Here is a 57065-nt window from a genome sequence, read left to right as displayed (position 1 = left end):
GCCCCGGACATCTTGTAGGTTTTTCTCCAAAATTAAAAAATTCTGAAAAAGTTAAGAAAGAATTATTTAAACATCAAATTAAAAAAAAATTTCAATATTCTTTAGAATGGGAAAAAAACCAATTAGCTATATGGGATAATAGATCTATGCTTCATCAAGCTACTCCTTTTAAAGGAAATAGAATTATGCATAGAATAACTATATTGTAGTTATAATAATTCGTTTAAGGATTTTACCTCACCAATATTAAATATAATTGCATCTTCTTTTTTAAATCCATAGGTTTCTGCGTTATCTCTAAATCGAACAGGTGGCTCCATAATTGGTTCTAAAGATAAAACAAAAGTTCCCCAATGCATTCCTAATACTTTTCTGCTTTTAAGATCCTTTGCTACATTTAAAGCTTCTTCTGGGGTTGTGTGGTAAATAGTTTTATCAAACATTGGTTTAAAATTATATGCTCCAATGTTGATCATAGTAAGATCAATAGGACCATATTTTTCTCCTAGTTCTTTATAAATATTTCCATAACCTGTATCGCAAGCAAATAATATTTTAAACTTTTTATATTGAATTAAAAAATTTCCCCACAAAGTTTTATTTGTGTCTGTTAGACTTCTTTTTGACCAATGAACTGCTGGTAATAAAGTTATTTTTAAATCACTATTAATATTTTTGTGATCATACCAATCCATTTCATTTACATCTTCATAATTCTTAAAATATTTTCCAAGATTAAGTGGAACTAATACTTTTGCATCCTTGTATGGAAAATTTCTTATAGTTGACATGTCTTGATGATCATAATGATTGTGAGTTAATAAAAATAAATTTGTTTTTGGAATTTCATTTAGATTTAAAGCAGGTTTAGTAAACCTTTTTGGTCCAAATATTAACGGACCAGCATTTTTTGAAAAAACGGGATCGGTAATAATTGTAGTTTTACCTAATTTAATTAAATAAGTAGCGTGTCCAATCCAGGCAATGTAGTCATCATTTTTGTATTTTTCTAAATCAGACTTGACCTTATCTTTTTCGACAACATGCTCTTTTGGAAAATTAAGACTGACATTTTTTCTTAATTTACCGAAAGTTCTATAAGAAAATTTTCCTGATCTAGATATTATAACAGGTGAACCTTTAGGATTTCTAAAAGTCCCATCAGATAAATGGTGATAAGGTTTTTCTTTCATTACATTAGTTATTTTTTTCCATTAGCCACAAATCATCTCCAGCTAAAAAATAAATTTTCCCATCAATTGGATGAACTTGTATGTCTCTAATTCTTCCAATTTCATCTTTAAAAATAATTTCCTCTTGGATTTCAGGTGTATTTGAAAATATTAATTTTCTTAAAGATTTATCTTTTAGAGAAGTAATTAATGCATGACCATTCCACTCTTCAAACTCTTTACCTTTATAAATTGTAACAGCACTTGCAGCGATTGATGGAACCCAATATTGAATGGCTTTTGTAAATCCTGGTTTCCATTTTGGACCAATTTTAGCTCCTGAGTAATTTGTGCCCCCCCAACCTAAAATTTTCCAACCATAATTTTCTCCTTTTTTGGCTTCTCCAAACCAATCACCACCCTTTGCTCCATGATTGCTCATATAAATTTTTCCATCAAATTCTGAAAAAGTTAAACCCTGAGGATTTCTAACTCCAATCTGGTATATCTCTGGAAGCCAATCTGGCTTACCCTCAAACTTAGGGTTATCTTTTGGAATACTTCCATCTAAATTAATTCTAATAATACTCCCAGGATGTTGTGTTGGATCTTGAGCAATCATATTCATGCCTCTTTCACCTGCAGAAGCAAATAAGTAATTTTCCTTGATAGCAAGTCTCGATCCAAAATGATATCCAGATTCAATAGGAGGATTTGCTTGAAATATATTTTTAAAATTTAAAGAATTCTTATTTAAATCTGCTTTTGCAATTGAAGTGCTGGTCTTCCAATCTCCTCTATTTTCTGAATACGAAATCCATAATTTTTTATCTTTGTAAATAATATCTAAAAGGCCACCCTGACCATGAACAAAATAGTTTAAATTATGTTTAATTTCAGAAATATTTTTTGAGACAATGTTTATTATTTTAATTTTGCCACCTTTTTCTGTAACAATTAATTCTTCACTATTAATGAAACTTGAACCCCATGGTTCACTAAAAGACCCTAATTTTTCAAAATTATAATTTTTAGAATTTGCTGTTGCAGAAATTAAAATAAAAAAAAATATAAAAATAAATTTTTTCACTTTATGAAAGTTTAGATCTACCACCATCTACAGCTATAACTTGACCAGTGATCCAAGAACTATCTTCTGTAAGTAAAAATTTAGCAAGTGATGCTGAATCTTTTCCTTCACCTAATCTTTTTAATGGATGAGCTTTTGCAATACCTTCTGCTAAAGCAGCATTTTTTAACATGGGTTCAGCAATTTTAGATTTTGTTAAGCTTGGTGCCACACAATTTACTCTTATGTTTGGAGCAAATTCTGCAGCTAAAGAAACAGTCAGACCTTCAACAGCTGCCTTTGCTGAAGCAATAAGTGCATGATTGGCGAAACCTCTTTGTGCAGCAACAGTTGAAAACATTACAATTGAACCTTTATTTTTTTTTAAACTTTCTTGATATCCCTTGATAGCTTCAACAGCAGAATAAAGATTAAGTTTCATACACTTTTGAAAATCTTGTTCATTAATCATTCTAAGAGGTTTTAAGTCTATAGATCCTACACAGTAGGCTAGTCCTTTGATTTCAGAAATATCTGATTTAACTTTTTCAATAAAACCTTCTTCAAGAACATCTGCAATAGTATGCGAACACCTAAGCTTTTCTACAATTGGAACAAGTTCACTTTCATTTCTCGCAACTAAATGAATATCCTTTCCTGAATTTTTTAATTGTTCGGCTAAACTAGATCCAATGGAGCCAGTTGCACCAAAAATAAGATATTTTTCTGACATAAAAACTTTTATTAGTTATATTTAAATATGAAGTTATTTTTTATACTTGGCAATCAATTATTTCCAACAAAATACATAGACCGCTTCAAAAAAGACCATCTATTTTTTATGGCTGAAGATAAGGGTTTATGTACATATGAAAAGCATCATAAACAAAAAATTTTATTATTTTTATCATCAATGCGTTCTTATGCCGACGGGTTAAGAAAAAATAAATTTAAATTAGATTATTTTAAAATCGAAGATAAAGAATTTAATGATGATTATTTAAAAAAATTAAAAAAAATAATTACACAAAAAAAAGTAAAAGAAATTTCAAGTTTTGAAGTAGAGGATAAATTTTTTGAAAAAAAAATTTCACAATTTTTAAAAAAAGAAAAAATACATTGGAATGTTATCCAAACTCCTATGTTTTTAAATTCAAGAGCCGAATTTAAAAATTATTTATCAAAATCGAAAAAACCTTTTATGGCAACTTTCTACAAAGATGTTAGAAAAAAATCTGGAATATTGATGGGTTCAGATGGTAATCCAATCGGGGGCAAATGGAGCTTTGATGAAGATAATAGAAATAAATTACCTAAAAATATTTCAATTCCTAAATTTCCAAAAATAAATGAAACCAGTCATACAAAAAAATTAAAGCCTATTATTGAAAAGGAATTTAAAAATCACCCTGGGAGTACAAATAATTTTTGGTTTGCAACGGAATATGAAGATGTAGTTAAACTATTGAATTTTTTTATAAAAGAAAAATCTAATCTTTTTGGTGATTATGAGGATGCAGTTGATAAAAAAGATAATATCCTGTTCCATAGTGCATTAAGTCCTTACATAAATTTAGGTTTAATAACCCCTGAATTTGTTGTCCAAAAAGTTTTAGACTTTCACAAGAAAAATAAAATTAGAATGAATTCTTTAGAGGGTTACATTCGTCAAGTGATTGGTTGGCGAGAATTTATGCGAGGAATTTATCAGTCATACTCTCAAGAAATGGAAACTGGAAATTTTTTTAAACAAAATAGAAAAATGAAAACTTCTTGGTACGACGGTACCACTGGTCTTCCACCTTTGGATTATGCAATTAAAAATGCCGTTAATTATGGTTGGTCCCATCACATTGAAAGGTTAATGATTTTATCAAACATTATGAACCTTTGTGAAATTAAGCCAACAATTGTTTATAAATGGTTCATGGAGATGTTTGTAGATTCCTCAGATTGGGTAATGGTTCCTAATGTTTATGGAATGGGATTATTTAGTGATGGAGGAATTTTTGCGACCAAACCTTATATTTGTGGATCTGCATATTTTATGAAAATGATGGACTTTAAGAAAGGTGATTGGTGTAACACCATGGATGGTTTGTACTGGAGATTTATAGATCGAAACAGAAAATTCTTTTTAAAAAATCCTCGTCTATCAATGATGGTAAGAGTTTTTGATAAAATGAAGTTAGACCGAAAAAAAATGATACTTGCTGGGGCGGAAAAGTTTATAAAAGAACAGACACTTTAAAATGTTAAGAAGTTTATTTATAATATTTTTTTTTCAGCTTCTAGGAGAAGCTATTCAAAAATTTTTTGAAATTAATATTCCTGGGCCTGTAATAGGATTAATACTTTTATTATTGGTTTTTATTTTTTTTATAAAAAATGCATCACCATTTAGAAAAATAAAAAAAGAAGTCTCAGAAACAAGCCATCAAATTATTAAATATTTATCATTACTATTTGTTCCCATTGGAGTTGGAGTGGTTATGCATATCAATTATTTAGGGGATAATTTATTTAAAATTTTAGCGATAATAATTATTGGTACTTTGAGCACTTTAGTTTTTGTTGCTTATGTTATGGAAAAAATAATCAACTTAGAAAAAAATAATGTTAAAAGAAGATAAGCTTTATAAAATTTGGGTATATTTACAGGCAGAACCCTTATTTTGGATTACTTTGACTTTAGGTGCTTATCTGGTTGGTGATTATCTTTATAGAAAATCTAAACTTAATCCTCTTGTTAACCCTGTTGCAATAAGCATTTTAATAGTTTCTTCAGCATTATTGATCTTAGATGTTTCTTATGATCGATATTTTAATGGAGCTAAATTTATTCATTTTATGCTAGGACCAGCAACCGTAGCGCTGGCAATACCAATATATGAGAGAAAGAATCTCATTATAAAAGAAATAAAACCAATAATTTTTTCAATATTTTTAGGAATACCGTTTGCAATATTGGTTACTTTTTATTTAGCAAAATTTTTTAATCTAGATCAAGATATAATACTAACAATGATCCCAAGAAATGTAACTGCTCCTATAGCCATGGGTATTTCAGAATTAATTGGAGGCATACCTTCACTAACAGCAATTATCACAATTATAACAGGAATTATGGGTGCCTCTCTTGGAACATTTGCACTGAATCTATTTAAAATCAAAGATATGAGTGCTCGAGGTTTTGGTTTTGGATTAGCAAGTCATGGTATTGGCACTGCAAGAGCAATGAGTAAAAATAAAACAGCTGGTGTTTTTGCTGCTTTAGCAATGGGTTTGAGTGGCATTGCAACTTCAATATTTGTTTTAATTATTATTAAATTTATTTTTTAGTAAGTGAAAAAAGAAAATTTACCAACAAAAATTTGTCCAGTTTGCAAAAGACCATTTACATGGAGAAAAAAATGGAAGTTGAATTGGGATAAAGTAAAATATTGTTCTAAGAAATGTTCTAAGCTAAGCTAACTTAGTGAATATAATAGTACTACAACATATTAAAATAGAAGATCCAGGCTACATTAAAGATTTAATGCTATCTGATGGATTTAATTTAACTACAATAGAGTTAGACGAAGGTGAAAAAATACCAGAGGATCTTAGTAAATTTGATGGAATGTTTTGTATGGGAGGACCGATGGATACCTACATGGAAAAAGAATATCCATGGTTAATTGACGAGAAGAAAAAAATTAAACAGTTTGTTGTAGATTTGAAAAAACCTTATTTAGGTTTTTGTTTGGGTTGCCAATTATTGGGCGAGGTAGTGGGTGGTAAAGTTGTTAAATCAAATTCTGCAGAAATTGGTATTATGGATATTGATTTTTCTAAAGAAAAGGAAAACGATAATTTGTTTTCACAATTTCCTGATAAGATAAAAAGTTTACAATGGCATTCTTATGAGGTTCAAGGAATAGAAAACAATAATGATATAACTTTATTGGCTTCCTCACCGATTACTAAATATCAAATATTTAAATATCAAAACCACGCTTACGGAATTCAATTTCATATAGAAATAAAAGATACAACAGTCAATGAATGGGGATGTGTTCCAGAATACAAGAAAGCTTTAGAGGATCAGCTTGGTAATGGTGCTTTAGAAAAGTTTGATCAATCAGCAAGAGATAATATGAAAGATATGAACAACTATTCTACAATTCTTTATAATAATTTTAAAAAACTTTTATGATTTGTATAAGGACTGAAATACCAAAAGAGCTAAACGATATAGATGATGAACTAAAAGCAATCTATCACAGCAAAGATACAGTTTGTTTTTACATTTTTAAAACAAGAGAATTAAGAAATGAATTTGTTGAAAAAACAAAGGGTATGAACAAAATTGAACGTGAAGAGATATATAAAAATTATGAATAATAAAATTTTTGAATGGGCAGGGGTCATTACAGCAATACTGTATTCTTTATTTGTCGCTTTAAATATAGGTATAGAATTTTTTGGTTTTTGTTTATTACTTTTGTCAGCTATTTTGATTGGAATTTGGGCTTACAGGGGTGGCCACAAAGGAATTCTCTTATTGCAATTTTTTTATGCTACTGCTGGGATTATAGGTATGGTTAGATGGTTTTAACTCAAGGTTGAAACAATTTTAGGAATATAATTTTTAAAATTAAAAAACCCTTTATTGCAGTATTGCCAAGCCAACTGATCAAGATTTCTATATAAAAAATCTATCTTTAACTTATTGGAATTTAAAAAATCTAAATTTTCACCTACTGTTGGATATAAACCATAACAATTTTCAATTTTTGTTAATTCACTTATATCTACAACCTGGCAATCAATAGATTGATCTTTTAATCTTTGTCGTTGGTCTTCTATTAACTGAGATTTAAATTTCACTAATTTTTCACTGAGTTTTATCGACCTATTTTCATTTTTGTTAGAAACTAAGTAAATTTTCTTAAAGTTGTTTTCTTTAAAGTCAGTGATTTCAAAACAGAGATTATTATCAAAAACTAAAAGATTTTTTTCTTCAATATTTTGTGGGTTAGTAAAATCTTGTTTTATTATTTGATAAGATTTTTTTGAAATTATTGGAGGTGCATTTTCATTTAATTTTATGTTTTGAAATCTATTGTTCGTGAATTTTTTAATATTCCATTCACTAGCAAGATAGTGTTTACCTTGAGTTTGAACACCCGCAACCCACCTCCATCCGAGAGTATTTGATGCAGAATCTCCATCATAAAGATGTTGCATGAAAAATTCTGCTCCTAATTGCCAAGGTAATTCTAAAGTAAAAATCCAAATACTAGCAAACCACATTCTAGTGTGATTATGTAAATAATTACTTTCTTTCAGCTCATTAACCCAAACATTAAAACATTCAATGTCTGTTTTCCCTTCAATTGCAGAATTATAATTTTGATTATTTCGAAATTCATTTTTTATTTGATTTAACTCAACAAGATAATCTGTCCAAACATTTGGTCTTAGTTCCAACCAGCCTTTCCAATAAGTTCTCCATAAAACTTCTTGAATAAATTTTTCATTTTTTGAAAAAGAAAATTTGCTTAGAGCTTTCTGAATGACTTCTTGTTCATTAATAACCCCATGAGTTATATATGGTGATAAGCAAGAAATATTCGATCTTTTTTCAGGACCAAAATCAAAATTTCTTAATTTAGAATAATCTGCGAGACCATTATTTATAAAATCATCTAATTGATTTAAGGCTTTAGCCCTTGAGGTTTCAAATATCATTTTAATTTACATTTGTTTTAATTATATTTTCTAGCTCAGTTGCACTTTGAGCACCTGATATAAAATCCTTTCCTATCTCATAAAAAGGAACACCACTTATATTTTTTTTTTTAGCAATTAATATTTTTGAATTTACATCTTCAATATTTTTATCATTGATAAAATTCTTAAAGATCTCTTTAGAAATATTATATTGTTTTGCAATTTTAGTTAAAACATGAATATCTCCTATATCGAGACCATCAATAAAATATGATTGATAAATTTTTTCTTTTATTTGGTTTTGTATATTAAATTTTTCACTCAAAATTATTAGTAAATGAGATAGAACAGTATTTGGAGTTTTTTTTATTTTTTCCAAATTAAAAGTCATTCCAGACTCTTTTGCTTTTAATTTCATATTTTCATACATGGGATCTGCAAATTTTTTTCCTCCAAATTTTATTTCAAGATATTTATCTCTAGAAATACCTTCACTTGGCATATCTGGGTTTAATTGAAAAGGTATATGTTTAATTTCAAATTTTATATTAGGAAATTTTTTAAGTGCTGTATTTAAATTTTTATGACCTATGTAACACCATCCACAAACAGTGTCTGCGAATATATTTATTTTCATTTATTTATGAACGAAGTTTTTTCTTGTGAAAATTTATAAATCTTTCAACATTAGATTTATTAAACGTTTTGTTTTCTTCAAAAGAAACTTTTTTCATAGAGTAGGCAGAACTATTTGTATTTCGAGACTCGATTATTACATTTCCTTTATAAAGTTTAAGTTTCACTGAGCCATTAACTTTATTTCTTTTAAGATCCACAATTTTTTGAAGTTTAAATCTTTCTTTTGAATACCAATAACCATTATAAATTAGCTCTGCATATCTTGGCATAATCTGATCTTTTTTATGCATTGTTTCTTTATCTAAAGTTACAGATTCGATTGCTCTATGCGCATGAATTAACAAAGTTCCACCTGGTGTTTCGTATACTCCACGAGATTTTATTCCAATAAATCTATTTTCAACTAAATCAACTCTTCCTATTCCATTTTTTCCAGCAATGTTGTTCAATTTTTCTAATAGTTTAGAAGGAGACATTTTTTTTCCATTAATTGCAAAGGGATCTCCATTTTTAAAATTGATGGTAATAAATGAAGGCTTGTTTGGAGCTCTCTCAGGAGAAACTGTTCTTTGGAAAATAAATTCTGGCGCAGAATTTTTTGGATTTTCTAATACTTTCCCTTCAGTTGATGTATGAAATAAATTGTCATCTACTGAAAAAGGTGGAGCACCTTTTTTATCTTTTGGTATTGGTATCTCATGTTTTTTTGCATAGTTAATTAAATCGGTTCTTGATTTTAGTTTCCAAATTCTCCATGGAGCAATAATTTTTATTTTTGGTCCAAAGTAATGATAGCCTAATTCAAATCTTACTTGGTCATTTCCTTTTCCTGTAGCACCATGTGAAACTGCATTAGCTTTAAATTTTTTAGCAACTCTTATTTGGTCTTTGGCAATCAATGGTCTAGCAATAGAAGTCCCCAAAAGATACACGCCTTCATAAATTGCATGTCCTCTAATCATTGGATAAACGTAATCTTTTACAAAAACATCTTTTAAATCTTGGATAATAATATTTTTGACACCAAATTTTTTCGCATTTTTAAAAATTTTTTTTCTATCAATTTCTTGACCAACATCAGCAGTGTAACAAATTACTTCAGCGTTATAATTTTCTTGAAGCCATTTTAAAATTATGGATGTATCTAAACCGCCTGAGTAGGCAAGTACAATTTTATTTTTTGATTTCATTTAATTATGTGCAAGCTTTTTTTGATGCATTGTACGCTTTGGTAAATCCAAGCAAAGAATAATGATCAATTGTCTGAGATCCATTTTGATTGTATCCAGTAATCATTATTCTTGATCCCTTCTTCATTCTACTAATCATTTTTACTTCAATTTTGTTATCAGCAATCCATGCAAATCCTTGTTGCATGATATCAAATTTAAATTTACTTTTTCCAGATGCTGCAATAACAGAATTCTTGTTATTAAATTCATATCCAGGTGTAACACTTACTTCATTTGAAATATTTTCCTCTGGTCTAAAAGTTACAAATAATTTTGCATCTCTTTTGTTTGATTTTGGTGCTTGAAGCACAGGTGCTGATTGAGCAAAACATACTTTGCCATCAGGTTCGTATGCCACCATGGCCTCCCAATCTTTATATTTACCAATTTTTTTTACTTCCTGAGCAAATAGATGATTTGAACCTAAGATAAATACAGTTGATAAAATTATTATTTTTTTAATTAAGGACATGGGTTTGGATAAATTGTTTGAACTTGATTGATTTCTTCAATGACATCATCAGATAAATTTACATTTACACTTTCTATATCTGATTTCAACTGATCCATTGTAGTTGCACCTATAATAACACTTGTCATAAATTCTTGGATTTCACAGAATTTAATAGACATTTGAGTCATATTTAAATTGTGTTTCTCACAGATTTTAAAATAAAGTTCTACAGCAGCCTCAGTGTTAGGTTTTCTATATCTTGTCCAAAAATCAAAGTCTCTTTCCATTCTTGATCCTTTAGGAAAATTTTTATTTCTGTACTTTCCCGTTAAGTATCCACTTGCTAGAGGTGAGTACGCAAGACATCCAATTTTTTCTCTAATTGAAACCTCGGCTAATCCAACCTCATAAGATCTATTTAGCAAACTGTATGGATTTTGAATAGACATCATCCTTGGTAAATTTTTATCTTTTGATAACTGCAGATAATTTAATGCCCCCCAAGGAGTTTCATTTGATAATCCTACATATCTTATTTTTCCAGCTTTAATATATTTATCTAATTCCCCAAGAACATCTTCAAATTTATTCCAATTATTTTCTTTATGAACATAACCAAGTCTTCCAAAATTATTTACATTTCTTTCTGGCCAATGAAGTTGATATAAATCAATATAATCTGTTTTAAGTCTTTTAAGACTATTGTTTAAAGCAGACTCTAAGTTTGGACCTGTAAAACTGTTTTCTCCATTTCTTAGATAATCTCTTGCTGGACCAGCAACTTTTGTAGCTAGAATAACTTCTTTTCTTTTTTTTGTTTTTTCAAACCAATTACCAATTATTTCCTCAGTATCCCCATAAGTTTCCTTACGAGGAGGAACTGCATACAATTCAGCAGTATCCCAAAAATTTACTCCATTGCTTAGAGCAAAGTCCATTTGTTCAAATGCTTCATCTTGAGTATTTTGTTCTCCCCAAGTCATTGTACCGAGACAAATTGTACTCACGTCAAGATCGGTATTTCCCAATTTTTTGTAATTCATTAATGTTTTATGTTAACTTTTTATTAATCCCTCAAGGTGTCTTGAATAATTATTAAAAGACTATTATATGTAGCATATTATGGAATTTGATAAAAACGGAATATTAAACAGAGCGAAAGCAGCGCAACAAACTGCTGCAGTAATGGATGAAGGCTTAAGAGCCTACATGTTAAAAGTTTATAACTATATGGCAACAGGTGTGTTGTTAACAGGGATCATTGCACTAATAACATTTAAGATGTCAGTCGTAACTGATCAATCAGGTGCAATTGTTGGATTAACACAAATGGGGAATGCGATTTATTTATCAGGTCTTAAATGGTTAGTAATGTTAGCTCCTTTGGGTATCGTTTTTTATATGAGTTTTGGAATTAATAAGATGAGCGCTTCAAAAGCTCAAACAACATTCTGGGTGTTTGCAGCTTTAATGGGTCTTTCATTGTCTTCAATCTTATTAGTTTATACTGGCTTGAGTGTTACTAGAGTATTTTTTATAACTTCAGCAACTTTTGGAGCTATGAGCATTTATGGTTATACAACTAAAAGAGATTTAACAAAGTTTGGATCATTTTTAATGATGGGATTAATTGGTATAATTATTGCATCAATCGTAAATATTTTCTTAAAATCTTCAATGATGTACTTCGTAATTTCAATTTTAGGTGTTTTAATTTTCGTAGGTTTAACAGCTTATGATACCCAAAAAATTAAAAACATGTATGTTGCAAGTGACTCTGGTGAAATAGTTGGAAAAAAAGCAGTAATGGGTGCTTTAACATTATACCTAGACTTTATTAATCTGTTTATAATGTTGTTAAGACTTTTTGGTCAAAGACGATAATTTATTTTTGAAGTTTCTTCCAATTAGTATTTTTAAGTAAAGACTTAAGTTCGTAAGAATTTTTTAAAATCTTACCGCTTGTATCTGTGATTAAGTATTTTAAATTTTTATTTTTTGGCTTAAAGTTTTTACAGATTTTATAGAGTGCATTTTCTGCTGCATTCCTAAATACACTAAAGCTAACTTGTTTGCTTGATATGTTGAGACCATAGTCTTTCCAAGAGCCCTCGGAAACCATTTTTGCATAAAGATCTAAAATAATTTTAAGCTCATCTTTTTCAAAAAATTGTTTTTCCTCTATTTTATTATGTGGATTGTTTACTACTAATCTTAAATTATTACGCATCTATTTTATGTTTATTTATTAAAGGTACCTGAAATCCAGTAAATACTATTGTTATTGGAAGCATTCCCCATACTTTAAAATTAACCCAAAATTCTTCAGTTTGCGTTCTCCAAACAAATTCATTTAATAACGCAAGACCGAAGAAAAAAAACATCCATCTTCGATTTAAAATTTCCCATCCGATATCTGATAAAGGTATTGATTTACCCATAACTTTTTTAAGGACCGGTTCTTTCGTAAAGTATTTTCCAAAATATAAAGCCAATGCAAACATGATGTTTATTATTGTTGGTTTTACATAAATAAATATTGGATCATTAAAGTAGATAGTCAGACCTCCAAAAAAAGTTATTAAAATTCCACTTAACAAAGGCATTGGTGGTATTTTTTTTTCAAAAAACCAAACAACAGCTAATGCAATAATAGTTGCAACTATTAAGGGAGGAATTGCTACTGATAAATTTTTTCCACTGTTGTAATAATAGAAAAAAAATATTGCTAGAGGTCCAAAATCAGTAACAAATTTTAAAAAAGATTTATTCACTCAAAAGATATTAACATATTTGCCACATCACAAAACATTAATATTTTTTACATTGATTTTTATTTTTAAATACCCATACTAACTATCATGGCAATCCAGAAAGCTAAATTTTCAATTGGAGACATTGTAAAACATAAGCACTTCGAATTTAGAGGTGTCATTTATGATGTGGATTTCGAGTTTAATAATTCAGAGGAATGGTATCAGTCTATTCCAAAAAATGTTAGACCTAGAAAAGATCAGCCTTTTTATCATTTACTTGCTGAAAATGATGAAATTACTTACGAAGCCTATGTTTCTGAGCAAAACCTTTTAATGGACGATTCAGATGAGCCTATAAAACATCCGTTAATTGAAGAAATTTTTTCAGGCAAAAAAGGCTCAAGCTATTTCAAGCTTTCTAATTAGCTATCATTATTCAAACACATTTATTTCCAATCTAGGCCACACTAATTTTTTATAAATATTCATATTCTGATCAAGAGTGTTAAAAGTTAATCTTTCTTTATTATCTCCCCCTCTTCATTCTTGATCAGATAATTTTTCACAATAGTATTTTTAGAATAAATCCTTAAATTAGAGCTATGTTTAAACTTTTAGAACCAAATAAAATTTTTCAAATTACCTCGAAAGCACCAAAATATGTTTTATTTTTATTTGTTGTTGTCCTATCTGTTGGATTAGTTGAAGCACTTATATTGTCTCCAGAAGATTACAAGCAGAGTGACGCTGTTAGAATTATGTATGTTCATGTTCCTGCGGCATGGATTTCTCTTGGAATTTTTTCTTCAATAACTGTTTTATCAATTTCAGGATTTATTTTTAAAAACAAAAATTTTTTTTTAATATCCAAAAGTCTAGCACCCTCTGGTTTTGTTTTTAATATTATTGCTTTGGTAACAGGTTCTATTTGGGGGAAACCTACTTGGGGCACATGGTGGGCTTGGGATGCGAGGATTACTTCGATGTTAATTTTAGCTCTGTTTTATGCTTTATATCTAATCTCTTGGAGAATTTATGAAAATGAAGACAAAGTTTTTAAAATCTCAACTTTTATTACCATTCTTGGAATTATAAATGTGCCAATAATTAAGTACTCGGTTGATTGGTGGAATACACTTCACCAACCTGCCTCAATAAATATCTTATCTAAAAGCTCAATCCATTCATCAATGCTTTATCCTTTATTGATAATGACTGCGGCATTTGCTCTATTTTCGTTGTTAATTTTCTTGATGAAATATAATACAGAACTGATAAAAATTAAAAATAAAGGCTTAGATAGATTATGATTAACGAACTATTATTTATGAATGGATATGCAGTATACGTGTTATCTGCATTTGGTTTTACTTTATTAAGTTTCCTAAGTTTATATTTAGTAACAAAAGTTCAATTTATTAAAGAACAAAATAAATTCGTTGCTAAATTTGGATCACTTAACACTGAACAAGCTAATTCTGCAAAATCACAAAGAATAAATAAAGAAATTTTAGCTGACGCAACAAATAACTAATTTTTGATCGATGTATGGTCGAAAAGTTAAGTTAAGATTTCTGTTTGTTTCGACTATTTTACTAATTTTAATATTAACTGTTTTTTTAGTTCTAAAATCTTTAGAGGAAAACGTTGTTTATTTTCAATCTCCTTCAGAGATTAAGTCATTAACTGAGCTGACAAATAGTAAAATTAGAGTAGGTGGGATGGTTAAACAAAATTCTATTAGTATGAATTCTAATGAAGTGAATTTTATAATTACAGACTTTAAAAATGAGATTAATGTTACTTATTCAGGTGCTGTTCCAAATTTATTTGAAGAAGGAAAAGGAGTTGTAGCTGAAGGTGTTTTGAAAGACAGAAATTTCTTTTCAGCAACAAAAATTTTAGCAAAGCATGATGAAAATTATATGCCCCCAGAGGTTAAAGCTGCATTGGAGGAAAATTAATTGATTTATAGTGTTGTTGGATACTATTCACTAATTTTAGGATTGATTAGTGGTTCAATTTTGATTTATTTTTCAGTTCAAAATTTTAGAAATTCAGAAATTTTAGATACTAAAATATTATCTTTTTCATTTTTACAATTATTTTTCGTTGTTATTAGTTTTTTTGGTTTAGTTTTATCTTTTATAGTTTCAGATTTTAGTAATGAAACTGTATTTAATAATTCTCATACCACCAAACCTTTATTTTACAAAATTACAGGAACCTGGGGAAACCATGAGGGTAGTTTGTTATTGTGGTTGTTGGTTTTAACATTATTCATTTTCATTTTTTTATTAAGGACAAATAATCAATCAATAAAATATAAAACTCTAACAACAATATTTCAGCAGATAATAATAATTGGTTTTTTTATATTTTTATTAAAAACTTCTAATCCATTTAATTACTTGTTCCCAATTCCTGAGGAAGGTTTAGGTTTAAATCCAATCTTGCAAGATCCCGCATTAGCAATTCATCCACCTGTTTTATATTTAGGCTATGTTGGTTCATCAATAATATTTTCCTCTGCATTAGCAGCAACAACTTTAAAAATGGTTTCAGGAAGCTGGGCAACTCATATAAAACAATGGACTTTAGTTTCATGGATATTTTTGACATTAGGAATTTTATTAGGTTCTATTTGGGCATATTATGAACTTGGATGGGGAGGATTTTGGTTTTGGGATCCAGTTGAAAATGTATCTCTTATGCCTTGGTTAGCATTAACCACATTATTACATTGTATATTGGTTTTAGAGAAAAAATCGATTTTAACTTCTTGGGTTATAATATTATCTATAGCTACATTCACACTTAGTATGTGTGGAACTTTCTTAGTTAGATCAGGTATCCTTAATTCAGTTCATACTTTTGCTAATGACCCCGAAAGAGGTCTATTCATATTAATATTTTTGTTTGTTCTAATTTTTATTTCTTTATTTATTTTTTTCTTTTTTCATAAAGAGGACCAAAAAAATTCAATAAATCTTTTTTGGTTGAGTAAAGAAAGTGCAATTATATTGAATAATTGGTTCATGATGTATTTTTTATCTGTAGTTTTAATTGGTACAGTATATCCAATTTTTTTAGATGTAATTTCTTCAGAAAAGATATCGGTCGGTCCACCGTTTTACCATAAACTAATTATCCCTTTCTTAATTCCATTTTTATTTGCTATGGCAATTGGACCTCAATTGAAATGGATTAAATCTAACTTTGAAAGTAAAAAAATTCTTATATTCTTATTATTTATATCTATTTTAATATCTTATTTAGTTGTTAAGAATTTTGATAAAAATTTACTTGTAAACACTATTTTAATATCAAGCGCATTTTATTTGTTTTTTATTACTGTAAGGGATTTTTTTACAAAAAAATTTAAAAACATTTCTCAAAATATTGCTCACTTTGGTTTTAGCTTATTAATTTTAAGTATTTTATTTAATAATTTACTTTCTAGCGAAGTAATAACCAATCTTAAAATTGGTGAAAGTTATGAAAATTCAAAAATTAAAATTAAACTTGAAGAAGTAAAGCAGAGAGACGAAAAAAATTATAGTTCAGTGGTAGCAGATTTTAAAATAATTTCTTCAAATGGAAAAATTAATAAAATGTCTCCAGAGTTAAGAATTTATAATCAGCCAAATATAGTAACTAGTGAAGCTGATATCAAAACCACTCTGATGAAAGATAAATTTATTGTCATAAACTTAGTACAAAATCAGGAATATTTTAACGTTAGATATCAAGACAAACCTTTCATGCTTTGGATATGGGTATCAGTGTTATTATTAAGTATGGGTGGAATATTAAGTTTTTTCAAAAAGAAAATATGAAAGATAAATTAATACCTTCAATAATAATAATAAGTTTTATAATTATTTTTTTAATATTTTATAAAGGTTTGCAAGAAACAAACATTTACACTCCTAAGTCAGAAATAAAAAAAGATATTCCAATTTTTTCTAGTATTAACTTTGATAGCAAAGAAAAAGTTAATTCATTAGAAATATTTAATTCAAATAAATTTTATATATTAAACATATGGGCCTCGTGGTGTGTACCTTGTAGACAAGAACATTCTTATTTAATGAGATTAAGTGAAAACAATAAAGTAACTTTAATTGGATTAAATTATAAAGATAATTTTAATAATGCTCAAAATTTTCTAACAAAATTGGGAAATCCATACGAAACAATAATATTAGATGAAGACGGTACAATTTCAATAGAGTGGGGAGCATACGGTGTGCCAGAAACTTTTTTGATACATAAAAACAAAATAGTTGCAAAATACATTGGACCATTAAATGAAGAATTAATTAACGAAATTAACTCAATTATAAAATGAAAATTTTAAAAATTATTTTAATTATTTTATTATTAATCCCAAATTTATTATTTGCTGATGATCAGCTTGAAAGAAATAACATTACCAAAAATTTAAGATGTTTAATTTGTCAGGGTCAATCAGTATACGACTCAGACTCTGATTTCGCAAATAGCATGAAAATTTTAGTTGATAAAAAACTTGAAGAAGGATTATCTGAAAATGAAATTTATGATTTTTTTAAGGAAAAATATGGTGAGTGGATTTTGTATGACCCCGGCTTAAATAAAAACACTTATATTCTTTGGATATTGCCAATATTGATATTTTTACTTGGAGGTGCAATAATCTTTAAAAAACTGAAATTTAAAAATTAATCCAAAATGTATCTAAAAAAAATACTAATTTTATTTTCATTTCTAACATTTACGATTTCATTAAATGCAGAAGAAATCAAAAACAGAGATTTAAATACTGAGTTTAATATTTACACAGGGATGTTTGATTTTAGTGATGATGGAAAAAAATCAACTTTAATAGGTTTTCAACATCAAAATGAAAACCTAAACAGAGATACTTTTTTGGGAAATTTATCACCTATTACAGGCGCTCTTATTACTGCAGATAATGCAGCTTATGTTTACACAGGAGTAGAGGCACAATATAAAATAGGATCTTTAAATTTTAATCCAAGTTTTACACCAGGATTGTATCACGAAGGTGATGGAAAAGATCTTGGTCACGTCTTAGAATTTAAGTCTGAATTACAGATTTCTTTAGATATGTCTGAGAGCAGTCAATTTGGTTTTTCATATAATCATATATCTAATGCAAGTTTAGGAAGTAAAAATCCTGGGGCAAATAGTTATATGTTTAATTTCTTTAAAAGCTTCTAAGTAAACTCTTATGAATTTAAATGATTGCTATAATTTTGATGACTTTAGAAAATTAGCCAAAAAAAAATTACCAGCTCCAATATTTCATTATATTGATGGAGGTGCTGATGATGAGATAACTTTAAACAGAAATACAGCTTCGTTTAACGACTGTGATTTAGTTCCTAATATTTTGAATAGTGTTGGAGAACCAGATTTATCCACAACAGTTTTTGGGAGAAAAATTGATATGCCATTATTTTTGTCTCCTACAGCAATGCAAAGCTTGTATGATCCAGAAGGCGATAAAGCTTCAGCTAGGGCAGCAGAAAAATTTAATACGATTTATAGCATGTCTACGATGGCATCATTTTCAATCGAAGAAGTTGCAAATGTTTCTAGTGGTCCAAAACTTTTTCAACTTTATATTCATAAGGATAAATCAATCACTGATGATTTAATAGATAGATGTAGTAGAGCAAATTTTGATGGTATGTGCATTACCGTTGATACATTAGTTGCAGGTAATAGAGAAAGAGATCATAGAACAGGTTTTACTACCCCACCTAAATTTACCTTAGATAGTTTATTAAGCTTTGCTATGAGACCTGGTTGGGTTTTTAAATATTTTACAAACAAAAAATTTGAATTAGCAAATATCAAAAACAAAACTGATAAGGGAACAAACATAGCTAAATCAGTAATGGATTATATTAATGAACAATATGATCCTGCAATGAATTGGAAAGATGCAGAATACTGTATTAAAAAATGGAATAAACCAATGGCACTAAAAGGAGTGATGTCTGTTGAAGATGCAAAGAGAGCAATTGATATAGGTTGTACAGCAATAATGATATCTAATCATGGTGGAAGACAATTGGATGGATCGAGATCCCCTTTTGATCAAGTTAAAGCAATTTCAGATGCGGTAGGAGATAAATTAGAAATAATTCTAGATGGTGGAGTAAGAAGAGGAACACATGTTTTAAAAGCTCTTGCTGCTGGTGCAACAGCTTGTAGTTTTGGAAAAGCTTTTCTTTTTAGCTTAGGTGCTGGAGGGCAAAAAGGTGTTGAAAGATTGCTAGAGAACATGCAAAAAGAAATTAGAAGAAACATGATTTTGATGGGATGTAAATCTGTAAAAGATCTTAACGCGTCAAAAATAATCTACAGAAGTTAAGATAAATAAAGAAAATTAAAATTTATCTTAATAGACAATCAACTTAATTTATGTATATTTTCCAACTTTATTATGAAACTAGCAGCATCACTTAATAGACTTGGAACAGAAAGTGCTTTTTCAGTTTTAGCAGAAGCTAAAAAATTGGAAGCACAAGGAAACCCAATGATACATCTTGGATTGGGTCAACCAGATTTTAAAACACCTAAACATGTAGTTGAAGCTGCAAAAAAAGCTTTAGATGATGGTCACCATGGATATGTACTTTCAAATGGAATTTTAGAGTGTAGACAAGCAGTAACTAGATGGATCAAGAAAAGATACAACACTGAAGTAGATCCAGAAAGAATTACCATAATGCCAGGTGGTAAACCAACAATGCATTATGCGATACAGTGTTTTGGTGAGCCAGGAGCAGAAATTATTCATCCAACACCAGCTTTTCCTATCTATGAGTCTATGATTAATTATACAGGCTCTACAGCTGTACCTTATGATTTAACAGAAGATAAAGATTTAAAATTTAGTGCGGATAAGATTTTATCTTTAATAACTGAGAAAACTAGATTGTTAATTATAATCAATCCTAACAATCCCACTGGAAGTTTTGTTGAGAAATCTGAAATTGATAAATTAGCAGAGGGTTTAAAAAAACATCCTCATGTTACTATCTTAAGTGATGAAATTTACAGTAGACAAATATTTGATAATAAAGAAATGCCAACATTTTTTAATTATCCAGAGTTAAGAGAAAGACTAATTGTTTTAGAAGGCTGGAGTAAAGCTTACTCAATGACAGGTTGGAGATTAGGTTGGAGTTTTTGGCCTGAAAATTTAATTGAACATATTAATAAATTACTAATCAATAGTGTTTCTTGTGTTAACGCTGCGGCTCAATTTGCAGGAATAGCAGCGTTAGATGGACCAGACGATTCAATTGATTTGATGATGGAAAAATTTACTCAAAGAAGAAAATTAATTCATGAAGGACTGAATAGTCTTCCCGGAGTAGAATGCAGTTTACCAGGTGGAGCATTTTATGCATTTCCAAAAGTTATAGGAACTGGAATGGATGGGTCTGAGTTTTGTAAAAAAGCTATGCATGAAGCTGGTGTTGCTATTGTCCCAGGCACAGCATTTGGAAAAACATGTAAAGATTACGTAAGATTTAGCTTTGCTGCATCACAGGATAACATTTCTAACGCATTGGAAAACATCAAAAAAATGCTAGGTTAAGCTATGTCTGAAATAGCTTTACCAAAAGTTGATAGGTCAATAGTAAGTAAAAAAGAAACTATTGTATCAAATCTAAAAAAATTCACTTTAAAAGAAAATGTTTTAAGTGAATTCGATGAGATTAAACCCTATGAAACAGACGCATTAGCAGCATATAAGAATCTGCCTTTAGCAGTAGTGCTTCCTGAAAACACAGAGGAAGTTAGTGAAATTTTAAAATATTGTCATCAAGAAAATATAAAAGTTATTCCACGAGGAGCAGGCACTGGTCTTTCTGGTGGAGCCTTACCATTAAATGATGCCATTATATTAGGTTTAGGAAAATTTAATAAAATTTTAGATATCGATTTTGAAAATAAATGTGTTGTTACGCAACCTGGTGTCACTAACTTGTCTATAACTCATGCAGTTAAACATAAAGGATATTATTATGCACCAGACCCTTCAAGCCAACTAGCTTGTTCTATAGGTGGAAATGTTGCTGAAAACTCTGGTGGTGTTCATTCACTTAAATATGGAACAACAACAAATAATATACTGGGTGTTGAAATGGTCATGATGGATGGGACTATTTGTAGATTAGGTGGAAAAACTTTAGATCAAGAGGGATATGATTTATTAGGATTAATATGTGGTTCAGAAGGATTACTGGGGGTAATTACTGAAGTAACTGTAAAAATTTTGAAAAATCCACAAACAGTAAAAGCAGCTTTAATTGGTTTTCCAACAATTGAAGATGGAGGAAATTGCGTAACAGATATTATTTCCAACGGTATTGTACCGGCTGGAATGGAAATTATGGATAAAGCATTAATAGATGCAACAGAAAAATTTGTTCATGCAGGATACCCAATGGATGCTGAAGTGTTAATGATTGTTGAATTAGATGGGACAAAGTCTGAGGTGGATGAACTATTTAAAAAAATAAAAGAAATTGCTGAAAAAAATAAATCGAATAGTTTTAAATTAAGTAAATCAGAAAAAGAAAGATTAGGATTTTGGTCTGGAAGAAAAGCTGCATTCCCAGCTTGTGGTGCAATGGCACCAGATTACTATTGTATGGATGGAACAATTCCTAGAGGAAAATTATCTGTCATACTTAAAGAAATAAGCAGATTATCAAAAAAATATAATTTAGGGGTTGCAAATGGTTTCCATGCAGGGGATGGAAATCTACATCCTTTAATTCTTTTTGACGGCAGTGATAAAGAACAGTTGAGAAGAACTGAAGAGTTTGGGGCTGAAATTTTAAAGGCGTGTGTGAGAATGGGAGGTGCATTATCTGGTGAGCACGGAATTGGAATAGAAAAAAGAGAATTAATGTGTGAGGCTTTTAATGATATTGATATCCAGCAACAGCTTAATATTAAAAAATGTTTAGATGAAAAAAATCTCTTAAATCCTGGAAAAGTTTACCCAATTTTAAGAAAATGTGCTGAGGAAGGAAGGGTTCATGTTCACCGAGGAGAAGAAAAATTCCCAGATCTTCCAAGATTCTAATCACTTGTTACCAAAAAGCGAACTTGAAGTTTCAAATATAATTAAAGAAGCTTACAAAAAGAAACTTCCAATTGATATTCATGGAGCAAATACAAAAAAATTTATAGGTTACAATGTCCAGGCTGCTAAAAGTTTAGATTTATCAAGTTTAAATGGAATAATCGAGTATTTACCAGAGGAACTTTATATTAAAGTAAAACCAGGAACTTTACTTGAGGATGTTGAGACCGCTTTAGAAAAAAATAATCAAGAGCTTTCTTTTGAACCAACTGATTTTGGTTACATCAAAAATGGAAAATCAAGCAAAGGAACTGTAGGTGGTTGTGTTGCCTGTAATTTTGCAGGATCTAGAAGATTTAAGTCAGGCAGCGTTAGAGATTTTGTTTTAGGTTTCAGAGGTGTAAATGGCAAAGGAGATATAATTAAATCAGGTGGAACTGTTGTAAAAAATGTTACAGGCTATGATTTATCTAAATTAGTCAGTGGATCCTTTGGAACATTGGTGGCATTAACTGAAATAACTTTAAAAATTTCAGCAAAGAAGCCTTCACAAAATACAATTGTTATTTATGAAAATGATTCAAAGGTTATCTCAGAATTATTTCAAAAGGTGCTTAGCTCGAGTAACGAAATTTCAGGTGCAGTTTTTATTCCTGACGAGCCACAAAATAAAAAATTTGATTTAAATAAAAGTAAAGCATTTAAATTTAATGATTTAGATCAAGAAGGTTCATTTTTTGCTTTAAGAGTTGAAGGTGATAAAAATTCAATAAAAGAGCGAATTAAAGATATTTCAAATGAGTTAAATTTAAAAAAATATAAAACTTCTAATTTAGATCCTCATCAATCTCCTCTTTTTTGGAAAAGTGTAAATAGTTTACAATTATTTTCTGAGACAAAAAATAATTTACTTCGAGCAGTTGTACCTCCAGCTAACTGTGAAAAAGTAATGAACAATATAAAAAATAAATTTAAGTATTTTATAGATTGGTCTGGATCACTATTCTGGATAGAGGTTCCTGGAAAAGATGATGATAAGTTAAAAGAAGTAAAAAAAATGATCCTTCAAAATAATGGATATGTAACAATAATCAAGAAATCAGAGGAGTTTGATTTTTCAGAAAAAATTTTCACTATTGATGATACTAAACTAATGATTTCCAAAAAGATTAAGGAAAGCTTTGATCCAAAAGGAATATTTAACCCAGGTAAAATGTATAAGGATTTTTAATGCAAACAAATTTTTCAGAAACACAACTCAAAGATAAAGATAATCAATCTTCTGAGAAAATATTTAAAAAATGTGTTCATTGTGGAATGTGTAACGCAACATGTCCAACTTATGGAATTTTAGGAGATGAATTAGATGGTCCAAGAGGAAGAATTTACCTTATTAAAGATATGTTGGAAAATAATAAGAAACCAACTGAAAAAGTCGTTAAACATATAGATAGATGCCTTTCTTGTTACAGCTGTATGACCACATGTCCAGCCGGTGTAAATTATATGCATTTAATTGATCATGGAAAAAAATATATTGAAAAAAATTATGAGAGATCTTTTTTTGATAAACTAATTAGATATTTTTTATCAATCACTTTACCAAATGTTAAAGTATTTAGACTCTCAAGTTTTTTTGTTAAATTCGTAATGCCATTTAAATTCTTAATGCCTACAAAGATTAAAGACATGATTGAATTAATGCCAACTACTTTTCCAAAAAAAACTTTACCTAATAAAGAAATTTATAAAGCTATAGGAAAGAAAAAAATCGCAAGAGTTGCTCTGCTAACTGGATGTGTTCAAAAAGAAATTTCGCCACAAATTAATGAAGCCACAATAAGATTACTAAATCGACATGGAGTTGAGGTTGTGGTGCCAAAAAAAATTCGTTGCTGTGGATCTTTAAACCATCATCTTGGAAAAGAAGAAGATGCCCACCAAGATTTCAAAAATAACATAAATACTTGGTATGAAGAACATCAAAAGGGTAATTTAGATGCAATTTTATCTAATACATCGGGTTGTGGTACTACCATTAAAGATTATGGTTTTATTTTTAGAGATGACAAAGAGTTAAGTAAAAAAGCTAAAGTCATATCAGATCTCACCAGAGATATTTCAGAATATATTTTTGAAAGTTTAAAACTAAATATAAAATCAAAAGGAAAGAAATATAAAGTTGCTTATCACTCTGCATGTTCAATGCAGCATGGTCAAAAAGTTCATTCACAACCAATTTCATTACTTGAAAAGACTGATAATGAAATAATGGAAATTCCTGAAGGACATATTTGTTGTGGATCAGCTGGAACTTATAATATTTTACAATCAAAAATTGCAAAACAACTATTAAAAAATAAGGTAAATAATATAGAAAGTTTAAATCCTGATTTTATTTCAACAGGAAATATTGGTTGTATTACCCAAATTTCTCATGGTACTAAAGTCCCAATTTTACATACAATTGAAGTTTTGGATTGGTACACAGGCGGTCCCAAACCTGAAATTTTAAAATAGGGGGTTTTATGAAAAAAATTTTAATTACTAGAAGACTGATCCGAGAGAGCGAAGATAAAGCATCAAAATTATTTGAAGCTAAATTTAATTCTAATGATGAACTTTATTCACAATCAAAAATTATTGAAATGAGTGAAGGATGTGATGGAATTTTATCATCTTTAACTGAAAAATTAGATGCTGATACAATAAATAAACTTCCAGATAGTATTAAAATAATTTCAAATTTTGCAGTTGGTTTTGGAAACATTGATTTAGATGCTGCTAAAAAGAGAGGTATTGCTGTCACTAATACCCCAGAAGTTTTGTCAGATGCTACAGCTGAGATAGGAATATTACTTATATTAGGAGCTTGTCGAAGAGCGTCAGAAGGAATTGAGTCTGCTAGAGAGGGTGGATGGAAATGGTCCGCAGATTATTTAATTGGAAAACAGTTAACAGGAACAAGACTAGGAATTTTAGGTATGGGTCGTATCGGTCAAAAAATTGCAAATATTGCTAAATCTTTAGGCATGGTTATTCATTATCATAATCGTTCAAAATTAAGTGAAGATAAAGAGCAGGGTGCAATTTATCATGACAGTATAAAAAGTCTTTTTTCAGTTTCAGATGTTTTATCTATCTGTTGCCCAGCTACAAAAGAAACAGAAAACCTAATAAATAAAGAGACAGTTGAGTTCTTCCCTAAAGGTGCTGTGATAACAAATGTTGCTCGAGGTGATATAGTTGATGATGAAGCTTTGATTGATGCATTGAATAGAAGAAAAATTTATGCAGCAGGATTAGATGTTTATAAAAATGAACCAAACTTAAATCCTGGTTATTTAAAAATCCCGAGTGTTTTTGTTTTGCCTCATTTAGGAAGCGCTACAAAAGATACTAGAATTGCAATGGGAAATTTAGCGATAGACAATATAGAAGAATTTTTTAGAACTGGTAATTGCGTTAATAAAGTTAACTAAATTTTAATGAATAAACCTGTTCTAGCTAAATCAAAAGCTATTATAATTTTTTTAGTTTTTGCTTTAGGGTATTTTATTTCTACTCTCTTAAGAGCAATAACTGCAACAATTTCACCTGAATTAGTAAATGAATTTAATCTTTCTGCAGGAGAGCTTGGATTATTAGGAGGCGGGTATTTTCTTGGATTTGCAAGTGTACAAATCCCATTAGGTTATATGCTAGACATGAGAGGTCCAAGAAAAATTGTTTCATACTTTTTATCATTAACCATTGTTGGTTTATTAATATTTGCTCTCGCTCAGAATTTTTTAACTCTTTTAGTATCTAGAATAATTATAGGAGTTGGTGTTGGAGCTTGTTTAATGGGGCCTTTGACTGCTTATCGGATTTGGTATCAAGATGAAACTCAACAACGTGCAAACTCATGGATGTTAATGGTTGGTGCAATTGGTATGTTGTCATCAAGTTTACCAGTTCAATTTTTCTTACCTATCATCGGTTGGAGAAATATATTTTTTCTTTTAGCTTTCATAACTTTGGTTTGTATAATTTTGATAATTATTTTTATTCCTCAGTGGACTTCAAAAGGTAATCAGAGAAGTGATGATGCAAAATTGAGTATTGTTTGGCAAAATAAATTCTTCAAAAGTGTTATTCCGATGGGTTTTTTTAGTACGGGAGGATTATTTGCTATCCAAACACTATGGGCTGGTCCTTGGATGATAAAAGTTTCTGGGTACACACCAGAAGAAAGTGCAAAAGGTTTATTTTTAATTTATTTTTTTACGCTGTTATCATTTTTAATATGGGGCTATTTTGTTCCGAAATTTTCTAAGAACGTTCATGATGCAATCAGATTGTTGAAATATGGATCACCATTAAGTTTATTGGTATTGGGTGTAATTATTTATCTAGGTCCAAATACAGAGTCAATTCATTGGGCATTATTTATAGTTTCAGCTGTATTTTTGTCTTTAATCCAACCAGCAGTTGGTATGGCTTTTTCAATATCTAATGCAGGTAAGGCTCTAACTTCCTATAATTTATTAATATTTATAGGTGCCTTCTTTCTGCAATGGATAATCGGCCTTATTATAGATTTAGGATTAAGTTTAAATTATTCTGAAATTGCTTCATTTCAATTAGCAATGTCTTTTGTGCTAGTTACATCTTTAACTTCTTATTTATATTTTTTATTAAAAAATAATTAATTTAGATGCTTATAAATTGTAGTTCTAGATACACCTAATTTTCTTGATGCTGCAGAAATATTATTAGTCTCACTAAAAGTTGATCTAATTAGAATACATTTTTCTCTTTTAATTTTTGTATCCTCACAATTTTTACAAGCGTAAGTTTTGTTTTGTTTACCAGTTTCTATAAATTTACTTTCTTTAAAATTTTGACTTTTGACAACAAAAACAGATGAACCTAAATGATCTGTTATCTTTAGAGTTTTATTATTTAAGATATCTGATGCAATTGATGAAAAAGAACTTGTAAAAATTTTGTTAAAATTTTCATTTTTTAAATCAACTAGTCCATTAAGCATAATTTTTGCATTGTTATTTGCACCCACAATTAATCCATCCCCATTTATTGCCAGCATCCCAACACTAGTTGTAGTTAGATATTCTTTTCTTGGGTGAAAAGAAATAATTAATTCGTTTTCAAACTTTTTAATAAACAATTTTGTTTCGATACTTCTAGTTGCAAGTCTTACTAAAGCTAGCGTATGTTGTTCTCTGGACATTGAGTCTGTTGAAGCATCAATAATACCAATAATTTTACCGTCATAATTTATGATTGGACTTGCAAAGCACGAAATATTTTCGTGAGCAGTAAAAAAGTGTTCTTTACCCGAAACGATAGTTGGTTTTTTTAGTTCAACAGATAATCCAAGACCGTTTGTTCCACAAATTTTTTCTGCCCAAATTGAACCTGGTATTACTGTTTTACCAACGTCAGTTTGTAAACAAGATTTGTCATAAATTGTATCTAAGACTAATCCTTTCTCATCTGAGTAAGCCACCATAAAATTTGTTCCTGCTATTTGGGAATATAAAAGTTCTAGTTCAGGAATAATTATTCTTCTGATAGATTCATTTCGCTCTTTTATCTCTTTTAATTCGATTGATGAAATTACACTTTGTTTAGGATCATTAAACGGATCAAGGCCTTCACTGATACATCTCAACCAACTTTCATTAATATCTTTTCCCATCTCATAAGAGCTCATATTCCTTTTATGTAGGATATTTCTAAGTTCGCTGTTTGAGTGACTTAAGTTTGACATTTTAAAAGTTTATTTGTTTTTTTAGATACAACAACCAACCACAGGTTGTAATTGTTAACTTTTTGTACATATAAAGATGCCGTTGACTCCATTCTATATCAGAACTTTAATAGTGTTACTGAAATATTAAAGGAGAGATAATAATGAAAGCACAGGTTTTGCATAAATATGACCCTGAAATGAAAGAAAAGGTCTGGGTCACAGGTGAGGAGATGCCAGATCCTAAAATTGAAAAGGCGTCAGACGTTATAGTTAAAATTGGTGCTGCAGGAGTTTGCAGAACTGATTTACATATTATTGAAGGAGTATGGAAACACATCCAAGATCCAGATGGAAAATTATTACCATGCGTAATGGGACATGAAAATGCTGGTTGGGTAGAAGATGTAGGTTCAGACGTTACTGAATTTAAAAAGGGTGATCCTGTAATATTACACCCACTTATTTCTGGAACAGGAGGAACTTGTTTAGATTGTAGAAGAGGTAATGATATGCATGCTGAAGCAGGCGCATTTCCTGGATTAAGTATTAAAGAAGGTGGCTACGCTGAACTATTAAAAACTAGCGTTAGAAATCTAATTAAACTTCCAAAAGTATTAGCGCCCAAAGATGTTGCACCTTTTTCAGATGCAGGTCTTACAGCTTATAGAGTGGTAAAAAAAGCAACAAGACATTTGCTGCCTGGTCAGAGCTGTACAATTATTGGTGCAGGAGGTTTAGGTCACATCGCTATTCAATGTTTAAAAGCTATGTGTGCAGCAGATATTATTATTGTTGAAAAATCTGAAGCAGCATTGAAACATGCAATGGAACTTGGTGGTGACCACGGAGTTTTAATTGATGGAAACGAAATTGAAAAAGTTCAAGAACTAACAAAAGGAAAAGGTTCTGAAGCTGTAATTGATTTCGTAGGTGAAAAAGGATCTACTGCCATGGGAATTCAAATGACTTCCAATGGTGGTTTTTACTACATAGTTGGATATGGAGAAGAAATTAAATCACTTGCAGTTGATTTAATTATTTCTGAGAAAACAATTGTAGGTAATTTAGTGGGAACGTGGTCTGAATTATATGAATTAATGGAGTTAGCTGACAGAGGTAAAGTTAAGCTCTCTATGCAGGAGTATAGTTTAGACGATGCTAATAAAGCGCTTCATGATCTTAACGATGGTAAGGTTAAGGGACGAGCTGTTTTAGTTCCATAAAAAAAAAAGAGAGGTGATAATGAAAATAATAAAAACCTGCTTAACGGCTGTAATATCAAGTATGATGATATTTAGCCCTATGGCATATGCTGATAAGTGGAGTGATCAATTTCCACATATCAAGGCAACAGGAGATATTCCAGGTGATTGTTCTTATGAGGAAATGTCTAAGAAAAATTACAAAGGAAAAACTCTTAAAATAAATACTCACGCAATTCCAGTAATGGGAGAGCCTACAGCTCTTCATGCTGAACAGTTTGAAAAATTAACTGGAGCTAAAGTTGAAGTTACTCATACACCAGCAGGTGATTTGTATTCTAAAGCAATGGTTCCTTTTCAAGCTGGACAAGCACCTTACGATATTGTGTTTGGATTTTCTAACTTTATCAATGACTGGAAAAGATATTTAGCACCAGTTCCTAAGAAGTATATGAACTCAACAGAGATGAAAGACGTAACTAAATCTCATATGGGTGTATCATCTTGGGATGGAACTATGTACCAGTATCCAGTTGATGGTGACAGACACTATCTAAAATACAGAAAAGACGTCATTGACAATCCTGAAATGCAAAAAAAATATAAAGCAGAAACAGGAAAAGATCTAAAAGTTCCAACAACTTGGAAAGAATATGCTGAGATGGCAAAATTCTTTAATGGTTGGGACTGGGACGGAGATGGTGAGTTAGAATATGGTTCAGCTGAAGTTATGAAAAAAGACGACTTAATGTTCGCAGCTTTTTTCAGCAGATCAGTTGCATATGCTAAAAATCCAAGAACTCCGGGTGGTTTCTTTTTTGATTTAGAAACTATGAAACCAAACATTAATAATCCAGGTTTCGTTGAAGCTTTAACTGATTGGGTTGAGGCTACTAAATATGTTCCTCCAGGGGGAACTAACTTTGGTCTAGGTGATGAAATTGGATCATTTGGTGGTGGACAAACTTTATTTAGTTTTTCATGGGATGATGCATTTATTGCAGCGATGCAAGATGACAGCCCTATTAAAAATAAAGTAGGTGCAGCTCCTCTTCCAGGTGCTAACAAAGTTTGGAACAGAGTTACAAATAGTTGGGAAAACCAATACAACCAAGCTCCTTATATTGTTTGGGGTTGGGCAGTTGGTGTTGCTAAGAAAAGTAAAGTAAAAGATATGGCATTTGATTATCTTTGCTTCTTCTCAAACGGAGCAAACCACCAAGCTGACTTAGCAATTGGTAGATTTGGTGTTAACCCTTTCAAAAACTCTGACTTCGACCCTAATATTTATATTAATAGTATGGGTTGGGATCCAGAGATCGCTAACAGTTACACTCAAACACTTTTAGATATGGAGAAAAGTCAAAATAGAGTTTTCCCTCTAAGAGTTCCAGGTGTATTTGAGTTTACAAGTGCTGTCGCTACAGGAACTTCTAAAGCTTTAGCAGGACAATTGTCTCCTCAAGAAGCATTAGACGAAGTTGCTAAAGAGTGGGAAGCAATTGTAAGCAGAGTAGGTAAAAAAGCAGTAAGAGATGCCTACGCTGTTGGTGTTAAAATGGAAGATAACCAACTATAATAATACTTAAATTATGTGGCCATTTATTAAAATGGCCACATATAAAAAAAATAATATAATCCAACTTTATAAATGAACTTTAAGCATAAATATTTCTTTTTGTTTCCAGGTCTATTTGTACTTATTGGAATTTTAATCTTTCCAATTATTTTTGTAGTTAGACTAAGTTTATCTGGATGGAATAGTTATAATCCAGGTTTGGATTTTATAGGTATAGAAAACTATATACGACTTTTTACTGATGACCCAAGATTTTGGGAATCTTTTTTTAGATTAAGTTTTTTGTCTGTTACAACAGTAATTCTGCAGTATGTGATTGGATTTGCTCTTGCACATATGGTTTGGAAAGACATAAAATTTAAAAGATTTTTTAGAGTTTTATTTTTAGTCCCAATGATGACAACCCCGGTTATCATGACTGTTATTTGGAGAACTTTTTTTCATGAATCTTTGGGGCCAGTTAATGATATTTTATCTAATTTTGGTTTATCTCCGAAATGGCTAACAGATCCAGCTTTAGCTAAATTTACAGTAATTATAGTTGAGGTTTGGCAGTGGACACCATTTATGTTTCTACTTTTATTAGCAGGTTTATTATCATTACCTAAAGAACCATTTTTGGCTGCTGCAATTGATGGAGCTAGTCCAGTAAGAAAATTTATTTATGTAACTTTCCCACTAATGGCGCCTATATCAATTGGTGCAATAATTATTAGATTAATTGAGGCATCAAAAATTATGGATACCGTTTATGTACTAACATCAGGAGGGCCAGGTACCTCTACAGAAACGTCAAGTTTTTATATTTTTATTAAAGGATTAAGAGAGTTTCAAATGGGATACGCAGCTTCGATGTCTTTTACTTACTTAATTATTATGATCATAAGTTTAACAATTATTGCAAAGGTTTTAACTAAATTACTTTTAAAAGAATAAATTATGAGCAAGCTTTATACATTTTTAAAATATTTTTTTATTGTCTTTTGGGCAGTCTTTGTTGTTGCTCCTTTTCTTTGGGCCTTAACTACATCGTTTAAAGATTTTCAATCTGTAAATGGTGGAGTTACGTATATACCATGGGTAGACTTTGAACCTAATTTAGAGGGTTGGAAAGTTTTGATAAAATCTCCAGCTAAAGGTGGAGTTGATATAGTAGAACCTTATTTCAATAGTTTATTTGTAACCTGTACTGCAAGTTTAATTAGTATAATTCTTGGCACATTGTCAGCTTATGCTTTATCCAGATACACCTTTAAAGCAGGCTTTGTAAAAAATAATGACATTACATTTTTCTTTATTTCTCAAAGAATTATGCCACCAATTGTTTTATCAATTCCATTTTTCTTATTTTTAAGTTCAATTAATTTATTAGATAGCCTCATAGGATTGATTGTAGTTTATATTGTTTTACTGATGCCTATTGCAGTTTGGATTATGGTTGATTTCTTTAATAAAGTTCCAAGAGAAATTGATGAAACAGCTTTGATTGATGGATGTAATCCTTATCAAGCTTTCTTAAAAGTGGTGCTACCTAATTCAATACCAGGGTTAATTGTTGCTGGTATGTTTTGTATTATTTTTGGATGGATAGATTTTTTCTTTGCGTTCATTTTAACTTTCACAGAAGTACAGTTATTGCCAGTTAAAATTGTTGCGCTGAACTCATCTGTTACTCCATGGTGGAGTTTGTCAGCATCTGCTCTGGTTTCAGTTGCACCATTAATTATAGTAGCCTTCATAGTTGAGAGATATCTATCTAAAGGAAATCTATCAGGAGCAATTAAATAATGAATTTAATTGCTAACAACTTAACATATAAACCAAGTGAAGAGTATCACCTAAACGAAGTGTCTTTTAATTTTAAAGAGGGGAATTTGTACACAATTCTTGGAAGAACTTTATCAGGTAAAACAACTTTATTAAAAACTATAGCTGGACTTTTAACTCCAGACAGTGGTGCTATCGAATTTGATGGTAAGGATTTTTTAAAGGTTCCAGTTTGGCAAAGAAATGTAGCTATGGTTTATCAACAATTTATTAATTATCCTCATTTAAATGTATTTGAAAATATTGCGTTTCCTTTGAGACAAAGAAAAATCGATAATGAAGAAATCAAAAATAAAGTAATGGAATCTTTAAAATCAGTTGGGTTAGTTGGCTATGAAAACAGAAAAATTCAGGAGCTATCTGGTGGTCAGCAACAACGTGTCTCTTTAGCAAGATCATTAGTTAAAAATGCTAAAATATTATTGCTAGATGAGCCTTTAGTTAATTTAGATTACAAATTGAGAGAACAGCTTAGAGAGGAATTTAAGAGTTTGTTTTCAAAAGGTTTAGCTGATGAAACTATCTTAATTTATTCTACTACAGACCCAAGAGAAACCATGGAATTAAATGGAGAAGTAATTGTTCTAGATGAAGGCAAAGTGCTACAAGTAGGTCCAGCAAAAGAAATATTTGAGAACCCAAGTTCTTTAAAAGTTGCTGAAATTTCTAACGACCCACCTATGAATATTATTGAAGCAGAAATATCTAATGAGCAAATAAAATTTGAAGGTATTGAAATAAAAGCGCCCAATCATCTATCAAAGTTAACAGATAGCGGACTAAAGATTGGTTTAAGATCTTCAGATATTGAACTTAATGAAAATGGTCATGAATTTGAAGTTGAGCTTGCTGAAATTAGTGGTTCTGAAACTTTACTCCATTTAAAAAGAGGAACTATAAAAATTATTATTTCTATAGAAGAGGTTTTGAATTTTAAAATTCATGACAAGATTAAAATAGATTTTAAAATAGATAGAGCTTATGCCTTTGCTGCTGATGGTAAATTAGCATCCTCACCATTTGGAGGAAGCAATGGCTAAAATTGATTTAAGTAATATCTCACATTCTTACAATCCAAATGATCCAAATCCAGTTTATGCATTAAATCCATTTTCGATGACTTGGGAGAATGGAAATAGATATGCAATCTTAGGTCCTTCTGGATGTGGAAAAACAACGATGTTAAATATTGTTTCTGGATTAGTAAGACCATCAGCTGGAAAAATATTATTTGATGATAAAGATGTTACAGATTTAAAAACAGAAGAAAGAAATATTGCTCAAGTTTTTCAGTTTCCAGTAATTTATAACACCATGACAGTTTTTGAAAATCTTGCTTTTCCATTAAAGTGTAGAGATTTTTCAAAAGCTAAAATAGATGAAAGAGTTAATTCTGTTGCAGAAACTTTAAATTTAAAATCTTTTTTAAACTCTCCTGCACGAAAATTAACAGCAGATCAAAAACAATTAATATCTTTAGGAAGAGGTTTGGTACGAGAAGATGTTGCTGCAGTTTTAATGGATGAGCCTTTGACTGTTATTGATCCTGATTTAAAATTTAGATTGAGAAGAAACCTAAAAGAAATAAACGAACAATACAAAACAACTTTAGTTTATGTAACACATGATCAAAACGAAGCCATGACATTTGCAGATAATATAATTGTGATGAGCGAAGGAGAAGTTGTACAAACAGGTTCACCTAAAGAATTATTTGAAAGACCAAATACAACTTTTGTTGGTTACTTTATTGGTTCTCCTGCTATGAATTTATTTGATAGTGAAGCAACTTCAGAAAATACTGTTAAAATAAATAATACAATAATTAAGACGAATACAAATTTGTCTAATTTAAAAAGTAAAAATATAAAATTAGGAATTAGATCTGAGTTTATTAAAATTGCAAAAAATCAAAGTGAAAATCTTGTTGATGTAAATGTTCAAAAAGTTGAAGATTTTGGAAATTACAAATTGATTACTGCAAGAATGGATAATTTTGAAATTAAGTCTAAGGTTAATAGAGAAACTGAAATTTCAGGTGAAAAAATCAAACTTCATATACCAGCTGAAAAGTGCTGTATTTACGAAAATAATAAATTAATTTAAGTTTTAAATTCTACTTATAATTGTAAAAAAATCCTATTTAACCCATTCTAGGTCACTTTTTAGAAAGACTCTAATGTAAAAATATGTTTTAGTGCTCGCCAAGTTAATTAACTAGAGGAGAATAAATGATTAAGAATAAGAAATCTTTGAAGAGTTCTAAAACTCCTTCAAGAAGAAAGTTCTTCAAAGCAGCGGCAGCAACTGGTGCAGCAACAGCAGCAGCAGTGGCTATGCCAAACATTGCTTTAGGTGACGGTCACGTTACTTTAAAAATGCAAGCTGCTTGGCCATCAGGTGCTAACATATTTTTCGAAATGGCTTCAGACTATGCGAAAATGGTTAGTGACATGTCAGGTGGTAAATTAAAAATTGATGTGCAACCAGTTGGAGCAGTTGTAAAAACTTCTGAAATTGGTCAAGCAGTTAGTTCCGGAGTAGTAGATATGGGTCACTGGGTGACAGCATACTGGTACGGAAAAAACCCTGCTGCATCTCTTTTTGGAACAGGTCCTTCATATGGAATGTCATCTCAAGAAGTTATGGGATGGATGGAGTATGGTGGAGGAAGAGCATTATATGAAGAAGCTGTAAAAAGTGTAGGATTTAATTACACAGGTTTCTTCCATATGCCAATGCCTGCACAGCCTTTTGGTTGGTTCAAAAAGAACGTAACTAAAGTATCTGATGTTAAAGGTATGAAGTATAGAACTGTTGGTCTAGCGACTAACGTTTTAACTGCTATGGGAATGGTTGTAAGACAGTTACCAGGTGGTGAAATCCAACCAGCAATGAAAACTGGTTTGATTGATGCTGCTGAGTTTAACAACCCAACATCAGACTCACAGTTTGGAATGCAAGACGTCTCTAAACACTATCACTTAGGAAGTTTCCACCAATCTCAGGAAATGTTTGAAATTCCTATGAACACTAAGAGACTAAACAGCCTTTCACCTGAACATCAAGCTATCTTGAGAAATGCTGCTTATGCTGCAAACTCAGATAACTACTTTAAAGCATTGGTTAGATATTCAACTGACCTTGCTAAGTTGATGAATGAGCATAAGGTTAATGTTTACCAAACGTCTGATGCTATCCTAGCAGAACAATTAAAAGGTTGGGATAAAGTTGTAGGAGAGTTTTCTGCTAAAGATGCTTTCTTCAAAAAAGTAGTAGACTCACAAAAAGCATACGCTAAGAGAACTATGAAGTATCTGTTGATGAATCAACCGAACTACAAATTAGCTTATGAAAATGAGTTTGGTCCAATCGAAAAAGTTAAAATCTAATTAACTTTAAAATAAATTTAAAAGGGGGTTTAAAAACCCCCTTTTTTTTACACGTATTTTAATATATTTCTTTGATATGAAGTCATTTATACAATTTGCAGATACTCTCAGCACATCAATGGGGAAAGCTTTTTCTTGGTGCATAGTAGTTTTAATGGGAGGAACTGTTTATGAAGTAGTTATGGCTTATGTTTTTAATTCACCTACACTTTGGAACTTTGATTTTAGTATGCAGATGTATGGTGCAATTTTAATGATGTCAGGCGCATATTGTTTAGCTACAGAATCACATGTTAGAGGTGACGTTATTTACAGATTATTTAGTCAAAAAACTCAGGCTTGGATTGATTTAGTTTTATACTTTATTTTCTTTTTTCCAGGTGTGATCGCGTTAGCTTTTTATGGATATGAATATGCTGCGCTTGCTTGGAAAATAAAAGAGACTAGTTGGAGTAGTCCAGCTCAAATCCAAATTTATATGGTTAAATCGATGATACCAGCTGCAGGTGTTTTATTAATTATTCAAGGCATCAGTGAAGTATTTAGATCTATTATATGTATTCAAACAGGACAATGGCCAGCACGAATGGTCGTTGCTGAAGAAACAGAACAAGTTTTAATGAGAACAGCTCAAGAAGAGGACAAAAAAAATGTTATTTAGTTTAACAAATCCAGAAATTGCAATTTTAATGATGGGTATGTTTTTGTTTGCAGTTCTTTTAGGTTTCCCGATTGCTTTCACTTTAATGGCTATGGGAATAGGCTTTGGATATTTTGCTTATTACGATGCAACAATGATGGAGCACATTTTCGATAATCGTATATTCCAATTGTTTGTTCAAAATACTTATACTGTTATGGACAACAACGTTCTTACGGCTGTGCCTTTATTTTTATTCATGGGATATCTAGTTGAAAGAGCAGGGATCGTAGCTAAACTATTTTTTGCGATTAGATTGGCCGCACATAGACTTCCAGCTTCAATGGCGGTAGCTGCACTAATTACTTGTACATTATTTTCGACAGCTACAGGAATTATTGGTGCTGTTGTAACTTTGATGGGACTGTTAGCATGGCCTGCAATGGTTAAAGCAGGTTATGATAAAAAATTTGCGTCAGGAATTATTTGCGCTGGTGGATGTTTAGGAATTTTAATTCCACCGAGTATTATGCTTATTGTTTATTCAGTAATAGCCCAACTATCACCATTAAGACTTTTTGCAGCAGCGATATTTCCAGGTCTACTTTTAGCAGGTCTTTACATTGCATATGCAGTATTTAGAGCGTGGTTAAATCCATCTATTGCACCTAGACCTCCAAAAGAAGATATTCCACCAACTGGTGAAATTTTAAAAGAAGTTTTGGTTTCTTTTGTTCCACTGTTTGGTTTAATTATGCTTGTATTAGGTACTATTTTGGCAGGTATTGCAACTCCAGCAGAAGCAGCTGCAGCAGGAGCTTTTGGGGCAATACTTTTATCTTGGTTTTATAAAACACTTAAATGGCAAAACTTTAAAGAGTCTGTTTTTTTAACAGCTAAAACAACTGCAATGATCATGTGGTTGTTTATTGGTTCCTGGACTTTTTCATCGGTGTTTTCTTATTTGGGGGGACACGAGGTTTTTGAACACTTCTTTACTTCTATAAATATTACGACTTGGCAGTTTTTAATTATCACTCAAATAATTATTTTTCTTCTAGGATGGCCTTTAGAATGGACTGAAATTTTGATTATTTTTGTTCCAATATTTTTACCCTTGTTAGAAGTATTTGGTGTTAATCCATATTTCTTTGCAATGTTAATTGCTTTAAATTTACAAACATCATTTTTAACCCCACCCATGGCTATGTCGGCTTATTATTTAAAAGGAGTTCAAAAATCTAATGTTGAACTTATGGATATATTCAGAGGAATAATGCCATTTTTAGCAATTGTAATATTTGCGATGTTTTTAATGTATATGTTCCCAGGAATAGCGCTTTGGTTACCGGAAACTTTATTTGCACAATAAAAGAAAATGACAGATGTTTTTTCATTAAAAGTTGAAGAACTTGCTGTAAAAATTAAAGAAGCACAAATTACATCAGTAGAGTTATGTAAAATTTATATAGACAGAGTAAATAAATTTGAAAAAGACGTAAAAGCATGGGCGCATTTAGATAAAAAACTTTTACTAGAAAAGGCATCAGAGGCTGATGAACATAGGAAATCAGGTAAACCACTCGGCCCACTTCATGGAATACCAGTTGCGGTAAAAGATATTGTTGGAACTGTTGATATGCCTACAGAATGTGGAACATCAATAAGAAAAGGGAAATCATATTCTCAAAATGCTGAAATAGTTGATCTATTAATATCTGCTGGAGCAATTATAATGGGTAAAACAGCAACATCGGAATTGGCATTTTTAGGTCCTTCAAAAACTACAAATCCTCATGATTATTCTAGAACCCCAGGTGGATCATCTAGTGGATCTGCAGCAGCAGTAGCTTCTTTTATGGCTCCGCTTGCAATTGGATCACAAACAGGAGGTTCAGTTATAAGACCTGCATCTTATTGTGGAGTTGTTGGTTATAAGCCTAGTTATGGTTTGATTAGTAGAAATGGTGTTCTAAAAACCTCTGAAAAATTAGATCACATTGGTGTTTTTGGAAGATCGGTAGAAGATGTTGCTCTCCTTGCTAAAATTTTAATCAAAAAAGATAATTATGATACAGCAACAGTTCATTACTCTAGTGATGAAATGTTAGCAGAAACAAAAAAAGGACCTTTGTTTGATCCTAAATTTATTTTTTACAAAACTGATCATTGGAAGCTTCTTGGAAAAAAATCAAGAGAAGCATTTGAATACTTTATAAAATCATTCAAAAATAATATCGAAGTTTTTGATACACCTTCGTACTTTAAAGATATTCATAAATACCATCAAATAATTCATGAGACAGATTTAGCTAATAATTTTTCACTCTATTATAAAAAATATAAGAAAAAATTATCTAAGTATATGCAAGATGCAATTTCAAAAGGTAACAAACATTCTGCAAAAGAATATGCAGAAGCTATAGATTTTATGAAAAGAAGTTATGAATCTTATAAGGAAGTTTTTGAGGATTATCATGGAGTTTTATCTCCATCTAGTCCCGGAGTAGCACTGAAAGGTTTAAAAAGCACAGGAACAGCAGAATTTAACAAGGTCTGGTCTTATTTAGGTACACCTTGTATATCATTACCTATACTTCAAGGTGAAAACAATTTACCTTTAGGTGTACAATTAATTGGTGCAAAATATGATGATCAAAGATTTTTAGGTGTTGCTAATTGGTTAGAAAAGGAATGTAATAATTAAATGCAAAAATTTACAACATTTTTAGGTTCTCTTCTTGCAATTGCTTTTTTAGTAGGACTTGCAACAACGTTGACTAGATCATCTATGATTGGATTTTTTGATGTTCTTCCTGTTTATATTTTGATGGGTGGAGCAATTTTTATGATGGTTTACGAAGCGTTTTTCGATAAAAAATAATTTTTCTTAATATACAATTGTCTAATCAAAATAAAAATTTATTAGCTTTATCTCTTTTATTTATTCAACCAATATTTATGGCATCTAATTTAATTGTTGCTAGAGGTGGTGTTGAGTTTGTGCCCCCAATTTCATTAGCTTTTTGGAGGTGGACGTTTGTATTTTTAATTCTCTTACCTTTCACATATTCATCATTAAAAAAAAATTTCAAAGTTATTAAAAATGAATACTCAAAATTATTTTTTCTAGGAGCAATGGGATGTGGAGTTTGTGGGGCTTTTCCTTTTTTAGCGGGTAAAACGACAACTGTTACAAATATGGGAATTATTTATACCTCATCTCCTATTTTTATAATTATGATTTCTGCAATATTTTTTAAAGAGAAAATTAATTTATTAAAAATTATTGGTTTGATTTCATGTTTAGTTGGAGTTTTAGCAATTATTATTAAAGGAGATTTAAATTTACTTTTAAATTTAAATTTCACCATTGGAGATTTATGGATGTTGGCAGCTGCGATTGGCTGGGCCTTATATTCGATTTATTTATTTTACTGGAAATCTCAATTATCGATTTTTACTAGATTTTCTATGATATCTTTTTTTGGTGCAGTTAGTTTATTTCCATTTTATTTGGCAGAAGAAATTTATTTTGAACAAACTATATTTAATTCTGATTTTTTATTGTGGACTATATTTGCAGCCGTTTCACCAGGGATTATAGCATTTACTTTATATACTAAAGCTCAAGAAAGCTTAGGAGCTTCACTTACTGGTTTTACTTTGTATGTATTTACTATCTATGCTGCAATATACGGATTTATATTGTTTGATGAAAATTTAGAAACATTTCATTATATTGGTACTGCTCTTGTTTTTGTTGGAGTTTACTTAGCAAAGAAAAATTATGATACCAAAACCTAGGAAGTTAATTTTGCAAATTATAATTTGGATCTTCGTTATATATCTTATTTTACTAGCTTATCTTTTTATATTTCAAAGAAATCTAATGTATCATCCCCAGGAAAATAATTATTCAGGAGATAAAATAGAAGTAGAAATAGAAAAAGTTCAAATTCAAACAGCAGATAACATTAGCCTTTTAGGATGGTTTCATAAAAAAGATTTGAATAAATTTAAGACCATTGTTTATTTTCACGGAAATGCAGGAAGCCTAGAAAATAGAATTCATAAATTAAATCATTTTAAAAATATGAATGTAAATTTTTTAATTATCGCTTGGCGTGGATTTAGTGGAAATTTAGGAAAACCATCTGAAAGTGCTTTATATGAGGATGGAAAAAGCGCAATTAACTGGCTTAAAAATAAAGGTTTGAGTGACAGTGATTTAATTATTTATGGAGAGTCACTTGGCACAGGAATTGCAACTGAGGTTTCTCAAAATAAAAAATATGCTGGCTTAATTTTAGAAACACCTTTCACTTCAATGGTTGCTGCAGCTAAGAATTTTTATCCATACATTCCTGTTTCTCTAATATTGAAAGATAAATATAAAAATGATGAAAAAATAAAAAATATCAATATTCCAGTTTTAGTAATGCATGGAGAAAAAGATCAAATTGTTCCTTTTTCAATGGGAAAGAAGATGTTTGATTTAGCAAATGATCCAAAGTCTTCTTATTTTACCAAACATGACGATCATATGATGGAATTTGATAATAATATGGTTTTTCAACTAGGTTCATTTATAAAAAGTTTAAATTAAGCCACAATCAAAACAATTTTATTCCAAAAATTCTAATTAATTTCTAATCATGAAGAAATTATTCATTTATATTTTTTTGACTTTTCTTATTTCAGGAACTTCTTTTTCTAAAGAAAATTTGTCTTCAATTGAAAATTTATTTTTTATTGATCAAATGAACTCGCATGATGAAAATTTTGCTTTGTATTTTAAACCAAGAGAAAAGGCTATATTAGCAAAAGGGGAAGTAAGTAATTACATCAATGATTACCCTAAAGATCTCTATATATATGATTATAAAACAGAAGTATCATCACCATTGATTTCTTATGAATGGTTTCCAAGAAAAGCAAAAAATTTTTTAAAGGAATATAATTTTCCAGTTTTTCCAGATGATTTTGCTTATTATCTATTAAAGGATAACAAAACATTGGTTATGATTAGTGCTGTTAAAAGTTTAAAAGTAAATTTCAAATATGATATTGTTGAAAAGAAATTAGATTTATATCCAACTAATGGAAAATTTGATTTCATTATTTCATCCATTGCAAAAGATTGTGGACACTACAAATTTAAGGATAATTATAGATGTAGTTTTTATAAACCTTTAATATCAAGCACTTTAATTAAGTAATTTGTGTAAATGCATCGGCAAATTTTTCAGCTTCAAAAATTTGCAGATCATCTTCCTTTTCACCTAAACCAAGTGCAATAATTGGTATTTTATACTTTTTAGCTACAGCCAGAAGTATTCCCCCCTTAGCTGTTCCATCTAATTTTGTCATTACTAAGCCTGTAATTGGGATAATTTTATTAAATTCTTCAACTTGATTTAAAACGTTTTGACCTGAAGTTGCATCTAAAACTAAAATCACATCATGAGGTGCACTTTCATCTATTTTTTTTGTAACGTTTGCTATTTTTTTATATTCTTCCATTAGGTTTTTTTTATTTTGCAGTCTACCAGCAGTATCAATTAAAACTTGATTAAAATTGTTTGATATAGAAGTTTCTATTGCCTTATAGGCTACAGATGCAGGATCAGATCCTTGTGAAGATTTTGTAATTTCAACATTAATTTTTTTTGCCCAATTTTCTAATTGCTCTATAGCAGCAGCTCTAAATGTATCTGATGCTGCCAACATAACTTTATTACCATTTTCTTTTAATATTTTACTAATTTTCCCAATAGTTGTTGTTTTACCAACGCCGTTAACTCCAGAAACTAAAATGGCATTAAGTTTTTCTTTATTTTTAAAAAATTCATTATTTTCTAGAGGTTTCATAACTGAGATAATGTAGTCTTTAAGAATATTATTTATCTCAGCAGTTAAATCTTTGTTTGGATCTATTTTTGTTTTTGAGATTATTTCTCTAATTTCTGATGCAGAAGCTACCCCAACATCTGATTGAATTAAATAATCTTCAATTCTGTCTAAAGTTTTGTCATCAATTTCTTTTTTGACAACTATATCTCTTAAGCCCGATGTAAAAGCTGAAGCACTTTTTTTAAATCCTGATTTAAATTTTTCAAAAATTCCCATTAAATTTCTATATCAATTTTTTTTATATCAGAAACAGGACCCTTCATGTGGATGCTATTGTTTTCATCTATAGATATCGTTAATCTTCCAGTAGAAAATTCGATGTTAACTTTATCGCTAGCAAGTCCTGCCTGCTTTGCAGCAAAGGCAGTAGCACAAGCTGCAGTTCCGCATGCTTTTGTCAAACCAGCTCCTCTTTCCCAAACTTTTACCTTTATTAACTCTTTATTTATTATTGTGGCTATTGTGACATTACATTTTTCTGGAAACAGTTTGTGGTTTTCTATTTCTGGGCCAATTTTTTCTATTTCGAATTGTTCGTTGTCTTTTACAAAAAAAATTATATGAGGATTTCCCACATTAACAGCCGTTCCTCCAATAAATTCATTATTATTTGAATCAACAATTTTAATATTTAAGTTTTTAGTTTCTAATTCTTCAGATAATGGAATTTCATTCCATTTAGTTTTGCCCAAACCAATTTCAGTAGATACTAATTTTTCTCCTAAAATATGAGATTTTAAATGTCCAGATAAAGTTGTTAATATAATTGTATCTTTATTTTTTTCTTTTCCTAATAGCTCAGCCACACACCTTGTACCATTTCCACATGCACCAGAAACCCCACCATCAGAGTTAAAAAATTCTATTGAAGCATCGTAATTTTGGTCTTTATTAATTAATATAAGTTGGTCGCATCCTATAAAGTTTCTGTCACAAATTTTAATTATTTGGTCTTTGGTAAGATTTGTAACTTTTTCTCTATTATCAATAATTACAAAATCATTGCCTAAACCGTCCATTTTAAATGCTTTAATATTCATAATTAGATATTTAACTTATTTATTGACTTTTTGAACCTCTATTATAGGTTGTTGCCGTTTCCGCAAAAACATTAACTTTGCGGTGTCTTTGGAAACAAAGAGATCGACACTAGTCAGCGAGAGTTCGCCCACTAGTGCGTTACTGCTATGCGTAACAAAAAAATATATGTTTGAAAACTTAACAAATAAATTTGAAGAAATTTTTTCTTCTTTAAAAAAAGCACCCTCTCTGAATGAAGCTCAGGTAGATGAGGGCTTGAGAAGTATTAGGCAAGCATTGCTTGAGGCAGATGTTTCTTTAGATGTTGCAAAAGAATTTGTTGAAAACGTAAAACCTAAAGCTTTAGGACAAGAAATCATAAGATCAACTTCTCCTGGAGATATGGTTGTAAAAATTGTCTACGATGAGCTAGTAAACTTACTAGGTTCTAGCAATGCAGACATAAATTTAAATGCTGTACCACCAGTTCCTATGATGATGGTTGGTTTGCAGGGTTCGGGTAAGACAACTTCTACTGCAAAATTAGCTAAATATTTAGAAGATAACAAAAAGAAAAAAGTGATGATGGTCAGTTTGGATATTTATAGGCCAGCAGCACAAGAACAGCTTAGATCTTTAGGTGAACAGAATAATATTTTGACGCTCCCAATTATTGAAGGTCAACAACCAACTGATATTTGCCAAAGAGCCATGAGTGCAGCAAATCTAAATGGAGCAGATATAATTTTGTTTGATACAGCTGGGAGAACTCAAATTGATTTACAAATGATGAGCGAGATCAAACAAATTGAGAGCATTATTAATCCAGCAGAAACTTTTCTTGTTGCGGACTCTCTTACAGGTCAAGTTGCTGCTTCAGTTGCAAAAGAGTTCAAAAACACAGTTAACTTATCTGGAATAATATTAACTAGAGCTGACGGTGATGCCAGAGGTGGAGCTGCCGTGAGTATGAAATATGTATCAAATGTTCCAATAAAATTTTTGGGTATAGGTGAAAAAATAGAGAATTTTGAGGTATTTCATCCAGATAGAATAGCAAATAGAATTTTAGGAATGGGAGACATTGTTTCCCTTGTAGAAAAAGCTGCACAAGATTTAGGTGAAGAGAACATTAAAAAAGCTGAAGAAAATTTAAAAAAGGGTCAATTCTCTATGGAAGATTACCTTTCTCAATTAAGACAAATGAAAAAAATGGGAGGCATTGAGGGGATCATGTCTTTTATGCCCGGAGTATCTAAAATTAAATCTCAAATGGATTCAGCAGGGATTGACGAAAGTATTATAACAAAAAACGAAGCTATCATTTTATCAATGACAAAAAAAGAGAGAGAGAATCCAAAAGTAATTGATGGTTCAAGAAAAAAAAGAATTGCTAATGGCTCTGGCACAGATCCAGCCACTATCAATAAATTGCTTAAGCAATTTAAAATGATGTCTGAAATGATGAAAAAGATGTCAAAAGGAAATCTGAAAGGTATGTCTGATCAAGGGATACCACCAGAGCTATTTAATAAACTAAAATAATAAAATAAGGAGAACAAATGTTAAAACTTAGATTATCAAGGGGCGGCTCTAAAAAGAGACCAGTTTACAAAGTTGTTGTAGCTGACAGTCGTTTCCCAAGAGATGGAAGATTTATAGAAAAAGTTGGTTTTTTTAACCCACTACTTCCTAAAGATAAAAAAGAAAGAGTAGGTCTTGAAGCTGAAAGAATTAAATATTGGCTAGGTCAAGGCGCTAAACCAACAACAAGAGTTGCAAGAATTTTAGGTGAAAATGATTTAATCCCTATGCCAGCAGCTGGAAATAATCCAAATAAAGCTGTTCCTAAAAAAGAAAGAAATAAAAAAGAGGAAGATGGTGCAGAAGCTCCTAAAGCACCAGCAGCAGAAGCAGCTCCAGCAGCAGAAGCTCCTAAAGCAGAAGCTCCAAAGGAAGAAGCTCCTAAAGCAGAAGCAGCTCCAGCAGCAGAAGCTCCTAAAGAAGAAGCTCCTAAAGCAGAAGCAGCCCCAGCAGCAGAAGCAGCTCCAGCAGCAGAAGCTCCTAAAGAAGAAGCAGCTCCAGCAGCAGAAGCTCCTAAAGAAGAAGCTCCAGCTGAGGAAAAAAAATAAACTGAGGAAAGTATATGTGGCAAGCTCAAGTGTTTACACTTTATCCAGATATTTTTCCTGGTCCTTTGTCTAAAGGTCTATATGGAAAAGCAATGTCTAAAAATATTTGGAATTTAAAAGTAGTAAACATTAGAGATGCTGCTGATGATAAACACAAAACTGTAGATGATACTCCTTATGGAGGTGGTTCAGGTATGTTGATGAAAGCTGATGTATTAGCAAAATCATTAGATCAAAATAAAAATGAGGGAGAAAAAATAATATATTTATCTCCAAGAGGAAAAAAATTTGATCAAAATTATGCCAAAGAACTATCAAAGGAAAAATCGGTTTCGATAATTTGTGGACACTTCGAAGGAGTTGATGAAAGAGTGTTAAGCACGAGAAATATAGAAGAAGTTAGTATTGGAGACTTTATTTTATCAGGAGGAGAGTCAGCAGCATTTGTGGTGATTGATAGTATTTTGAGACTTTTACCCGGTGTTCTGGGAAATGAGAATTCTACGGTAAACGAAAGTTTTGAAAATGGATTATTAGAGTATCCTCAGTTCACAAAACCTCAAATTTGGGAGGAAAAAGCGGTTCCAGAAGTACTTTTGTCAGGAGATCACAGTAAAATTAAACACTGGCGTTTATCTCAATCTGAGGCTATAACACGCGTCCGAAGACCAGATTTATGGGAAAAATATAAGAAGAATTAATTTGATAAATATAACTATGAAAACAATTGAAGAGATAAATCAACATAACGTTAAAAAAATACTTTCAGAAAAAAAGATACCTGAATTCTACCCTGGAGATGTAGTTAAAGTAGGTGTTAGAATTACAGAGGGAAAAAAAGAGAGAATTCAATATTTTGAAGGCGTTTGTATTGCAAAAAAAAGCAGAGATTTAAACTCGTCTTTCACAGTTAGAAAAATTTCTTTTGGTGAAGGTGTTGAAAGAACATTTCCACTTTATGGAACTCTAATTGACTCAATTAAAGTTATTAGATCAGGAAAAGTAAGAAGAGCAAAATTATACTATCTAAGAGATAGAACAGGTAAATCAGCAAGGATTGCAGAAAAAATCAGAAAAAAAATTGGTATTGATGTTGATGCAAAACCTGAAACAGTTACTGAAGAAAATGTAGCTCCACCGACAGAAGCTCCAAAAGAAGAGGCTCTTAAAGTAGAAGCAGCTCCAGCAACAGAAGTTCCAAAAGAAGAAGCTACTGCTGAACAATCAACAGAAAGTACTTCAGAAAAAAAATAATTTTTTTTTCAATGTCCACTACTCTTTACGATAAAATTTGGAATGATCATCTAGTAGATCAGCAAGAAGATGGAACAGCTTTATTGTTTGTCGATAGACACTTAATTCATGAAGTTACTAGTCCACAAGCGTTTGAAGGTTTAAGAAATTCAAATAGAAAAGTTCGTCATCCTAATTTTACTTTAGCTGTTGCTGATCATAATGTTCCAACAACAGATAGAACTAAAGGGATATCAGACCAGGAATCGAAATTACAAGTTGATACATTAGAGTCAAATTGTAAGGAATTTGGTGTGCAGCTTTTTGGTATGGATGATAAACGACAAGGAATTGTTCATATTATTGGACCAGAACAAGGCTTTACTCAACCAGGAACAGTTATTGTGTGTGGAGATAGTCATACGGCAACACATGGTGCTTTTGGCTCATTAGCTTTTGGTATTGGAACATCTGAAGTTGAACATGTTTTAGCAACGCAAACACTCGTTCAAAAGAAAGCAAAAAATTTTAGAATTAATGTTAATGGAACACTACCATTAGGAGTAACATCTAAAGATGTAATACTTCAAATCATTGGAAGGATTGGTACTGCAGGTGGAACAGGTTGTGTAGTTGAGTATGCTGGAGATTTAATAAGATCTTTAAGTGTTGAACAGAGAATGACTATTTGCAATATGACCATTGAGGGTGGTGCAAGAGCTGGATTAATTGCTCCAGATGAAAAAATATTTGAATATTTAAAAGGTAAACCCATGTCTCCAAAAGGAGAAAATTGGGAAAAGGCATTGGTATATTGGAATAGTTTAAAAACAGATGCTGATGCAACTTTTGACAAAGAAATAAATCTTAATGCAAATGAGATTTTACCGATGATTACTTGGGGGACTTCACCTCAAGATGTAATTACAATTGATGGAAAAGTACCTAATCCTCAAAATGAAAAAGATGAGGATAAAAAGAACTCAATTGAAAGAGCACTAAAATATATGGGATTAACACCTGATATGGCAGCAACTGATATTAAGATAGATAAAGTATTTATTGGAAGCTGTACAAATGGAAGAATTGAAGATTTAAGAGAAGCTGCCAAAATCTTAAAGGATAAAAAAATATCATCTCATGTAAATGCCATTGTAGTTCCAGGGTCAGGATTGGTTAAAGAACAAGCTGAGCAAGAAGGTTTAGATAAAATATTTGTAAATTCAGGATTTGAATGGAGAGAGCCAGGTTGTTCTATGTGTTTAGCGATGAATGCAGATAAATTAAAACCAGAGGAAAGATGTGCATCTACTTCAAACAGAAACTTTGAAGGAAGACAGGGAAGAGGCGGCAGAACGCATCTAGTAAGCCCTGGGATGGCAGCTGCAGCTGCAATCTCTGGTAATTTAGATGATGTAAGAAAGTATCAAAATTAAATGCAAAAATTTAATACATTAAAAAGTATTCCTGCTTATTTACCGATCGTAAATATCGATACAGACATGATTATTCCTAAGCAATTTTTAAAAACAATAAAAAGAACTGGACTTGGAAAAAATTTGTTTTTTGAAATGAGATATGACGATAATGGAAAAGAAATTAATGATTTTGTATTAAATCAGGAACCATTTAATAACTCAAAAATTTTAATTGCAGGAAACAATTTTGGATGTGGTTCATCAAGAGAGCATGCTCCATGGGCATTGTTAGATTTTGGAATTACTTGTGTAATTAGTTCAAGTTATGCTGATATTTTTTATAGTAATTGTTTTAAAAATGGAATTTTACCAATAATTCTTGAAGAAGAAAAAATAAAAGAACTTTCTGAATATGCAAATAGAAAAGAAGAAATTTCTGTAGACTTAAATGATCAAAAAATTATTTATGGAAACAATGAAATTAAATTTGAAATAGATCCATTTAAGAAAAAATGTTTGCTAGAAGGATTAGATGACATTGCTCTTTCTTTAAAAAAATCTGATAAAATTCAAAATTTTGAAAATCAGTTAAAAGATAAAAAACCTTGGGTTTTTAATGATTAAAGTAAAAAAAAGAAAAATTCTATTATTACCAGGTGATGGTATTGGACCTGAGGTAATTGGAGAAGTTAGAAAAATAATTAATTGGTTCAATGATAAAAAATCTTTAGACTTTGAAATAGATGAAGATCTTGCAGGTGGATGTTCTTACGATAAACACGGCACACCTATAACAGATGAAGTTTTTTATAAAGCTTTAGAGAGTGAAGTTGTTATGCTTGGTGCAGTTGGAGGACCTAAGTGGGATAATATTGAGTTTTCAAAAAAACCGGAGAGAGCTTTATTAAAATTAAGAAAAGAATTAAAATTATTTGCAAATTTGAGACCTGCCATATGTTTTGAACAGTTAGTTGGTGCATCAACACTTAAACCAGAAGTAGTTTCGGGTTTAGATATAATGATTGTAAGAGAATTAACAGGTGGAATTTATTTTGGTGAACCAAGAGGTATTAAACCAATAGAAAATGGTGAAAGAAAAGGAATAAATACTCACACTTATACCACTAGTGAAATTACTAGAGTTGCAAGAGTTGCATTTGATCTTGCTAGAAAAAGATCAAATAAAGTTACATCTTGTGAGAAATCTAATGTTATGGAAGCTGGACAACTATGGAAAGAAGAAGTTCAGGAACTTCATGAAAAAGAATACAAAGATGTTGAGCTAAGTCATATGCTTGCAGATAACTGTGCAATGCAATTACTTAGAAATCCAAAACAGTTTGATGTAATTGTTACTGATAATTTATTTGGTGATATGCTTTCAGATCAAGCTTCAATGCTAACAGGATCTCTAGGGTTATTACCTTCAGCATCTTTAGGTGCAAAAAATAAAGATGGTGAAATGAGAGCAATGTATGAACCTATACATGGTTCAGCCCCTGATATTGCAGGAAAGGGGCTAGCAAATCCAATCGCAACAGTATTAAGTTTTGCAATGGCTTTAAGATATTCTTTAGATCTTGATAATGAAGCTGATGCTTTAGAAAATGCAGTACAAGCTGTATTAAATGATGGTCTAAGAACGAAAGATATCCTATCTCAGGGTATGAAAGAAGTATCTACTTCGCAAATGGGCGATGCGATAATTTCAAAATTGCAATAAACCTCTAAGTATTCTAAGCTTTTCAAATGCCAAATTATTCTGCACCTGTCAAAGATATGATGTTTCTCTATGAAAAATTAAGAGATAACAAAAATTATAATGAACTTGAAAGATATAATGAAGTCACATCAGATTTGGTAAAAGATATTTTAGAAGAAGCAGCTAAAATTAATCAAAATTTAATTTTACCACTTGCTAAAGCAGGTGATGAAAATCCAGCAGTTTTAGAAAATGGAGTTGTTAGAACTCCACCAGGATATAAAGAAGCTTATCAGAAATATATTGAAGATGGATGGATATCATTGTCTTGTGATCCAAAATATGGAGGACAAGGAATGCCCAAAACAGTGAGTGCTTTTTTTGATGAAATGATGTCTTCAACCTCACTAGCGTTTAAGCTTTATAGTGAATTAACTATAGGCGCTTATAATTGTCTTTTACGTCATGCAACTGATGAAATGAAAGATATATACCTTCCAAAAATGGTTGAGGGTAAATGGAGTGGCACAATGTGTTTAACGGAACCAGTATGTGGAACTGATTTGGGTATGTTAAAAACTAAAGCTGTAGAGCAAAAGGATGGTACTTATAAAATTAGTGGTCAAAAGATTTTTATTACCTCAGGAGATCATGATCTTACAGAAAATATTATACATTTAGTAATAGCTAGAGCGACTGACTCTCCTGCAGGGACAAAAGGGATAAGTTTGTTCCTTGTACCAAAGTTCCTTTTGAAAGAAGATAGATCTCTAGGCCCTAGAAACGGAGTGTACACTGGTTCTGTGGAGCATAAAATGGGCATCAAAGGCTCTGCAACATGTGTTTTAAATTTTGATGAAGCAACAGGATACATGATAGGTTCAAAAAATAAGGGACTTAACCAGATGTTTACAATGATGAACTTAGAAAGAATTGTCGTTGGAATACAAGGATTAGGAATATCCGAAATAGCTTATCAAAATTCACTTTCATATGCCAAGGAAAGAAAACAGGGTAAAACACATAACTCAAAGTCTACGAATGGTGCTGATTTTATTATTGAACATGCTGACATAAGAAGATCTTTGTTAAATATGAAGTCAATTATTGAAGGTGAAAGAGCTTTATGTTTTTGGCTGTCACAACAAACTGAAGTTAGCCTTCATCATCAAGATGAAAAAATTAAAAAGGAAGCTTCTGATTATGTTTCTTTGATGACACCAGTAGTAAAATCATTATTTACTGATTTAGCCATGGAGATTACGAGCGATGCAATGCAAATTCATGGAGGCTATGGATTTACTAAAGATCAAGGAATTGAGCAACTATACCGTGATAATAGAATAACTCCAATTTACGAGGGCACAAATTCTGTTCAAGCTGCCGATCTAGTGTTTAGGAAATTATCAAATAAAAATGGAGATATAATAAATAAATTTTTAGATATGATTAAAACTGAATGTGAAAGTGAAAATGAGAAAGTAAAACCTTTTTTAAAAGAACTTAACCACTATATAGATGTATTATCTAAATTTACTGTCTGGATTAAAGATAAAACAACAACAGAAAAAGATGATGCAAGTTCTGCAGCGAACGATTATTTAAAAACACTCGGTTATGTTTCATTAGGATATTCGTGGATAAAAATTTTACAGGTAAGTTTTAGAGATTTAGATTCAAATAAAGATTTTTATATAGATAAAATTAATACAGCTACATTCTATTTTGAAAAAGTATTACCAAGAGCAGAATATCATTATAAATCTGCAGTTTCAGGTAGCTCAAATATAATGAAATTTAAATTTAATTAATAATGAATCATTACGATATTAATCTGGATAGAAATAATGCAAATTATGTTCCATTAACACCACTAACATTTTTACAAAGAGCCAAAGATGTTTATCCTGATTATGAGGCTATAGTTTATGAGGATAGAAGCTATACTTGGAATGAAGTTTATAAAAGAGCAGTAAAATTTGCCAGTGCACTTTCTAAAATTGGTATTCAAAAAGGAGATACAGTATCTTTTTTAGCTTTTAATACTCCTGAAATTTTTGAGGCACACTACTCAGTTCCAATGACAGGAGCTGTTTTAAATACAATAAATATAAGATTAGATGCTAATACAATTAATTATATTTTAAATCACAGTGATGCGAAGGTATTGGTTGTAGATAGACAATTACATGTAGAAGTAAAAAAAGCTTTAAAAAATTTAAATAAAAAAATCACTGTTATAGATATTAACGACAAACATGCTGATCAATCGAAATTGGAAAAAATTGGAGATTTAGAATACGAAAGTTTTTTAAATACTGGAGATGAGAATTTTGATTGGAAAATGCCTGATGATGAATGGCAGGCAATATCTTTAAGTTATACTTCAGGTACAACTGGCAACCCCAAAGGTGTTGTTTACCATCATAGAGGTGCCTACTTAATGTCTACGGGAAGCACTGTTGCTTGGAACATGCCTAATCGTTTAAACTTTTTAACAGTTGTTCCAATGTTTCATTGTAATGGATGGTGCTATCCATGGACAGTTCCAATGTTAAATGGAAGAACAATTTGTTTAAGAAATATTGATGTTAAGAAAATTTTTGAGCTTATTGATAAATATGACATTACTCATTTTGGAGGAGCACCAATAGTTTTAAATATGATAACGGGAGCTCCCGAAAGTGATAGAAAAAAATTAAAGCATAAAGTTTATGTCTTAACTGCTGGAGCACCTCCTCCAAGTATTATTTTTAAAAAAATGAAATCTCTTGGATTTGAAGTTATGCATGTTTACGGCCTTACAGAAACCTACGGTCATGTTACACAATGTGCATGGAATGATGGATGGAATGATTTAGATGAAGATAAACAAAATGAGATTAAGGCAAGACAAGGAGTAAGGTATCCCAATACAGAAGGAGTAACAGTTTTAGATCCAGAAACGATGAAAGAAGTTCCTAAAGACGGAAAAACTATCGGTGAGATCATGATTAGAGGAAACGTAGTAATGAAAGGTTACTTTAAAGATAAAGAAGCTACCGACAAAGCTATGAAAGATGGATGGTTTCACAGTGGTGACTTGGCAGTTATGTTTCCTGATGGATATGTGAAAATTCAAGATAGATCTAAGGATATTATTATCTCAGGGGGAGAAAATATTTCATCAATAGAAATTGAAAATACCTTATCTAAACATCCTTCAGTTTCAATAGCAGCAGTAGTTGCTAAACCAGATGAAAAATGGGGAGAAGTACCTTGTGCTTTCATCGAGATGGTTCAAGATAAGCCTGTTACTGAAAAAGAATTAATTGATTTTTGTAAAGAAACTTTGGCTGGATTTAAAGTCCCCAAAAAGGTCGTTTTTTGTGAACTACCTAAGACATCAACTGGAAAAATACAGAAGTTTGAACTGAGAAAAAAAGTTTAGGAATCTAATTGATATTTGAAATCGAAAATAAAAGTATTTTTGCTTCAGACAATGGCAAAGGTATAGATAAAAACAGAGATACCATTGTTTTTCTTCATGGAAGTGGCTTATCCCATATTGTTTGGTCATTAAGTGAGCAATTTTTTTCAAATAATAATTTCAATGTATTATCTATTGATTTACCAGGACATGGAAATTCTGAGGGGCCATGTTTAAAAACTATTGAGGAAATAGCAGAATGGTTGGAACTTGTATTTGATGCCTTAGATCTTCAAAATTTAATTTTAGTTGGTCATTCACAAGGATGTTTAGAAATACTTGAGTATTCCCATAGATACAAAGATAGACTAAAAAAAATAGTCTTTGTAGGTGGATCTAACAAAATGCCTGTTCATCCTGATTTGATTGAACTCGCGGAAAACGGAGATTCTGATGCAGTAAAGTTAATGATGAAGTGGGGATATGAAGGCTCAAAAAAATTTATAGGTGGAAATCCAGTTGAAAGAATTATTCAATCTCCAAAAGATATTAGTGAAATACTTGCTGTAGATCTTATAGCTTGTAATAATTATAAAAATGGTTCAAACGCAGCTGGGTCTATTGATGTTCCATCAATGTTTGTTTTTGGTTCTTTAGATAAAATGGTTAATTTAGAATCTGGTAAAAAATTTTCTCAATTAATCAAAAATTCAACTATTCATGTAATAGAAGGATGTGGACATATGATTATGATTGAAAAAGCATTTGAAATGCGAGACAAGGTTTTAGAATTTTTAAATAAATGAAAAATTATTCAATAGCAAAATCTAGAAGACTTAGAAGTACGCCTTATACTTCAAGAATAGAAAAACAAGGTGTAACAGCTTATACAATCTATAATCACATGTTGCTGCCAGCAGCATTTGGATCTGTAGAAGATTCTTATCATCACCTAAAAGAACATGTTCAAATTTGGGATGTTGCAGCAGAAAGACAAGTTGAAATTTCAGGAAAAGATTCAGGTAAATTAGTTCAATTAATGACTTGTAGAGATTTATCTAAATCTAAAGATGGCAGATGTTATTATTGCCCTATTATAGATGATCAGGGTGGATTAATTAATGACCCTGTAGTGCTTAGATTAAATCAAGAGAAATGGTGGATATCTATTGCAGACTCTGATGTAATTTTATTTGCAAAAGGATTAGCGATTGGAAATAAATTTGATGTTAAAATTTTTGAACCAAATGTTGACATCATGGCCGTTCAAGGTCCAAAATCATTTAAGTTAATGGAAAAAGTTTTTGGTGAAAAAATAACTAAATTGAAATTTTTTGGATTTGATTATTTTAATTTTGAAGGAGTTGATCATTTAATTGCACAGTCAGGTTGGTCTAAGCAAGGGGGCTATGAGATTTATGTTCAAAATACTGAGTCTGGTCAAAAGTTATATGATCATTTATTTGAAGCTGGTAAAGAATTTAATGTTAAGCCTGGATGCCCTAATTTAATAGAAAGGATTGAAAGTGCTCTTTTATCATTTGGAAACGATATGGATAATAATGATAACCCGTTTGAGTGTGGTTTCGATAAGTATGTTAACTTAGATAGTGATGCAAAGTTTTTGGGTAAGGAAAAATTAATAAAAATAAAAGAAGAAGGAATTACCAAAAAATTGATGGGTATAAAAATTGATATTAATGAAATTAGTGTAACAGGTTCTCTGGATTTGAAAGATGAAAACAACAACCTAATTGGAGAATTAAGATCTGCTTGCTATTCACCTCACTTCAAAAAAGTAATTGGTATAGCTATGATGCAAAAAGGATACTGGAATCTTGAGCAAAATGTAAAAGTTGTTGTAAATGGACATAATTGCGCTGGAAAAGTTTGCGATTTACCTTTCATTTAGTATAACAACCCCATCATGAATATAGCTATAGTCGGAGCCACGGGCAATGTTGGAAGAAAAGTACTAGAAGTACTTGAGAGGAAAAATTTGCCTATTTCAGAAATTTTTTTAGTTGCATCTGAAAGAAGTGCGGGTTCAAAAATTAATTTTAAAGGAAAAGACATAGAAGTTGAAAATTTAGAGACTTTTGATTTTTCAAAAGCAAAAATTACTTTTTTTGCAGCAGGTGGAAAAATTTCAGAAGCTTATGCCTCAAAAGCAGCAAATCACAGCATTGTAATAGATAATTCTAGTTATTATAGAATGGATCCTGATGTTCCTCTAATTGTACCTCAAGTAAATGCGGATGACTTAAAAAATATAAAAAAAAATATTATTGCTAATCCTAATTGCTCAACTGCACAATTAGTCTTACCACTAAAACCAATCCATGATTTATTTAAAATAAAAAGAGTAATTGTAGCTACTTATCAGTCAGTATCTGGTGGTGGTAAAGCACCAATGGATGAATTAGTAGAACAGACTAAGCTAGCACTAGAAAACAAAGCAATTGAATCAAAAAATTTTACAAAACAAATTTCATTTAATTTAATTCCACATATCGATGTATTTGCTGATGACGGATACACAAAAGAGGAATTAAAAATGACCAATGAGACTAAAAAAATTCTAGATCAAAATATTGAATTATCAGCAACTTGTGTAAGAGTACCAGTTTTAGTTTCTCATTCTGAAGCAGTAAATTTAGAATTAGAAAAAGAATTTACAATTGATCAAATTAAAGAATGTCTTGAGAAAATGGAAGGTTGTAAAGTTATTGATGAGAGACAAGATGGTGGATATTCAACACCACTTGAAGCCGCTGGAAAAGATGAGACATTCATTTCAAGAATTAGAGAAGATAAGACTAAAAAGAATTGCTTAAATATGTGGATTGTCTCAGACAATTTACTTAGAGGTGCAGCCTTAAATGCAGTTGAAATTGCTGAAACATTAATAGAAAATAATTTTTATGGAAAGTAAAAGACCTCTTTCTCCTCATATACAAATTTATAGATGGCACATATCATCATTAGTATCTATTTCTCATAGAATTACTGGAATAATAAATATCTTAGCTATAACTTTAGTTTGTGTCTGGGTTTCTTGGCTAATTTTAGGAGAACCCAAATATAATTTGATAAACTTTTTTTTTAATTCGTTTTTTGGAAAATTTGTTGCAATAGGTTTAGCATGGTCTTTTAGTTTTCAAATACTTAGTGAAATCAGACATTTAATAATGGATATGGGTTATGGCTATGAATTGAAAACTACTCGTATATCAGGTTTGATGGTGATCTTTGGTTCATTAATTTTAACTATTTTATTTTACTTAATTGGAAAAAACTTTTTTTAATATGAATTTAGCTACAAAAAAATGGATGTTTTTAAAAATATCATCAATAATTTTAGTCCCTTTAATGTTTTGGTTTATAATTAATTTCATATCAGTTTATGATGGAGATTATTCTGAAGTAGTTAGTTTTTTTTCAAACAAAACAAATAAGTTTTTATTTAGTATATTTTTAATTTTTGCTTATTTTTTTTCTGCCTTAAGTATTAGTGAGGTTTTTGAGGACTATATTTCTGATGAAAAAACCAAATATGTCGCAAACAGACTTCTCTATATTTCTGCTATAATAATTCCATTATTAACAATAATAATTTTACTTAATCTAAAATAATGAGTGCTTATAATATTATAGATCATGAATA

General features: G+C 30.6%; 66 protein-coding genes (2 of these 66 only partly in view). 53 read left to right on the top strand and 13 right to left on the bottom strand.

From position 1 onward, the window contains the following. Positions 1-209: the final stretch of a TauD/TfdA dioxygenase family protein gene (locus tag ACTTAR_RS04985; RefSeq protein ID WP_440697869.1), read on the top strand. The gene continues 583 nt to the left of window position 1, outside the view; the window shows 209 of its 792 coding nt (coding positions 584-792); the start codon falls outside the window, past its left edge; its stop codon occupies positions 207-209. Here ACTTAR_RS04985 and ACTTAR_RS04980 read toward each other — a convergent pair whose 3' ends face one another. Genes ACTTAR_RS04980 through ACTTAR_RS04970 form a run of 3 tightly spaced genes read right to left on the bottom strand, consistent with a single transcriptional unit; the run spans position 210 to position 2974 of the window. After that, positions 210-1193 carry an MBL fold metallo-hydrolase gene (locus tag ACTTAR_RS04980; protein ID WP_440697868.1) on the bottom strand — a complete coding sequence of 328 codons (984 nt, stop codon included), beginning with the start codon at positions 1191-1193 and terminating at the stop codon, positions 210-212. It abuts the gene before it with no gap. A 4-nt stretch (positions 1194-1197) separates the two neighbouring features. After that, entirely contained in the window at positions 1198-2289 is a 1092-nt protein-coding gene (locus tag ACTTAR_RS04975) for a PQQ-dependent sugar dehydrogenase (protein ID WP_440697867.1), read from the bottom strand. After that, positions 2264-2974: an SDR family NAD(P)-dependent oxidoreductase gene (locus ACTTAR_RS04970; RefSeq protein ID WP_440697866.1), complete on the bottom strand. Its 711-nt coding sequence runs from the start codon at positions 2972-2974 to the stop codon at positions 2264-2266. The genes ACTTAR_RS04975 and ACTTAR_RS04970 overlap by 26 nt, the downstream gene beginning before the upstream one ends. A 27-nt stretch (positions 2975-3001) precedes the next feature. Between ACTTAR_RS04970 and ACTTAR_RS04965 the strand changes: the two genes are divergently transcribed. The 7 genes from ACTTAR_RS04965 to ACTTAR_RS04935 are packed head-to-tail and all read left to right on the top strand — an operon-like array spanning position 3002 to position 6841. Next, entirely contained in the window at positions 3002-4492 is a 1491-nt protein-coding gene (locus tag ACTTAR_RS04965; protein ID WP_440697865.1) for a cryptochrome/photolyase family protein, read from the top strand. A gap of 1 nt (position 4493) precedes the next feature. Next, entirely contained in the window at positions 4494-4874 is a 381-nt protein-coding gene (locus ACTTAR_RS04960) for a CidA/LrgA family protein (RefSeq protein WP_440681464.1), read from the top strand. Further along, positions 4858-5583 carry an LrgB family protein gene (locus ACTTAR_RS04955; RefSeq protein WP_440681465.1) on the top strand — a complete coding sequence of 242 codons (726 nt, stop codon included), beginning with the start codon at positions 4858-4860 and terminating at the stop codon, positions 5581-5583. Before ACTTAR_RS04960 ends, ACTTAR_RS04955 begins: the two co-directional genes overlap by 17 nt. 3 nt (positions 5584-5586) lie before the next feature. Next, on the top strand, positions 5587-5715 hold the full coding sequence (locus tag ACTTAR_RS04950) for a DUF2256 domain-containing protein (protein WP_145596660.1): 129 nt from the start codon (positions 5587-5589) through the stop codon (positions 5713-5715). A 4-nt stretch (positions 5716-5719) separates the two neighbouring features. Then, a complete protein-coding gene (locus ACTTAR_RS04945; protein ID WP_440697864.1) occupies positions 5720-6439 on the top strand; it encodes a type 1 glutamine amidotransferase in 720 nt (239 codons plus the stop codon). Further along, positions 6436-6627, top strand: a complete 192-nt coding sequence (locus ACTTAR_RS04940; protein ID WP_440697863.1) for a hypothetical protein — start codon at positions 6436-6438, stop codon at positions 6625-6627. Before ACTTAR_RS04945 ends, ACTTAR_RS04940 begins: the two co-directional genes overlap by 4 nt. Next, complete coding sequence (locus ACTTAR_RS04935) at positions 6620-6841, top strand: hypothetical protein (RefSeq protein WP_023854586.1); 222 nt, start codon at positions 6620-6622, stop codon at positions 6839-6841. Before ACTTAR_RS04940 ends, ACTTAR_RS04935 begins: the two co-directional genes overlap by 8 nt. On the opposite strand, the gene ACTTAR_RS04930 is transcribed toward ACTTAR_RS04935, so the two are convergent. From ACTTAR_RS04930 to ACTTAR_RS04910, 5 genes are read right to left on the bottom strand one after another with little or no spacing between them, the layout of a single operon-like run. Next, positions 6838-7977: an FAD-binding domain-containing protein gene (locus ACTTAR_RS04930; protein ID WP_440697862.1), complete on the bottom strand. Its 1140-nt coding sequence runs from the start codon at positions 7975-7977 to the stop codon at positions 6838-6840. The two genes, ACTTAR_RS04935 and ACTTAR_RS04930, sit on opposite strands and share 4 nt — an antisense overlap. Position 7978: 1 nt before the next feature. Further along, positions 7979-8596: a DsbA family oxidoreductase gene (locus tag ACTTAR_RS04925; RefSeq protein WP_440697861.1), complete on the bottom strand. Its 618-nt coding sequence runs from the start codon at positions 8594-8596 to the stop codon at positions 7979-7981. A 4-nt stretch (positions 8597-8600) separates the two neighbouring features. Continuing rightward, positions 8601-9788, bottom strand: coding sequence for an argininosuccinate synthase (locus ACTTAR_RS04920; protein ID WP_440697860.1), 1188 nt, complete (start codon positions 9786-9788; stop codon positions 8601-8603). Between the two features lie 4 nt (positions 9789-9792). Further along, positions 9793-10302 (bottom strand): invasion associated locus B family protein, encoded by a 510-nt coding sequence (locus ACTTAR_RS04915; RefSeq protein WP_440697859.1) that lies wholly within the window; start codon positions 10300-10302, stop codon positions 9793-9795. Further along, positions 10293-11327, bottom strand: coding sequence for an aldo/keto reductase (locus tag ACTTAR_RS04910; RefSeq protein WP_440697858.1), 1035 nt, complete (start codon positions 11325-11327; stop codon positions 10293-10295). Before ACTTAR_RS04910 ends, ACTTAR_RS04915 begins: the two co-directional genes overlap by 10 nt. Before the next feature lie 79 nt (positions 11328-11406). On the opposite strand from ACTTAR_RS04910, the gene ACTTAR_RS04905 reads away from it, so the two are divergent. After that, complete coding sequence (locus ACTTAR_RS04905) at positions 11407-12168, top strand: Bax inhibitor-1/YccA family protein (RefSeq protein WP_262589945.1); 762 nt, start codon at positions 11407-11409, stop codon at positions 12166-12168. A 1-nt stretch (position 12169) separates the two neighbouring features. Here the strand turns inward: ACTTAR_RS04905 and ACTTAR_RS04900 are convergent, their stop codons facing one another. Then, positions 12170-12514, bottom strand: a complete 345-nt coding sequence (locus tag ACTTAR_RS04900; protein ID WP_440613652.1) for a DUF2794 domain-containing protein — start codon at positions 12512-12514, stop codon at positions 12170-12172. Further along, complete coding sequence (locus tag ACTTAR_RS04895) at positions 12507-13058, bottom strand: septation protein A (RefSeq protein WP_440619109.1); 552 nt, start codon at positions 13056-13058, stop codon at positions 12507-12509. Before ACTTAR_RS04895 ends, ACTTAR_RS04900 begins: the two co-directional genes overlap by 8 nt. A gap of 87 nt (positions 13059-13145) precedes the next feature. Between ACTTAR_RS04895 and hspQ the strand changes: the two genes are divergently transcribed. The 15 genes from hspQ to ACTTAR_RS04820 all read left to right on the top strand — a co-directional run bounded on the left by hspQ (position 13146) and on the right by ACTTAR_RS04820 (position 26861). Next, the gene (hspQ, locus tag ACTTAR_RS04890; RefSeq protein WP_262589942.1) at positions 13146-13466 is read left to right on the top strand and encodes a heat shock protein HspQ; all 321 of its coding nucleotides are present in this window, start codon (positions 13146-13148) and stop codon (positions 13464-13466) included. Positions 13467-13642: 176 nt separating this feature from the next. Continuing rightward, positions 13643-14350: a heme ABC transporter permease CcmC gene (gene ccmC / locus ACTTAR_RS04885; protein WP_440681478.1), complete on the top strand. Its 708-nt coding sequence runs from the start codon at positions 13643-13645 to the stop codon at positions 14348-14350. Further along, positions 14347-14574, top strand: a complete 228-nt coding sequence (locus tag ACTTAR_RS04880; protein WP_440633121.1) for a heme exporter protein CcmD — start codon at positions 14347-14349, stop codon at positions 14572-14574. The genes ccmC and ACTTAR_RS04880 overlap by 4 nt, the downstream gene beginning before the upstream one ends. A gap of 10 nt (positions 14575-14584) precedes the next feature. Continuing rightward, positions 14585-15004, top strand: a complete 420-nt coding sequence (ccmE, locus tag ACTTAR_RS04875) for a cytochrome c maturation protein CcmE (RefSeq protein ID WP_440681480.1) — start codon at positions 14585-14587, stop codon at positions 15002-15004. Beyond that, positions 15005-16879, top strand: a complete 1875-nt coding sequence (locus ACTTAR_RS04870; RefSeq protein WP_440681481.1) for a heme lyase CcmF/NrfE family subunit — start codon at positions 15005-15007, stop codon at positions 16877-16879. Then, on the top strand, positions 16876-17394 hold the full coding sequence (locus tag ACTTAR_RS04865) for a DsbE family thiol:disulfide interchange protein (RefSeq protein ID WP_440681482.1): 519 nt from the start codon (positions 16876-16878) through the stop codon (positions 17392-17394). The genes ACTTAR_RS04870 and ACTTAR_RS04865 overlap by 4 nt, the downstream gene beginning before the upstream one ends. After that, positions 17391-17750, top strand: a complete 360-nt coding sequence (locus tag ACTTAR_RS04860) for a cytochrome c-type biogenesis protein (RefSeq protein ID WP_440681484.1) — start codon at positions 17391-17393, stop codon at positions 17748-17750. The genes ACTTAR_RS04865 and ACTTAR_RS04860 overlap by 4 nt, the downstream gene beginning before the upstream one ends. A gap of 6 nt (positions 17751-17756) precedes the next feature. Continuing rightward, complete coding sequence (locus tag ACTTAR_RS04855; protein ID WP_428078956.1) at positions 17757-18269, top strand: acyloxyacyl hydrolase; 513 nt, start codon at positions 17757-17759, stop codon at positions 18267-18269. Positions 18270-18279: 10 nt separating this feature from the next. Continuing rightward, entirely contained in the window at positions 18280-19431 is a 1152-nt protein-coding gene (locus ACTTAR_RS04850; protein ID WP_440697857.1) for an alpha-hydroxy acid oxidase, read from the top strand. A gap of 72 nt (positions 19432-19503) precedes the next feature. Beyond that, on the top strand, positions 19504-20667 hold the full coding sequence (locus ACTTAR_RS04845; protein WP_440681486.1) for a pyridoxal phosphate-dependent aminotransferase: 1164 nt from the start codon (positions 19504-19506) through the stop codon (positions 20665-20667). A 3-nt stretch (positions 20668-20670) separates the two neighbouring features. Continuing rightward, positions 20671-22167: an FAD-linked oxidase C-terminal domain-containing protein gene (locus ACTTAR_RS04840; protein WP_440681487.1), complete on the top strand. Its 1497-nt coding sequence runs from the start codon at positions 20671-20673 to the stop codon at positions 22165-22167. Then, positions 22121-23398 carry an FAD-binding protein gene (locus ACTTAR_RS04835; RefSeq protein WP_440697856.1) on the top strand — a complete coding sequence of 426 codons (1278 nt, stop codon included), beginning with the start codon at positions 22121-22123 and terminating at the stop codon, positions 23396-23398. Before ACTTAR_RS04840 ends, ACTTAR_RS04835 begins: the two co-directional genes overlap by 47 nt. Further along, a complete protein-coding gene (glcF, locus tag ACTTAR_RS04830; RefSeq protein ID WP_440681489.1) occupies positions 23398-24687 on the top strand; it encodes a glycolate oxidase subunit GlcF in 1290 nt (429 codons plus the stop codon). The genes ACTTAR_RS04835 and glcF overlap by 1 nt, the downstream gene beginning before the upstream one ends. 8 nt (positions 24688-24695) lie before the next feature. Beyond that, on the top strand, positions 24696-25649 hold the full coding sequence (locus ACTTAR_RS04825; RefSeq protein WP_440681490.1) for a 2-hydroxyacid dehydrogenase: 954 nt from the start codon (positions 24696-24698) through the stop codon (positions 25647-25649). A gap of 6 nt (positions 25650-25655) precedes the next feature. Then, positions 25656-26861 (top strand): MFS transporter, encoded by a 1206-nt coding sequence (locus tag ACTTAR_RS04820; protein WP_440697855.1) that lies wholly within the window; start codon positions 25656-25658, stop codon positions 26859-26861. Here the strand turns inward: ACTTAR_RS04820 and ACTTAR_RS04815 are convergent. Further along, positions 26858-27889, bottom strand: coding sequence for a GAF domain-containing protein (locus ACTTAR_RS04815; RefSeq protein ID WP_440697854.1), 1032 nt, complete (start codon positions 27887-27889; stop codon positions 26858-26860). The two genes, ACTTAR_RS04820 and ACTTAR_RS04815, sit on opposite strands and share 4 nt — an antisense overlap. A 200-nt stretch (positions 27890-28089) precedes the next feature. On the opposite strand from ACTTAR_RS04815, the gene ACTTAR_RS04810 reads away from it, so the two are divergent. The 14 genes from ACTTAR_RS04810 to ACTTAR_RS04745 all read left to right on the top strand — a co-directional run bounded on the left by ACTTAR_RS04810 (position 28090) and on the right by ACTTAR_RS04745 (position 41790). Then, on the top strand, positions 28090-29151 hold the full coding sequence (locus ACTTAR_RS04810; protein ID WP_262589926.1) for an NAD(P)-dependent alcohol dehydrogenase: 1062 nt from the start codon (positions 28090-28092) through the stop codon (positions 29149-29151). Between the two features lie 19 nt (positions 29152-29170). Next, positions 29171-30709, top strand: coding sequence for an extracellular solute-binding protein (locus tag ACTTAR_RS04805; protein ID WP_440681493.1), 1539 nt, complete (start codon positions 29171-29173; stop codon positions 30707-30709). 72 nt (positions 30710-30781) lie between these two features. Further along, complete coding sequence (locus ACTTAR_RS04800; protein ID WP_075505839.1) at positions 30782-31645, top strand: carbohydrate ABC transporter permease; 864 nt, start codon at positions 30782-30784, stop codon at positions 31643-31645. Positions 31646-31648: 3 nt separating this feature from the next. Further along, positions 31649-32497, top strand: coding sequence for a carbohydrate ABC transporter permease (locus ACTTAR_RS04795; protein ID WP_440633108.1), 849 nt, complete (start codon positions 31649-31651; stop codon positions 32495-32497). After that, positions 32497-33576 (top strand): ABC transporter ATP-binding protein, encoded by a 1080-nt coding sequence (locus ACTTAR_RS04790; protein ID WP_440697853.1) that lies wholly within the window; start codon positions 32497-32499, stop codon positions 33574-33576. Before ACTTAR_RS04795 ends, ACTTAR_RS04790 begins: the two co-directional genes overlap by 1 nt. Further along, complete coding sequence (locus tag ACTTAR_RS04785; RefSeq protein ID WP_440635399.1) at positions 33569-34642, top strand: ABC transporter ATP-binding protein; 1074 nt, start codon at positions 33569-33571, stop codon at positions 34640-34642. Before ACTTAR_RS04790 ends, ACTTAR_RS04785 begins: the two co-directional genes overlap by 8 nt. A 125-nt stretch (positions 34643-34767) precedes the next feature. Continuing rightward, a complete protein-coding gene (locus ACTTAR_RS04780) occupies positions 34768-35928 on the top strand; it encodes a TRAP transporter substrate-binding protein (RefSeq protein WP_262589921.1) in 1161 nt (386 codons plus the stop codon). Between the two features lie 76 nt (positions 35929-36004). Beyond that, a complete protein-coding gene (locus ACTTAR_RS04775) occupies positions 36005-36589 on the top strand; it encodes a TRAP transporter small permease subunit (RefSeq protein ID WP_262589920.1) in 585 nt (194 codons plus the stop codon). After that, positions 36579-37940 (top strand): TRAP transporter large permease, encoded by a 1362-nt coding sequence (locus ACTTAR_RS04770; protein WP_262589918.1) that lies wholly within the window; start codon positions 36579-36581, stop codon positions 37938-37940. Before ACTTAR_RS04775 ends, ACTTAR_RS04770 begins: the two co-directional genes overlap by 11 nt. A gap of 6 nt (positions 37941-37946) precedes the next feature. After that, positions 37947-39275 (top strand): amidase, encoded by a 1329-nt coding sequence (locus tag ACTTAR_RS04765; protein ID WP_440681497.1) that lies wholly within the window; start codon positions 37947-37949, stop codon positions 39273-39275. Beyond that, the gene (locus ACTTAR_RS04760) at positions 39276-39452 is read left to right on the top strand and encodes a hypothetical protein (RefSeq protein WP_179850415.1); all 177 of its coding nucleotides are present in this window, start codon (positions 39276-39278) and stop codon (positions 39450-39452) included. Between the two features lie 17 nt (positions 39453-39469). After that, entirely contained in the window at positions 39470-40375 is a 906-nt protein-coding gene (locus ACTTAR_RS04755) for a DMT family transporter (RefSeq protein WP_440655936.1), read from the top strand. Between the two features lie 85 nt (positions 40376-40460). Then, a complete protein-coding gene (locus ACTTAR_RS04750; protein ID WP_440697852.1) occupies positions 40461-41177 on the top strand; it encodes an alpha/beta hydrolase in 717 nt (238 codons plus the stop codon). A 49-nt stretch (positions 41178-41226) separates the two neighbouring features. Continuing rightward, positions 41227-41790, top strand: coding sequence for a hypothetical protein (locus tag ACTTAR_RS04745; RefSeq protein WP_440655940.1), 564 nt, complete (start codon positions 41227-41229; stop codon positions 41788-41790). Here ACTTAR_RS04745 and ftsY read toward each other — a convergent pair. Then, the gene (gene ftsY, locus ACTTAR_RS04740; RefSeq protein ID WP_428078914.1) at positions 41783-42700 is read right to left on the bottom strand and encodes a signal recognition particle-docking protein FtsY; all 918 of its coding nucleotides are present in this window, start codon (positions 42698-42700) and stop codon (positions 41783-41785) included. The genes ACTTAR_RS04745 and ftsY overlap by 8 nt on opposite strands. Next, positions 42700-43524, bottom strand: coding sequence for a diaminopimelate epimerase (gene dapF / locus ACTTAR_RS04735; protein ID WP_440697851.1), 825 nt, complete (start codon positions 43522-43524; stop codon positions 42700-42702). The genes ftsY and dapF overlap by 1 nt, the downstream gene beginning before the upstream one ends. 166 nt (positions 43525-43690) lie before the next feature. Here dapF and ffh point away from each other — a divergent pair, with 166 nt between their 5' ends. The 15 genes in view from ffh to sdhA are tightly spaced (at most 26 nt apart) and all read left to right on the top strand, a layout consistent with a single transcriptional unit that may run on beyond the window. Beyond that, positions 43691-45049 carry a signal recognition particle protein gene (gene ffh, locus ACTTAR_RS04730; protein ID WP_262589911.1) on the top strand — a complete coding sequence of 453 codons (1359 nt, stop codon included), beginning with the start codon at positions 43691-43693 and terminating at the stop codon, positions 45047-45049. A gap of 17 nt (positions 45050-45066) precedes the next feature. Further along, the gene (rpsP, locus tag ACTTAR_RS04725; RefSeq protein WP_440697850.1) at positions 45067-45636 is read left to right on the top strand and encodes a 30S ribosomal protein S16; all 570 of its coding nucleotides are present in this window, start codon (positions 45067-45069) and stop codon (positions 45634-45636) included. A 14-nt stretch (positions 45637-45650) separates the two neighbouring features. Then, positions 45651-46337: a tRNA (guanosine(37)-N1)-methyltransferase TrmD gene (gene trmD, locus ACTTAR_RS04720; protein ID WP_440681503.1), complete on the top strand. Its 687-nt coding sequence runs from the start codon at positions 45651-45653 to the stop codon at positions 46335-46337. A gap of 16 nt (positions 46338-46353) precedes the next feature. Further along, a complete protein-coding gene (gene rplS, locus ACTTAR_RS04715) occupies positions 46354-46890 on the top strand; it encodes a 50S ribosomal protein L19 (protein ID WP_440681504.1) in 537 nt (178 codons plus the stop codon). Positions 46891-46901: 11 nt separating this feature from the next. Beyond that, the gene (gene leuC, locus ACTTAR_RS04710) at positions 46902-48305 is read left to right on the top strand and encodes a 3-isopropylmalate dehydratase large subunit (RefSeq protein WP_440681505.1); all 1404 of its coding nucleotides are present in this window, start codon (positions 46902-46904) and stop codon (positions 48303-48305) included. Beyond that, positions 48306-48911: a 3-isopropylmalate dehydratase small subunit gene (gene leuD, locus ACTTAR_RS04705; protein WP_262589907.1), complete on the top strand. Its 606-nt coding sequence runs from the start codon at positions 48306-48308 to the stop codon at positions 48909-48911. Then, a complete protein-coding gene (gene leuB / locus ACTTAR_RS04700; RefSeq protein ID WP_440697849.1) occupies positions 48904-50010 on the top strand; it encodes a 3-isopropylmalate dehydrogenase in 1107 nt (368 codons plus the stop codon). Before leuD ends, leuB begins: the two co-directional genes overlap by 8 nt. A 26-nt stretch (positions 50011-50036) precedes the next feature. Beyond that, positions 50037-51800 carry an acyl-CoA dehydrogenase family protein gene (locus ACTTAR_RS04695; RefSeq protein ID WP_440681506.1) on the top strand — a complete coding sequence of 588 codons (1764 nt, stop codon included), beginning with the start codon at positions 50037-50039 and terminating at the stop codon, positions 51798-51800. 2 nt (positions 51801-51802) lie between these two features. Further along, positions 51803-53419 carry an acyl-CoA synthetase gene (locus ACTTAR_RS04690; RefSeq protein ID WP_262589904.1) on the top strand — a complete coding sequence of 539 codons (1617 nt, stop codon included), beginning with the start codon at positions 51803-51805 and terminating at the stop codon, positions 53417-53419. An 8-nt stretch (positions 53420-53427) separates the two neighbouring features. Continuing rightward, positions 53428-54204 (top strand): alpha/beta fold hydrolase, encoded by a 777-nt coding sequence (locus tag ACTTAR_RS04685; protein ID WP_440681507.1) that lies wholly within the window; start codon positions 53428-53430, stop codon positions 54202-54204. Continuing rightward, complete coding sequence (locus ACTTAR_RS04680; RefSeq protein WP_440681508.1) at positions 54201-55310, top strand: dimethylsulfoniopropionate demethylase; 1110 nt, start codon at positions 54201-54203, stop codon at positions 55308-55310. The genes ACTTAR_RS04685 and ACTTAR_RS04680 overlap by 4 nt, the downstream gene beginning before the upstream one ends. Positions 55311-55325: 15 nt before the next feature. After that, entirely contained in the window at positions 55326-56333 is a 1008-nt protein-coding gene (locus ACTTAR_RS04675; RefSeq protein WP_440697847.1) for an aspartate-semialdehyde dehydrogenase, read from the top strand. After that, positions 56323-56706 carry a succinate dehydrogenase, cytochrome b556 subunit gene (sdhC, locus tag ACTTAR_RS04670; RefSeq protein ID WP_440697846.1) on the top strand — a complete coding sequence of 128 codons (384 nt, stop codon included), beginning with the start codon at positions 56323-56325 and terminating at the stop codon, positions 56704-56706. The genes ACTTAR_RS04675 and sdhC overlap by 11 nt, the downstream gene beginning before the upstream one ends. 1 nt (position 56707) lies before the next feature. Further along, the gene (gene sdhD / locus ACTTAR_RS04665; protein WP_440697845.1) at positions 56708-57034 is read left to right on the top strand and encodes a succinate dehydrogenase, hydrophobic membrane anchor protein; all 327 of its coding nucleotides are present in this window, start codon (positions 56708-56710) and stop codon (positions 57032-57034) included. Next, positions 57034-57065, top strand: the 5' portion of a protein-coding gene (gene sdhA / locus ACTTAR_RS04660; protein WP_440697844.1) for a succinate dehydrogenase flavoprotein subunit. The gene runs 1744 nt beyond the window's last position; the window shows 32 of its 1776 coding nt (coding positions 1-32); the start codon lies at positions 57034-57036; its stop codon lies off the right edge, out of view. Before sdhD ends, sdhA begins: the two co-directional genes overlap by 1 nt.

The sequence above is a fragment of the Candidatus Pelagibacter sp. HIMB1709 genome, assembly GCF_052047635.1.
Classification (GTDB): Bacteria; Pseudomonadota; Alphaproteobacteria; order Pelagibacterales; family Pelagibacteraceae; genus Pelagibacter.
This window is presented reverse-complemented; position numbering and strand designations above follow the sequence as displayed.

Bases quoted from the DNA above. Each gene is read 5' to 3' on its own strand.
- ACTTAR_RS04955 (WP_440681465.1), top strand. From the start codon at position 4,858: ATGTTAAAAGAAGATAAGCTTTATAAAATTTGGGTATATTTACAGGCA.
- ACTTAR_RS04860 (WP_440681484.1), top strand. From the start codon at position 17,391: ATGAAAATTTTAAAAATTATTTTAATTATTTTATTATTAATCCCAAAT.
- hspQ (WP_262589942.1), top strand. From the start codon at position 13,146: ATGGCAATCCAGAAAGCTAAATTTTCAATTGGAGACATTGTAAAACAT.
- ACTTAR_RS04840 (WP_440681487.1), top strand. From the start codon at position 20,671: ATGTCTGAAATAGCTTTACCAAAAGTTGATAGGTCAATAGTAAGTAAA.
- sdhC (WP_440697846.1), top strand. From the start codon at position 56,323: ATGGAAAGTAAAAGACCTCTTTCTCCTCATATACAAATTTATAGATGG.
- ACTTAR_RS04800 (WP_075505839.1), top strand. From the start codon at position 30,782: ATGAACTTTAAGCATAAATATTTCTTTTTGTTTCCAGGTCTATTTGTA.
- ffh (WP_262589911.1), top strand. From the start codon at position 43,691: ATGTTTGAAAACTTAACAAATAAATTTGAAGAAATTTTTTCTTCTTTA.
- ACTTAR_RS04780 (WP_262589921.1), top strand. From the start codon at position 34,768: ATGATTAAGAATAAGAAATCTTTGAAGAGTTCTAAAACTCCTTCAAGA.
- ACTTAR_RS04975 (WP_440697867.1), bottom strand. From the start codon at position 2,289: ATGGTGGTAGATCTAAACTTTCATAAAGTGAAAAAATTTATTTTTATA.
- ACTTAR_RS04920 (WP_440697860.1), bottom strand. From the start codon at position 9,788: ATGAAATCAAAAAATAAAATTGTACTTGCCTACTCAGGCGGTTTAGAT.
- ACTTAR_RS04815 (WP_440697854.1), bottom strand. From the start codon at position 27,889: ATGAGCTCTTATGAGATGGGAAAAGATATTAATGAAAGTTGGTTGAGA.
- ACTTAR_RS04770 (WP_262589918.1), top strand. From the start codon at position 36,579: ATGTTATTTAGTTTAACAAATCCAGAAATTGCAATTTTAATGATGGGT.
- ACTTAR_RS04745 (WP_440655940.1), top strand. From the start codon at position 41,227: ATGAAGAAATTATTCATTTATATTTTTTTGACTTTTCTTATTTCAGGA.
- ACTTAR_RS04850 (WP_440697857.1), top strand. From the start codon at position 18,280: ATGAATTTAAATGATTGCTATAATTTTGATGACTTTAGAAAATTAGCC.
- ACTTAR_RS04910 (WP_440697858.1), bottom strand. From the start codon at position 11,327: ATGAATTACAAAAAATTGGGAAATACCGATCTTGACGTGAGTACAATT.
- glcF (WP_440681489.1), top strand. From the start codon at position 23,398: ATGCAAACAAATTTTTCAGAAACACAACTCAAAGATAAAGATAATCAA.
- ACTTAR_RS04825 (WP_440681490.1), top strand. From the start codon at position 24,696: ATGAAAAAAATTTTAATTACTAGAAGACTGATCCGAGAGAGCGAAGAT.
- ACTTAR_RS04960 (WP_440681464.1), top strand. From the start codon at position 4,494: ATGTTAAGAAGTTTATTTATAATATTTTTTTTTCAGCTTCTAGGAGAA.
- ACTTAR_RS04750 (WP_440697852.1), top strand. From the start codon at position 40,461: ATGTATCATCCCCAGGAAAATAATTATTCAGGAGATAAAATAGAAGTA.
- ACTTAR_RS04785 (WP_440635399.1), top strand. From the start codon at position 33,569: ATGGCTAAAATTGATTTAAGTAATATCTCACATTCTTACAATCCAAAT.
- leuB (WP_440697849.1), top strand. From the start codon at position 48,904: ATGATTAAAGTAAAAAAAAGAAAAATTCTATTATTACCAGGTGATGGT.
- ACTTAR_RS04765 (WP_440681497.1), top strand. From the start codon at position 37,947: ATGACAGATGTTTTTTCATTAAAAGTTGAAGAACTTGCTGTAAAAATT.
- leuD (WP_262589907.1), top strand. From the start codon at position 48,306: ATGCAAAAATTTAATACATTAAAAAGTATTCCTGCTTATTTACCGATC.
- rplS (WP_440681504.1), top strand. From the start codon at position 46,354: ATGAAAACAATTGAAGAGATAAATCAACATAACGTTAAAAAAATACTT.
- trmD (WP_440681503.1), top strand. From the start codon at position 45,651: ATGTGGCAAGCTCAAGTGTTTACACTTTATCCAGATATTTTTCCTGGT.
- ACTTAR_RS04980 (WP_440697868.1), bottom strand. From the start codon at position 1,193: ATGAAAGAAAAACCTTATCACCATTTATCTGATGGGACTTTTAGAAAT.
- ACTTAR_RS04810 (WP_262589926.1), top strand. From the start codon at position 28,090: ATGAAAGCACAGGTTTTGCATAAATATGACCCTGAAATGAAAGAAAAG.
- dapF (WP_440697851.1), bottom strand. From the start codon at position 43,524: ATGAATATTAAAGCATTTAAAATGGACGGTTTAGGCAATGATTTTGTA.
- ACTTAR_RS04905 (WP_262589945.1), top strand. From the start codon at position 11,407: ATGGAATTTGATAAAAACGGAATATTAAACAGAGCGAAAGCAGCGCAA.
- ccmE (WP_440681480.1), top strand. From the start codon at position 14,585: ATGTATGGTCGAAAAGTTAAGTTAAGATTTCTGTTTGTTTCGACTATT.
- ACTTAR_RS04790 (WP_440697853.1), top strand. From the start codon at position 32,497: ATGAATTTAATTGCTAACAACTTAACATATAAACCAAGTGAAGAGTAT.
- ACTTAR_RS04965 (WP_440697865.1), top strand. From the start codon at position 3,002: ATGAAGTTATTTTTTATACTTGGCAATCAATTATTTCCAACAAAATAC.
- ACTTAR_RS04835 (WP_440697856.1), top strand. From the start codon at position 22,121: ATGTTCACCGAGGAGAAGAAAAATTCCCAGATCTTCCAAGATTCTAAT.
- ACTTAR_RS04900 (WP_440613652.1), bottom strand. From the start codon at position 12,514: ATGCGTAATAATTTAAGATTAGTAGTAAACAATCCACATAATAAAATA.
- ACTTAR_RS04805 (WP_440681493.1), top strand. From the start codon at position 29,171: ATGAAAATAATAAAAACCTGCTTAACGGCTGTAATATCAAGTATGATG.
- sdhD (WP_440697845.1), top strand. From the start codon at position 56,708: ATGAATTTAGCTACAAAAAAATGGATGTTTTTAAAAATATCATCAATA.
- ACTTAR_RS04970 (WP_440697866.1), bottom strand. From the start codon at position 2,974: ATGTCAGAAAAATATCTTATTTTTGGTGCAACTGGCTCCATTGGATCT.
- ACTTAR_RS04675 (WP_440697847.1), top strand. From the start codon at position 55,326: ATGAATATAGCTATAGTCGGAGCCACGGGCAATGTTGGAAGAAAAGTA.
- ACTTAR_RS04930 (WP_440697862.1), bottom strand. From the start codon at position 7,977: ATGATATTTGAAACCTCAAGGGCTAAAGCCTTAAATCAATTAGATGAT.
- ACTTAR_RS04935 (WP_023854586.1), top strand. From the start codon at position 6,620: ATGAATAATAAAATTTTTGAATGGGCAGGGGTCATTACAGCAATACTG.
- ACTTAR_RS04855 (WP_428078956.1), top strand. From the start codon at position 17,757: ATGTATCTAAAAAAAATACTAATTTTATTTTCATTTCTAACATTTACG.
- ACTTAR_RS04795 (WP_440633108.1), top strand. From the start codon at position 31,649: ATGAGCAAGCTTTATACATTTTTAAAATATTTTTTTATTGTCTTTTGG.
- ACTTAR_RS04925 (WP_440697861.1), bottom strand. From the start codon at position 8,596: ATGAAAATAAATATATTCGCAGACACTGTTTGTGGATGGTGTTACATA.
- leuC (WP_440681505.1), top strand. From the start codon at position 46,902: ATGTCCACTACTCTTTACGATAAAATTTGGAATGATCATCTAGTAGAT.
- ccmC (WP_440681478.1), top strand. From the start codon at position 13,643: ATGTTTAAACTTTTAGAACCAAATAAAATTTTTCAAATTACCTCGAAA.
- ACTTAR_RS04690 (WP_262589904.1), top strand. From the start codon at position 51,803: ATGAATCATTACGATATTAATCTGGATAGAAATAATGCAAATTATGTT.
- ACTTAR_RS04845 (WP_440681486.1), top strand. From the start codon at position 19,504: ATGAAACTAGCAGCATCACTTAATAGACTTGGAACAGAAAGTGCTTTT.
- ACTTAR_RS04760 (WP_179850415.1), top strand. From the start codon at position 39,276: ATGCAAAAATTTACAACATTTTTAGGTTCTCTTCTTGCAATTGCTTTT.
- ACTTAR_RS04940 (WP_440697863.1), top strand. From the start codon at position 6,436: ATGATTTGTATAAGGACTGAAATACCAAAAGAGCTAAACGATATAGAT.
- rpsP (WP_440697850.1), top strand. From the start codon at position 45,067: ATGTTAAAACTTAGATTATCAAGGGGCGGCTCTAAAAAGAGACCAGTT.
- ACTTAR_RS04820 (WP_440697855.1), top strand. From the start codon at position 25,656: ATGAATAAACCTGTTCTAGCTAAATCAAAAGCTATTATAATTTTTTTA.
- ACTTAR_RS04775 (WP_262589920.1), top strand. From the start codon at position 36,005: ATGAAGTCATTTATACAATTTGCAGATACTCTCAGCACATCAATGGGG.
- ACTTAR_RS04695 (WP_440681506.1), top strand. From the start codon at position 50,037: ATGCCAAATTATTCTGCACCTGTCAAAGATATGATGTTTCTCTATGAA.
- ACTTAR_RS04915 (WP_440697859.1), bottom strand. From the start codon at position 10,302: ATGTCCTTAATTAAAAAAATAATAATTTTATCAACTGTATTTATCTTA.
- ACTTAR_RS04865 (WP_440681482.1), top strand. From the start codon at position 16,876: ATGAAAGATAAATTAATACCTTCAATAATAATAATAAGTTTTATAATT.
- ACTTAR_RS04680 (WP_440681508.1), top strand. From the start codon at position 54,201: ATGAAAAATTATTCAATAGCAAAATCTAGAAGACTTAGAAGTACGCCT.
- ftsY (WP_428078914.1), bottom strand. From the start codon at position 42,700: ATGGGAATTTTTGAAAAATTTAAATCAGGATTTAAAAAAAGTGCTTCA.
- ACTTAR_RS04880 (WP_440633121.1), top strand. From the start codon at position 14,347: ATGATTAACGAACTATTATTTATGAATGGATATGCAGTATACGTGTTA.